The sequence below is a fragment of the Aquipseudomonas guryensis genome, assembly GCF_014164785.1.
In the GTDB taxonomy this organism is placed as follows: domain Bacteria; phylum Pseudomonadota; class Gammaproteobacteria; order Pseudomonadales; family Pseudomonadaceae; genus Aquipseudomonas; species Aquipseudomonas guryensis.
In genome coordinates this window covers 451,917-509,587 of the sequence record NZ_JACJFN010000001.1, presented here as the reverse complement: position 1 = coordinate 509,587, position 57,671 = coordinate 451,917, and the positions used below count along the sequence as shown (strand labels likewise).

47 protein-coding genes and 1 tRNA gene (1 of these 48 only partly in view) are annotated in these 57,671 nt (G+C 64.0%); 36 read left to right on the top strand and 12 right to left on the bottom strand.

Going from position 1 to position 57,671, the window contains the following annotated elements:
- Positions 1-97 precede the first annotated feature (97 nt).
- Positions 98-184, bottom strand: a tRNA-Leu gene (locus tag H3H45_RS02325).
- A 206-nt stretch (positions 185-390) separates the two neighbouring features.
- On the opposite strand from H3H45_RS02325, the gene rnr reads away from it, so the two are divergent.
- From rnr to alr, 8 genes are all read left to right on the top strand, one after another.
- A complete protein-coding gene (rnr, locus tag H3H45_RS02320) occupies positions 391-2,952 on the top strand; it encodes a ribonuclease R (protein ID WP_182832138.1) in 2,562 nt (853 codons plus the stop codon).
- Entirely contained in the window at positions 2,949-3,695 is a 747-nt protein-coding gene (gene rlmB / locus H3H45_RS02315) for a 23S rRNA (guanosine(2251)-2'-O)-methyltransferase RlmB (protein WP_182832137.1), read from the top strand. Before rnr ends, rlmB begins: the two co-directional genes overlap by 4 nt.
- Before the next feature lie 251 nt (positions 3,696-3,946).
- The gene (gene rpsF, locus H3H45_RS02310) at positions 3,947-4,369 is read left to right on the top strand and encodes a 30S ribosomal protein S6 (RefSeq protein WP_182832136.1); all 423 of its coding nucleotides are present in this window, start codon (positions 3,947-3,949) and stop codon (positions 4,367-4,369) included.
- Between the two features lie 28 nt (positions 4,370-4,397).
- Positions 4,398-4,628 (top strand): 30S ribosomal protein S18, encoded by a 231-nt coding sequence (gene rpsR / locus H3H45_RS02305; protein ID WP_003246847.1) that lies wholly within the window; start codon positions 4,398-4,400, stop codon positions 4,626-4,628.
- A gap of 36 nt (positions 4,629-4,664) precedes the next feature.
- Positions 4,665-5,537 (top strand): YybS family protein, encoded by an 873-nt coding sequence (locus H3H45_RS02300; RefSeq protein WP_182832135.1) that lies wholly within the window; start codon positions 4,665-4,667, stop codon positions 5,535-5,537.
- Between the two features lie 21 nt (positions 5,538-5,558).
- Positions 5,559-6,005 (top strand): 50S ribosomal protein L9, encoded by a 447-nt coding sequence (rplI, locus tag H3H45_RS02295; RefSeq protein ID WP_160082675.1) that lies wholly within the window; start codon positions 5,559-5,561, stop codon positions 6,003-6,005.
- A gap of 153 nt (positions 6,006-6,158) precedes the next feature.
- On the top strand, positions 6,159-7,553 hold the full coding sequence (gene dnaB / locus H3H45_RS02290) for a replicative DNA helicase (protein ID WP_182832134.1): 1,395 nt from the start codon (positions 6,159-6,161) through the stop codon (positions 7,551-7,553).
- 271 nt (positions 7,554-7,824) lie between these two features.
- Positions 7,825-8,901: an alanine racemase gene (alr, locus tag H3H45_RS02285; RefSeq protein WP_182832133.1), complete on the top strand. Its 1,077-nt coding sequence runs from the start codon at positions 7,825-7,827 to the stop codon at positions 8,899-8,901.
- A gap of 6 nt (positions 8,902-8,907) precedes the next feature.
- Here alr and H3H45_RS02280 read toward each other — a convergent pair whose 3' ends face one another.
- Positions 8,908-10,755 (bottom strand): diguanylate cyclase, encoded by a 1,848-nt coding sequence (locus H3H45_RS02280; RefSeq protein WP_182832132.1) that lies wholly within the window; start codon positions 10,753-10,755, stop codon positions 8,908-8,910.
- A gap of 263 nt (positions 10,756-11,018) precedes the next feature.
- On the opposite strand from H3H45_RS02280, the gene H3H45_RS02275 reads away from it, so the two are divergent.
- The 5 genes from H3H45_RS02275 to putA all read left to right on the top strand — a co-directional run bounded on the left by H3H45_RS02275 (position 11,019) and on the right by putA (position 24,806).
- Positions 11,019-13,334, top strand: coding sequence for a YgiQ family radical SAM protein (locus H3H45_RS02275; protein WP_182832131.1), 2,316 nt, complete (start codon positions 11,019-11,021; stop codon positions 13,332-13,334).
- A gap of 288 nt (positions 13,335-13,622) precedes the next feature.
- A complete protein-coding gene (locus H3H45_RS02270; RefSeq protein ID WP_182832130.1) occupies positions 13,623-16,922 on the top strand; it encodes a transglutaminase family protein in 3,300 nt (1,099 codons plus the stop codon).
- Between the two features lie 118 nt (positions 16,923-17,040).
- Positions 17,041-19,536: a circularly permuted type 2 ATP-grasp protein gene (locus H3H45_RS02265; RefSeq protein WP_182832129.1), complete on the top strand. Its 2,496-nt coding sequence runs from the start codon at positions 17,041-17,043 to the stop codon at positions 19,534-19,536.
- A complete protein-coding gene (locus H3H45_RS02260; protein ID WP_182832128.1) occupies positions 19,533-20,447 on the top strand; it encodes a transglutaminase family protein in 915 nt (304 codons plus the stop codon). Before H3H45_RS02265 ends, H3H45_RS02260 begins: the two co-directional genes overlap by 4 nt.
- A gap of 420 nt (positions 20,448-20,867) precedes the next feature.
- Positions 20,868-24,806, top strand: coding sequence for a trifunctional transcriptional regulator/proline dehydrogenase/L-glutamate gamma-semialdehyde dehydrogenase (gene putA / locus H3H45_RS02255; RefSeq protein ID WP_182832127.1), 3,939 nt, complete (start codon positions 20,868-20,870; stop codon positions 24,804-24,806).
- Between the two features lie 562 nt (positions 24,807-25,368).
- Here the strand turns inward: putA and ppa are convergent.
- Together ppa and H3H45_RS02245 are read right to left on the bottom strand one after the other, a co-directional pair.
- Positions 25,369-25,896, bottom strand: a complete 528-nt coding sequence (gene ppa / locus H3H45_RS02250) for an inorganic diphosphatase (protein WP_182832126.1) — start codon at positions 25,894-25,896, stop codon at positions 25,369-25,371.
- Between the two features lie 78 nt (positions 25,897-25,974).
- Entirely contained in the window at positions 25,975-26,802 is an 828-nt protein-coding gene (locus H3H45_RS02245) for a M90 family metallopeptidase (RefSeq protein ID WP_182832125.1), read from the bottom strand.
- A gap of 118 nt (positions 26,803-26,920) precedes the next feature.
- On the opposite strand from H3H45_RS02245, the gene H3H45_RS02240 reads away from it, so the two are divergent.
- Entirely contained in the window at positions 26,921-28,471 is a 1,551-nt protein-coding gene (locus tag H3H45_RS02240; RefSeq protein WP_182832124.1) for a serine/threonine-protein kinase, read from the top strand.
- 39 nt (positions 28,472-28,510) lie between these two features.
- Here the strand turns inward: H3H45_RS02240 and H3H45_RS02235 are convergent, their stop codons facing one another.
- Entirely contained in the window at positions 28,511-28,966 is a 456-nt protein-coding gene (locus tag H3H45_RS02235; protein WP_182832123.1) for a GNAT family N-acetyltransferase, read from the bottom strand.
- Between the two features lie 808 nt (positions 28,967-29,774).
- On the opposite strand from H3H45_RS02235, the gene H3H45_RS20375 reads away from it, so the two are divergent.
- The 8 genes from H3H45_RS20375 to H3H45_RS02195 all read left to right on the top strand — a co-directional run bounded on the left by H3H45_RS20375 (position 29,775) and on the right by H3H45_RS02195 (position 38,513).
- Positions 29,775-30,590: a methyl-accepting chemotaxis protein gene (locus H3H45_RS20375; protein ID WP_407926669.1), complete on the top strand. Its 816-nt coding sequence runs from the start codon at positions 29,775-29,777 to the stop codon at positions 30,588-30,590.
- Positions 30,591-30,593: 3 nt separating this feature from the next.
- The gene (locus tag H3H45_RS02225) at positions 30,594-31,184 is read left to right on the top strand and encodes a hypothetical protein (RefSeq protein WP_182832121.1); all 591 of its coding nucleotides are present in this window, start codon (positions 30,594-30,596) and stop codon (positions 31,182-31,184) included.
- Between the two features lie 36 nt (positions 31,185-31,220).
- A complete protein-coding gene (locus tag H3H45_RS02220) occupies positions 31,221-32,213 on the top strand; it encodes a chemotaxis protein CheX (protein ID WP_182832120.1) in 993 nt (330 codons plus the stop codon).
- A 71-nt stretch (positions 32,214-32,284) separates the two neighbouring features.
- On the top strand, positions 32,285-32,653 hold the full coding sequence (locus H3H45_RS02215; RefSeq protein ID WP_182832119.1) for a response regulator: 369 nt from the start codon (positions 32,285-32,287) through the stop codon (positions 32,651-32,653).
- 107 nt (positions 32,654-32,760) lie between these two features.
- The gene (locus H3H45_RS02210) at positions 32,761-35,922 is read left to right on the top strand and encodes a GAF domain-containing protein (protein ID WP_182832118.1); all 3,162 of its coding nucleotides are present in this window, start codon (positions 32,761-32,763) and stop codon (positions 35,920-35,922) included.
- A gap of 318 nt (positions 35,923-36,240) precedes the next feature.
- Positions 36,241-37,593: a UDP-N-acetylmuramate:L-alanyl-gamma-D-glutamyl-meso-diaminopimelate ligase gene (mpl, locus tag H3H45_RS02205; RefSeq protein WP_182832117.1), complete on the top strand. Its 1,353-nt coding sequence runs from the start codon at positions 36,241-36,243 to the stop codon at positions 37,591-37,593.
- A 1-nt stretch (position 37,594) separates the two neighbouring features.
- Positions 37,595-38,224 (top strand): flavin prenyltransferase UbiX, encoded by a 630-nt coding sequence (ubiX, locus tag H3H45_RS02200; protein WP_182832116.1) that lies wholly within the window; start codon positions 37,595-37,597, stop codon positions 38,222-38,224.
- A complete protein-coding gene (locus H3H45_RS02195; RefSeq protein ID WP_182832115.1) occupies positions 38,217-38,513 on the top strand; it encodes a YceK/YidQ family lipoprotein in 297 nt (98 codons plus the stop codon). The genes ubiX and H3H45_RS02195 overlap by 8 nt, the downstream gene beginning before the upstream one ends.
- Before the next feature lie 202 nt (positions 38,514-38,715).
- On the opposite strand, the gene H3H45_RS02190 is transcribed toward H3H45_RS02195, so the two are convergent.
- The 4 genes from H3H45_RS02190 to H3H45_RS02175 all read right to left on the bottom strand — a co-directional run bounded on the left by H3H45_RS02190 (position 38,716) and on the right by H3H45_RS02175 (position 43,187).
- Positions 38,716-39,897, bottom strand: a complete 1,182-nt coding sequence (locus H3H45_RS02190; RefSeq protein ID WP_182832114.1) for an acetyl-CoA C-acetyltransferase — start codon at positions 39,895-39,897, stop codon at positions 38,716-38,718.
- 296 nt (positions 39,898-40,193) lie between these two features.
- A complete protein-coding gene (locus H3H45_RS02185) occupies positions 40,194-40,835 on the bottom strand; it encodes an NAD(P)H-binding protein (protein ID WP_182832113.1) in 642 nt (213 codons plus the stop codon).
- Positions 40,836-40,904: 69 nt separating this feature from the next.
- The gene (locus tag H3H45_RS02180) at positions 40,905-42,614 is read right to left on the bottom strand and encodes a C13 family peptidase (protein WP_182832112.1); all 1,710 of its coding nucleotides are present in this window, start codon (positions 42,612-42,614) and stop codon (positions 40,905-40,907) included.
- 117 nt (positions 42,615-42,731) lie between these two features.
- Positions 42,732-43,187 (bottom strand): MaoC family dehydratase, encoded by a 456-nt coding sequence (locus H3H45_RS02175; RefSeq protein ID WP_182832111.1) that lies wholly within the window; start codon positions 43,185-43,187, stop codon positions 42,732-42,734.
- A gap of 163 nt (positions 43,188-43,350) precedes the next feature.
- Here H3H45_RS02175 and H3H45_RS02170 point away from each other — a divergent pair, with 163 nt between their 5' ends.
- From H3H45_RS02170 to H3H45_RS02160, 3 genes are read left to right on the top strand one after another with little or no spacing between them, the layout of a single operon-like run.
- Positions 43,351-43,713 (top strand): CidA/LrgA family protein, encoded by a 363-nt coding sequence (locus tag H3H45_RS02170; protein ID WP_182832110.1) that lies wholly within the window; start codon positions 43,351-43,353, stop codon positions 43,711-43,713.
- On the top strand, positions 43,710-44,426 hold the full coding sequence (locus tag H3H45_RS02165; protein WP_407926668.1) for an LrgB family protein: 717 nt from the start codon (positions 43,710-43,712) through the stop codon (positions 44,424-44,426). The genes H3H45_RS02170 and H3H45_RS02165 overlap by 4 nt, the downstream gene beginning before the upstream one ends.
- 11 nt (positions 44,427-44,437) lie before the next feature.
- Positions 44,438-45,028 carry an LON peptidase substrate-binding domain-containing protein gene (locus tag H3H45_RS02160; protein WP_182832109.1) on the top strand — a complete coding sequence of 197 codons (591 nt, stop codon included), beginning with the start codon at positions 44,438-44,440 and terminating at the stop codon, positions 45,026-45,028.
- 26 nt (positions 45,029-45,054) lie between these two features.
- Here the strand turns inward: H3H45_RS02160 and H3H45_RS02155 are convergent, their stop codons facing one another.
- Both H3H45_RS02155 and H3H45_RS02150 read right to left on the bottom strand, forming a co-directional pair.
- Positions 45,055-46,371 carry a bifunctional DedA family/phosphatase PAP2 family protein gene (locus tag H3H45_RS02155; protein ID WP_182832108.1) on the bottom strand — a complete coding sequence of 439 codons (1,317 nt, stop codon included), beginning with the start codon at positions 46,369-46,371 and terminating at the stop codon, positions 45,055-45,057.
- The gene (locus tag H3H45_RS02150) at positions 46,368-47,081 is read right to left on the bottom strand and encodes a DNA-3-methyladenine glycosylase (RefSeq protein WP_182832107.1); all 714 of its coding nucleotides are present in this window, start codon (positions 47,079-47,081) and stop codon (positions 46,368-46,370) included. The genes H3H45_RS02155 and H3H45_RS02150 overlap by 4 nt, the downstream gene beginning before the upstream one ends.
- A 146-nt stretch (positions 47,082-47,227) precedes the next feature.
- Between H3H45_RS02150 and H3H45_RS02145 the strand changes: the two genes are divergently transcribed.
- The 11 genes from H3H45_RS02145 (at position 47,228) to lipB (ending at position 57,430) form a co-directional block, all read left to right on the top strand.
- Positions 47,228-48,493 carry a glutamate-5-semialdehyde dehydrogenase gene (locus H3H45_RS02145; protein WP_182832106.1) on the top strand — a complete coding sequence of 422 codons (1,266 nt, stop codon included), beginning with the start codon at positions 47,228-47,230 and terminating at the stop codon, positions 48,491-48,493.
- The gene (gene nadD / locus H3H45_RS02140) at positions 48,493-49,143 is read left to right on the top strand and encodes a nicotinate-nucleotide adenylyltransferase (protein ID WP_182832105.1); all 651 of its coding nucleotides are present in this window, start codon (positions 48,493-48,495) and stop codon (positions 49,141-49,143) included. The genes H3H45_RS02145 and nadD overlap by 1 nt, the downstream gene beginning before the upstream one ends.
- 7 nt (positions 49,144-49,150) lie before the next feature.
- On the top strand, positions 49,151-49,510 hold the full coding sequence (rsfS, locus tag H3H45_RS02135) for a ribosome silencing factor (protein WP_182832104.1): 360 nt from the start codon (positions 49,151-49,153) through the stop codon (positions 49,508-49,510).
- A 9-nt stretch (positions 49,511-49,519) separates the two neighbouring features.
- The gene (gene rlmH / locus H3H45_RS02130; protein WP_182832103.1) at positions 49,520-49,987 is read left to right on the top strand and encodes a 23S rRNA (pseudouridine(1915)-N(3))-methyltransferase RlmH; all 468 of its coding nucleotides are present in this window, start codon (positions 49,520-49,522) and stop codon (positions 49,985-49,987) included.
- Between the two features lie 38 nt (positions 49,988-50,025).
- The gene (gene mrdA / locus H3H45_RS02125) at positions 50,026-51,948 is read left to right on the top strand and encodes a penicillin-binding protein 2 (RefSeq protein ID WP_182832102.1); all 1,923 of its coding nucleotides are present in this window, start codon (positions 50,026-50,028) and stop codon (positions 51,946-51,948) included.
- Positions 51,945-53,090, top strand: coding sequence for a rod shape-determining protein RodA (gene rodA / locus H3H45_RS02120; RefSeq protein WP_182832101.1), 1,146 nt, complete (start codon positions 51,945-51,947; stop codon positions 53,088-53,090). Before mrdA ends, rodA begins: the two co-directional genes overlap by 4 nt.
- 38 nt (positions 53,091-53,128) lie before the next feature.
- The gene (gene mltB / locus H3H45_RS02115) at positions 53,129-54,115 is read left to right on the top strand and encodes a lytic murein transglycosylase B (protein ID WP_182833111.1); all 987 of its coding nucleotides are present in this window, start codon (positions 53,129-53,131) and stop codon (positions 54,113-54,115) included.
- Complete coding sequence (locus H3H45_RS02110; RefSeq protein WP_182832100.1) at positions 54,112-55,128, top strand: septal ring lytic transglycosylase RlpA family protein; 1,017 nt, start codon at positions 54,112-54,114, stop codon at positions 55,126-55,128. The genes mltB and H3H45_RS02110 overlap by 4 nt, the downstream gene beginning before the upstream one ends.
- A 102-nt stretch (positions 55,129-55,230) precedes the next feature.
- Entirely contained in the window at positions 55,231-56,409 is a 1,179-nt protein-coding gene (locus tag H3H45_RS02105; RefSeq protein ID WP_182832099.1) for a D-alanyl-D-alanine carboxypeptidase family protein, read from the top strand.
- A 122-nt stretch (positions 56,410-56,531) separates the two neighbouring features.
- Positions 56,532-56,810, top strand: a complete 279-nt coding sequence (locus H3H45_RS02100; protein ID WP_182832098.1) for a DUF493 domain-containing protein — start codon at positions 56,532-56,534, stop codon at positions 56,808-56,810.
- Positions 56,810-57,430, top strand: coding sequence for a lipoyl(octanoyl) transferase LipB (gene lipB, locus H3H45_RS02095; RefSeq protein WP_182832097.1), 621 nt, complete (start codon positions 56,810-56,812; stop codon positions 57,428-57,430). The genes H3H45_RS02100 and lipB overlap by 1 nt, the downstream gene beginning before the upstream one ends.
- A gap of 48 nt (positions 57,431-57,478) precedes the next feature.
- On the opposite strand, the gene lipA is transcribed toward lipB, so the two are convergent.
- Positions 57,479-57,671: the final stretch of a lipoyl synthase gene (lipA, locus tag H3H45_RS02090; RefSeq protein ID WP_182832096.1), read on the bottom strand. Its footprint extends 860 nt past the window's final position; the window shows 193 of its 1,053 coding nt (coding positions 861-1,053); the start codon falls outside the window, past its right edge; its stop codon occupies positions 57,479-57,481.

The following is a 57,671-nucleotide window of genomic DNA, read 5'->3' as shown; positions in this document are numbered from 1 at the left end:
ATTGCTCATCGACTTCTTGCAGCGGCTACCGATTGGTCGGTACGGCTTTGCTGCTCCGTAAAAACGAAACCGAGCCAGCGGCTCGGTTGCTGAATAATGGTGCCCAGGAGAAGACTCGAACTTCCACGGTGTTGCCACCGCTAGGACCTGAACCTAGTGCGTCTACCAATTCCGCCACCTGGGCACAAGAAACAATGATTGCTCAACGTTTCCGTGGTACAACGTCTCAGCAACGTTGTGGGCGCGAATAATACGGGCGGTGTTTTTTCTTGTAAACCCCTGACAGCAAAAAAATTATTGTCGATTGAAAAGCTGACCCCCGATGCGTTTTCGCGCTTCAATAGGCACATGGCAAACACATCTATATATGCGTAAAGGTAATTTCATTTAATGGCCGATTGGCAATCCCTCGACCCCGAGGCCGCCCGCGAGGCGGAAAAATACGAAAACCCCATCCCTAGTCGTGAGCTGATCCTGCAGCACCTGTCCGAGCGCGGTTCGCCCGCTGCCCGTGAGGAGTTGATGGCCGAGCTGGGACTGACCACGGAAGACCAGGAAGAAGCGTTGCGTCGCCGCCTGCGTGCGATGGAGCGCGATGGTCAGCTGATCTATACCCGCCGCGGCACCTATGCCCCGGTCGACAAGCTCGACCTGATCCGTGGTCGCATCAGTGGTCACCGTGATGGCTTCGGCTTCCTGGTGCCGGATGACGGCAGCGATGACCTGTTCCTCAGTCCGGCGCAGATGCGCCTGGTCTTCGACGGTGATCGCGCGCTGGCGCGAGTTTCCGGTCTCGATCGGCGTGGTCGTCGTGAAGGCGCCATCGTCGAAGTGATCGAGCGCGCCCACGAGACCATCGTTGGCCGTTACTTCGAGGAGGCCGGTATCGGTTACGTGGAGGCCGACAATCCGAAGATCCAGCAGGAAGTGCTGGTCACCCCGGGTCGTCATGGCGATGCCAAGGTCGGTCAGTTCGTCGCGATCAAGATTACTCACTGGCCGACCGCGCGCTTCCAGCCGCAGGGCGATATTGTCGAAGTGGTCGGCAACTACATGGCGCCGGGCATGGAGATCGATGTGGCGCTGCGCAGCTACGACATCCCGCATGTCTGGCCGGACGCCGTGGTCAAGGAAGCGCACAAGCTCAAGCCGCAAGTGGAAGAGGCCGACAAGGAGAAGCGCGTCGACCTGCGCCATCTGCCGTTCGTTACCATCGACGGTGAAGATGCTCGCGACTTCGACGATGCGGTCTACTGCGAAAAGAACAGCAGTGCCTGGAAGCTGTTTTCCGGCGGCTGGAAACTCTATGTGGCCATCGCCGACGTGTCGCACTACGTCAAAGTCGGTTCGGCGCTGGACGATGAAGCGCAGAAGCGCGGCAACTCGGTGTACTTCCCCGAGCGCGTGATTCCGATGCTGCCGGAAGAACTGTCCAATGGCCTGTGCTCGCTGAATCCGCATGTCGATCGCCTGGCCATGGTCTGCGAGATGACCATGTCCAAGGCCGGCAAGCTGGTCGATTACCAGTTCTACGAGGCGGTGATCCACTCCCATGCGCGCCTGACCTATAACAAGGTCAGTGCCATGCTGGAACAACCGAAAAGCAGCGAAGGCAAGGCCCTGCGCACGGAATACAAGGACGTCCTGCCGCACCTCAAGCAGCTCTATTCCCTGTATCAGGTGTTGCTGGCGGCCCGTCACGAGCGCGGCGCCATCGACTTCGAGACCCAGGAAACCCGCATCATCTTTGGGGCCGGGCGCAAGATCGCGGAAATCCGCCCGACCCAGCGCAACGACGCGCACAAGCTGATCGAGGAATGCATGCTGGCGGCTAACGTCGCCACCGCGCAGTTCATGCAGAAGCATGAAATTCCCTCGCTCTACCGTGTGCACGACGGACCGCCGCCGGAGCGTCTGGAGAAGCTCAAGGCTTTCCTCACCGAGCTGGGTCTGGGGCTGCACAAGGGCAAGGACGGTCCGTCGCCGAAGGACTACCAGAAGCTGCTGCAAAGCATCCAGGGGCGTCCGGACTTCCATCTGATTCAGACCGTGATGCTGCGCTCGCTGAGCCAGGCGGTGTACAGCGCCGACAATCATGGCCACTTCGGTCTGAATTACGAGGCGTACACCCACTTCACCTCGCCGATCCGTCGTTATCCGGACCTGCTGGTGCATCGCGCCATTCGCAGTGTCGTGCGTTCCAAGCTGGATACCCCGCACGTGCGCCGTGCCGGCGCTACCAGCATGCCGCGTGCGCGTATCTACCCGTACGACGAGCCGGCCCTGGAGCAATTCGGCGAGCAGTGCTCGATGACCGAGCGGCGTGCCGACGAGGCCACCCGCGACGTGGTTAACTGGCTCAAGTGCGAGTTCATGAAGGATCGCGTCGGCGAGACCTTCGAGGGTGTGATCACGGCGGTGACCGGCTTCGGCCTGTTTGTCGAGCTGAAGGACATCTACGTCGAAGGCCTGGTGCATGTCACCGCGCTGCCGGGCGACTACTACCACTTCGATCCTGTGCATCACCGCCTGGCCGGTGAACGCAGCGGGCGCAGCTTCCGCCTCGGCGACAGCGTGGAAGTGAAGGTCATGCGCGTCGACCTCGACGAGCGCAAGATCGACTTCGAGCTGTCCGAAGGTGCAGCCAGTGCGCCGGTCGGGCGCAAGCGTAGCGGTGAGCGTGGCGAAACGGGTGCCGACAAGGCGTCTGGCTCTCGTCGCGGCAGGAGCGAGTCGGCTGGCGGCGTGGTTGGCAATACCGATGTGCAGAAGAGTCGCGACCTGAAAAAAGCGCTGCTCTCCGGGGCCAAGGCTGGCGGCAAGTCTGCAGCTGGTCGTGGTGGCGATGGTGCGGCGAAAAAGCCGACTTCCAGCCATCGCAAGGGCGCGCCCAAGACAGGTAGCGCGCCAGCGGCTGCCGGCAAGCCACGTAAGCGCAAGGCCAAGTCATGAGTCAGCTGGAAAAGGTCTACGGCGTACACGCCGTAGAGGCGCTGCTGCGTCACCACCCGAAGCGGGTCAAACAGCTGTGGCTGGCGGAAAGCCGGCATGATCCGCGGGTGCAGACCCTGGTCGAGCTGGCTGGGCAGAATCGGGTGCCGGTCGGGCAGAAAGATCGCCGCGAGCTCGACGAGTGGGCCGAGGGCGTGCATCAGGGCGTGGTGGCGGAAGTCAGCCCCAGCCAGGTGTGGGGCGAGGCCATGCTCGAAGAGCTGCTCGACCGTCGCGAAGGGCCGCCGCTGCTGCTGGTGCTGGATGGCGTGACTGATCCGCACAACCTCGGTGCCTGCCTGCGCACTGCCGATGCCGCCGGTGCGTTGGCGGTGATTGTGCCCAAGGACAAGTCGGCGACCCTTAACGCCACTGTGCGCAAGGTCGCCTGCGGGGCGGCCGAAGTAATCCCGCTGGTCGCCGTGACCAACCTGGCGCGCACCCTGGAGAAGCTCCAGCAGCGCGGCCTGTGGCTGGTCGGCACGGCCGGCGAGGCCGAGCAGGAGTTGTATCAGCAGGACCTGACCGGGCCGACCGTGCTGATCATGGGCGCGGAAGGCAAGGGCATGCGCCGCCTGACCCGTGATCACTGCGATTACCTGGTCAAGCTGCCGATGTCGGGTAGCGTCAGCAGTCTCAACGTCTCAGTCGCCACTGGCGTCTGCCTGTTCGAGGCGGTGCGTCAGCGCCAGGCCAAGCGCTAGAGCCTGTCCCTGGGTCAGAAAACCGGCGTCGTGAGGCGCCGTTTTTCGTTAGGCATATGGCGACTCGCTCAGGCTTGGCTGTTCAAATAATCGCCAGTTTGCCTTGCGCCTGGCAGGGGGCTTCTCTAGAATGTCGCCCCTTGCCGTGACGGCAGGCGTTTGCGCGCCCTCCGCCCGGCAAGACCAACTAGTGATATTCACTCCTTGCCTGACCGCATCCAGTGGCAGGCTACAACCCGTAAGGAGCATTTATGCGTCATTACGAAATCATCTTTCTGGTTCACCCGGACCAGAGCGAGCAAGTCGGCGGCATGGTTGAGCGTTACACCAAGCTGATCGAGGAAGACGGCGGCAAAGTACATCGTCTGGAAGATTGGGGCCGTCGTCAGCTGGCTTACGCCATCAACAACGTCCACAAGGCTCACTACGTCATGCTGAACGTAGAGTGCAGCGGCAAGGCCCTGGCTGAGCTGGAAGACAACTTCCGTTACAACGATGCCGTGATCCGTAACCTGGTCATCCGTCGCGACGAAGCCGTTACCGGCCAGTCCGAGATGCTCAAGGCTGAAGAAAACCGCAGCGAGCGCCGTGAGCGTCGTGACCGTCCTGAGAACGCTGACTCCGCCGATGGCGATGACAGCGATAGCAGCGACAGCGACAACGCTGACGAGTAATCCACGGATCTATTGAGGAGCCAATCACATGGCACGTTTCTTCCGTCGTCGTAAATTCTGCCGTTTCACCGCTGAAGACGTGAAAGAGATCGATTTCAAAGATCTCAACACCCTGAAAGCCTACATCTCGGAAACCGGCAAAATCGTTCCTAGCCGTATCACCGGTACCAAGGCTCGTTATCAGCGTCAGCTGGCCACCGCTATCAAGCGCGCCCGCTTCCTGGCCCTGCTGCCCTACACCGACAGCCACGGCCGTTGATATCGGGTTGCATCTGATAGCTGAGAGATAGATCGCATGCGTGCTTTGGCTGAGTTCATCATGCGCGGCCGCATGCAGGCCACCCTGGTGGTGGTCGGTTCGGCAATATTGCCGTTGTTGTTCTGGTTGACTGCCTCTGCGAGCGCCCTGGTGCTGCTGCGCAGGGGCTTTAACGATGCAGTTGGCATCCTGATCTGGGCGTGTTTGCCCGCCTTTGTCTGGTGGTATCTGGGTGATCCGGGTATCGCACTGACGCTGGCTGGAACGCTGGTGATGGCGCAGGTCTTGCGCTCCACCTCGTCCTGGACCTGGGTGCTGGCGGTCAGCGTGGTGCTGGGCGTGATGTTCGCTTTGTTGCTGAGCGTCACCTCTCCCGAGCTTGTCGAGTCGCTTGCGGAAGCTTTCCGTGGTGCGTCCAAGCAGTTCTGGAGTGAGGCGAAATTGCCTGCTGAACAGCTCGCTGACATGCAGGCATCGCTGGTTCCGACCCTGACCGGGTTGCTCGCCTCTTCTTTTCAGGCGACGAGCATTCTCTGTCTGGTGTTGGCGCGGTACTGGCAGGCCTCGTTGTACAACCCGGGTGGCTTCGGTAAAGAGTTTCGCGCCGTGCGCCTCCCGCCAGCACTTGCCATTGTGCTGCTGGCTGGCGTGTTGATTCCGCTGCAAGGTACCGATGTACCGATGCTGGCGACCATTTGCGCGGTGCCGTTGCTGGTTGCAGGGCTAGCCCTGGGGCACGGTCTGATCGAAATGAAGGGGCTCTCGAGCTTCTGGAAAATCGGTCTGTATGTGGCGGTGCTGCTGGGCGGTAATTTGATCTGTCTGTTGGCTGTTCTGGATGGCCTGTTTGATTTTCGTGGTCGCCTGGCGCGCAAGAACGGCGCCGGCCCCGCGAACGGTGAAGGTTAAAAGTTAAGAGGTAAGACCCAAATGGAAGTTATCCTGCTGGAAAAAATCGCCAACCTGGGCAACCTGGGCGACAAGGTCAACGTTAAAGCCGGTTACGGCCGTAACTACCTGCTGCCGCAAGGCAAGGCTACTGCTGCTACCGCCGAGAACGTTGCTGCGTTCGAGGCGCGTCGCGCCGAGCTGGAAAAAGCTGCTGCTGACAAGAAAGCTTCTGCCGAAGCTCGCGCTGCCCAACTGGCCGAACTGGAAGTGACCATCACTGCCAGCGCTGGCGACGAAGGCAAGCTGTTCGGCTCGATCGGTACCCACGACATCGCTGATGCCCTGACCGCCTCCGGCGTGGAAGTGGCCAAGTCTGAAGTGCGTCTGCCGAACGGCACCATTCGCCACATCGGCGAATTCGACGTAGCTGTGCACCTGCACACCGACGTTGAAGCAACCGTCAAGGTTGTGGTCGTAGCTGCCTAAGTCAGCCGACTTGCGGGCTTGCGCTCCGGCGCCGGCCTGCTGACAATCGGGCGCGACATTGCATTAGCAGTGTCGTGCCCGTTGTTTTTTCAGCAGAGCCTTTTGCAAAACATGCGTTTGTAAAAGCCTCCACGCTTTGGAAGTACAGGTGCCATGAACGACATCAGCGTCCCTCAACAGTACGATCTGGAAACCGCCGCACTCAAGGTGCCGCCGCATTCCATCGAGGCCGAGCAGGCCGTGCTGGGCGGCCTGATGCTGGACAACAACGCCTGGGAGCGGGTGCTCGACCAGGTCTCCGATGGCGACTTCTACCGGCATGACCATCGCCTGATCTTCCGCGCCATCTACAAGCTGGCCGAGCGCAACTCGCCGTTCGACGTGGTGACCCTGTCCGAGCAGCTGGACAAGGAGGGCCAGCTGTCGCAGGTCGGTGGCCTGGCCTATCTCGGTGAGCTGGCGAAGAACACACCGTCAGTGGCCAACATCAAGGCCTATGCACAGATCATTCGCGAGCGCGCTACCCTGCGCCAGCTGATCGGCATCAGCTCGGAAATCGCCGACAGTGCCTATGCCCCGCAAGGCCGTACCGGTGAGGAAATCCTCGACGAGGCCGAACGCCTGATCTTCCAGATTGCCGAGGCGCGGCCGAAGACCGGTGGCCCGGTGGGCATCAACGAGATCCTGGTCAAGGCCATCGACCGTATCGACTCGCTGTTCAATGCCGGCGACGCGATCACCGGCCTGTCCACCGGCTTCAACGACCTGGATAACCTGACCAGCGGCCTGCAGCCGGCCGACATGATCATCGTCGCCGGTCGTCCGTCCATGGGTAAGACCACCTTCGCCATGAACCTGGTGGAAAACGCCCTGATGCGCAGCGACAAGGCGATCCTGGTCTACTCGCTTGAGATGCCTTCGGAATCCATCGTCATTCGTATGCTCGCCTCGCTCGGCCGTATCGACCAGACCAAGGTGCGCGCCGGTCGCCTGGACGACGACGATTGGCCGCGCCTGACCTCGGCGGTCAACCTGCTCAACGACCGCAAGCTGTTCATCGACGACACCGCCGGCATCAGTCCCTCGGAAATGCGCGCGCGCACCCGCCGCCTGGCCCGCGAGCACGGCGAGATCGGCCTGATCATGGTCGACTACCTGCAGCTGATGCAGATTCCCGGCTCCAGCGGCGACAACCGGGTCAACGAGATCTCCGAAATTTCGCGCTCGCTCAAGGGCCTGGCCAAGGAGTTCAACTGCCCGGTGATCGCCCTGTCGCAGCTCAACCGTGGCCTCGAGCAGCGCCCCAACAAGCGCCCGATCAACTCCGACTTGCGTGAATCCGGGGCGATCGAGCAGGACGCCGACATCATCATGTTCGTCTACCGCGACGAGGTCTATCACCCGGAGACCGAGTACAAGGGCGTAGCCGAGATCATCATCGGCAAGCAGCGTAACGGCCCCCTGGGCACGGCGCGGCTGGCCTTCCTCGGCAAGTACTCGCGCTTCGAGAACCTGGCGCCGGGTAGCTATCAGTTCGACGACGAATAGATCATTACCCCGTAAACCTACTGCGCTCAGCACATACTGCGTCGGGCGGTGCTTGCCACAACGCTTGCGTTGAACGCCTTCAGGCGGCCCGCAGGGTGAGCGCAGCGAATATCCTCATGAACGGACGTTCACTCCGGTGGCTGCGCTCCGGGCTTCTTGTCTGTGCCGTGCTCGCTACGGTTTCCGCGGCAACGATGGCATGGTCTGAGTCAATGAAAACGGGCGCTCAGTGGTTAAACTAGGCGCCCGTTTTGTTTTAGGACTCGCCCCCATGCGCCCCCTCGTCGCCACCATCGATCTGGCCGCCATCCGTCACAACTATGCCCTGGCCAAGCGCTGCGCGCCGGGGCGTGAGGCGTTTGCCGTGGTCAAGGCGAATGCCTATGGGCATGGCGTTCGTGAGGTGGTCACGGCGCTGCATGACGACGCCGACGGCTTTGCCGTCGCCAGCCTGGAAGAGGCCGCCGAGGTGCGTGCCATGCACGGCGAGGCGCGCATCCTGTTGCTGGAGGGCTGCTTCGCCGCCGAGGAGCTGCCGATTGCCGCGCAGCTGCGCCTGGATCTGGTGGTGCAGGGCGAAGAACAAGTCGCTACGCTGCTGGCCGCCCAGTTGCCGCGGCCGCTGAATGTCTGGCTCAAGCTGGATAGCGGCATGCATCGTCTGGGGCTGACGCCGGCGGCCGTGCGCGCTGCCTATGCGCGCCTGCGCGGCGCAGCGCAGGTCGCCGAGCTGAACCTGCTCAGCCACTTCGCCTGTGCCGATGAACGTGGTCATCCACTGATCGAGCAGCAGGTCGAGACCTTCCTCGAACTGCTCGATCTGGATTTCGACCAGCGCAGCCTGGCCAATTCCGCAGCCCTGCTGACTATCCCTGCGGCGCACATGGACTGGTTGCGCCCCGGCATCATGCTCTACGGCGCCACCCCGTTTGCCGACCTGAGTGCCGCCGAGCTGGGGCTCAAGCCAGTGATGACGCTGAGCGCGCAGCTGATCGCCGTGCGTGAGGTGGCAGTGGGGGAAAGCGTGGGTTATGGCGCAACCTGGGTTGCTGAACGCCCGTCGCGCATCGGTACGGTGAGCTGCGGTTATGCCGATGGCTACCCGCGCCATGCGCCGAGTGGCACGCCGCTGCTGGTGAATGGTCAGCGCGCGGCCCTGGTTGGGCGGGTTTCGATGGATATGCTGGCGGTCGACCTGACCGATCTGCCTGAAGCGCAGCTCGGTGACGCGGTGCAGTTGTGGGGCGCGCAGTTGCCGGTCGGCGAGGTGGCACAGGCCGCCGGCACCATTGGCTACGAGCTGCTAACCAAGGTAACTGCACGCGTACCTCGGCGTTATCTTGGCTAACCCACCTCAGAGCAGCCCGCTGGGCACTTTCAGCACATCCAGCTGCAGGTACTCCTGCTGGCTCAGGTTGCCTTCACTGCTCTGCATGACGAAGCCTGAGCGCCCCTGTTGCTTGGCTTTGTACAGGGCTTCGTCGGCGGATTTGTAGAGACCGGCGAACTGCTCGGCATGCGTTGGGTAGAGCGCCGCGCCGATACTGATCGTCACTGCCAGACGGTTGGCACCGTAGAGCACCGGTTTGGCCAGTTCGTCGAGCAGGCGCACGGCAATTTCCTGGGTGTGGGCTTCGGCATCTGCCCCGCAGATCAGTACGGCGAACTCATCGCCACCCAGGCGCGCGACCATGTCATTGGTACGTACATGCTCGCGCAAGCGCTGGCCGATGCTGCGCAGCATCAGGTCGCCGGCATCGTGGCCATAGCTGTCGTTGATCGGCTTGAAGTGATCGAGGTCGACCAGCATCAGTGCTACCGATTCGCCACGGCGCTTGGCATCGGCCATGGCGGTGTCGATCTTCTCGATCAGGTAGCGGCGGTTCGGTAGTTCGGTCAGTGGGTCGTGGAACGCCGCGTGCTGCAGGGCCTGCTCGCGCTCGCAAAGCTGCTGGTTGGCCTGCGCCAGTTCGGCGGTGCGGTTTTGTACTGCTGTCTGCAGTTCGTCTGCGCTGGTTTGCATCTGCGCCATGCGGGCGGTTTTCTCGCGATCCGCCTGCTCCAGGGCTTCGGCTTTCTCCTGCTTGAGCATCTGGATGCGGTAGGCCAGGGCAAAGGAAAACAGGATCGACTCTGCCGCCACTGACAGGGGGAAGACATAGGCGTTCCAGGTTGCCGGTTGTACCAGGCCGGTGGCGCGCATCAGTGCCAGGCTGATGCTGCCGAGGATCAGGCCGTAGCCGAAGAGATAGAGCAGGGCGGGAAAGTAACCCTGGCGCCAGCGAATTACTGCAGAGCCGAGTGCGGCTGGGATGCTGGTCAGCGACAGCAGGGCGATGATCCAGGCGGCTGTATGGCGTTGCCCAAGGCCCTCCAGGGCGACCGCAATGACATAGCAGACGCAGGCAAAGCTCAGCAGGTGGTGTGCCCAGCGCACATGGCTGCGGGTCTGCAACAGGGTCTGGGTGAAGCGGCAGGCGCAGAAGCCCCAGATTGAGGGCAGGGTGATGCGATCCAGCCAGAAGGGCACCGGATGGTTCGGCCACAGGTACTGGAAGCCATGGCCGCTCATGCTGAGGATCATCAGCAGCGCGCCTGCGGTGGTCAGCACGTACCAGAAGTAGGCCGAGTCGCGCAGGCTGAAGAAGATGAACAGGTTGTACAGCAGCAGGGCGGCGATGATGCCGTAGACCACGCCCAGGGCCAGGTTTTCTTCCGTAGCCAGCTGGGTCAGGTCCTCCAGTTGCCAGGCGCGCAGGGGGAATGAGTTGCCGGCCGGATCGTAGCTGCGCAGGTAGAACGTCAGCGGCTCCTGGCCCAGTTCCGGCAGTTTGAACAGCATGTGCCGGTAGTCGTGGTCGCGGCCGCGTTGAAAGTCGACGCGCTCGCCGGACTCACGAGCCTGCCAGCCGCCCGTGCCGTTCGGCAGGTAGAGGCGCAGATCGAGCTGGGTGACCGAACCGACCTCCAGCCACCACTGGCGTGGCGCATCGCTCTCGACCTGCAGGCTGACCTTGATCCACCAGGGGTGGCGGCTCTGGCCGACGCTGGCCTTGCCCAAGGCTGGAACGAAACGTTTTTGCACGGCCGGGTCGGCCATGTCGGCGATGCGCAGCTGACCGCCGGCATCCTCCAGCAGCTCGATCTGTCCGTTCAGCTGCTGGCCGCTGCTGCTGGCCTGCAGCAGGATTGGCGCGGCCATCAGATGGCCGCCAAAGCTCGCCAAGCAGGCCCACAGGAATACTTGCAAGACTGTGCGCCGCACCGTTCACGCTCCTTGAACCCGGGCGCTCAGGCCGGGTTGTGAAAGTCTTTGCCCGAGTATAGGCGCAAGCTGTTCGTGATCACAAAACTGGCCTGTCAGACGCTTGTTCCAGATTACCGTTAACCTGAGTTCGGGACTCGGTCTCTGTACGTTTTTTGTGCTATATTCCGCGCCCCTGAAAATCCCTGCTGGTCATCCCGATGCAAGCTGCCAAGCCGCTGTTCGACTATCCCAAGTACTGGGCCGAGTGTTTCGGTCCTGCACCTTTCCTGCCCATGAGCCGGGAAGAGATGGATCAGCTCGGCTGGGACAGCTGCGACATCATCATCGTGACCGGTGACGCTTATGTGGATCACCCGTCCTTCGGCATGGCCATCATCGGCCGCCTGCTCGAAGCCCAGGGGTTTCGCGTCGGCATCATCGCCCAGCCGAACTGGCAGTCGAAAGACGACTTCATGAAACTTGGCGAGCCGAACCTGTTTTTCGGCGTGGCGGCCGGCAACATGGATTCGATGATCAACCGCTACACCGCCGACAAGAAGATCCGCTCGGACGACGCCTACACCCCCGGCGGCATGGCCGGCAAACGCCCGGACCGCGCCAGCCTGGTTTACAGCCAGCGCTGCAAGGAAGCCTACAAGCACGTGCCGATCGTGCTCGGCGGCATCGAGGCTTCTCTGCGCCGTATCGCCCACTACGACTACTGGCAGGACAAGGTGCGCAACTCGATCCTGATCGATGCCTGCGCCGACATCCTGCTGTACGGCAACGCCGAGCGCGCCATCGTTGAAGTGGCCCAGCGCCTCTCGTTCGGCCAGAAAATCGAAGAGATCACCGATGTACGCGGCACCGCGTTCATCCGTCGCGATACGCCGCAAGGCTGGTACGAAGTGGACTCCACGCGTATCGACCGGCCGGGCAAGATCGACAAGATCATCAATCCGTACGTCAATACCCAGGACACCGCCGCTTGCGCCATCGAGCAGGAGAAGGGCCCTGTCGAAGACCCGAACGAGGCCAAAGTCGTCGAGCTGCTGCCCAGCCCGAAGATGACCCGCGCCAAGACCGTGATTCGCCTGCCGTCCATGGAAAAGGTGCGCAACGATCCGGTCCTCTACGCCCACGCCAACCGCGTGCTGCACCTGGAAACCAACCCGGGCAATGCCCGCGCGCTGGTGCAGAAGCATGGCGATGTAGATGTCTGGTTCAATCCGCCGCCCATCCCGATGACCACCGAAGAGATGGACTACGTGTTCGGCATGCCCTACCAGCGCATCCCGCACCCGGCATACGGCAAGGAGAAGATCCCGGCCTACGAGATGATTCGTTTCTCGGTCAACATCATGCGTGGCTGCTTTGGCGGCTGCACCTTCTGCTCGATCACCGAGCACGAAGGCCGCATCATCCAGAACCGTTCGGAAGAGTCGATCATCCGCGAGATCGAAGAGATCCGCGACAAGGTACCGGGCTTTACCGGGGTGATTTCCGACCTCGGCGGGCCGACCGCCAACATGTACCGCATCGCCTGCAAGAGCCCGGAAATCGAATCCGCGTGCCGCAAGCCGTCGTGCGTGTTCCCTGGCATCTGCCCGAACCTGAATACCGATCACTCCAGCCTGATCCAGCTGTACCGCAGTGCCCGCGCGCTGCCAGGGGTGAAGAAGATTCTCATCGCCTCGGGCCTGCGCTACGACCTCGCCGTCGAGTCGCCGGAGTATGTGAAGGAGCTGGTCACCCACCACGTCGGTGGCTACCTGAAGATCGCCCCGGAGCACACCGAGGAAGGCCCGCTGAATCAGATGATGAAGCCGGGCATTGGCAGCTATGACAAGTTCAAGCGCATGTTCGAGAAGTACTCGAAAGAGGCGGGTAAAGAGCAGTACCTGATCCCGTACTTTATCGCCGCGCACCCGGGCACCACCGACGAAGACATGATGAACCTGGCCCTGTGGCTGAAGAACAACGGCTTCCGCGCCGACCAGGTGCAGGCCTTCTACCCGTCGCCGATGGCCACCGCCACGGCCATGTACCACTCGGGCAAGAACCCGCTGCGCAAGGTCAGCTACAAGAGCGATGGCGTGACCATCGTCAAGAGCGAGGAGCAGCGCCGGCTGCACAAGGCCTTCCTGCGTTATCACGATCCGAAGGGTTGGCCGATGCTGCGCGAGGCGCTGATCCGCATGGGCCGTGCCGACCTGATCGGCAATGGCAAGAATCAGCTGATTCCGGCCTTCCAGCCCAAGGTCGACGAGTACCACAGCGCGCGCCGCAAGAACTCGACGCCGGCCGGCAGCCACAAGGTGGCCAAGGACACCGGCGGTAAGAGCAAGCCCATGCTGACCCAGCACACCGGCCTGCCGCCGCGTGATACGGGGGCTGCGGGTGGCAACCCGTGGGACAAGCGCGAAGAGGCCAAAGCCGCCGCGCAGGCGCGCAACAAGGCCGCGGCCAAGGAGCGTGCGGACGTGAAGAAGGGCGGCAAGAAACCGGTTAAGCGCCCGGCCGTGCCACGCTGAGGCCCTGCTCCCCTCTCCCACTTGTGGGAGAGGGGCCGGGGGAGAGGGTAGCGCTTACCCTCTCCCCAGCCCTCTCCCGTAAACGGGAGAGGGAGCCGTCCGTGTCATTCGATGTCTCGTGCTCACCTTCAGTCGCAGGCGCCTTTTCCGTGCATCGCATCGCCCGCCGTGCACTCGCCGCCCCGTTATAGTGCCGCCCCCTCCCGGCAACCCCCTGAAACCGGACTCAAGCCACTGGCATAACTCTTGCGCAGCCCAGGTATCGCCCAGGCTTGCAGGAGGCCCGCCGTGTCGATTCATGTCGCACTGCACCATGTCACTCATTACCGCTACGACCGCCTGGTCAACCTCGGCCCGCAGATCGTCCGTCTACGCCCGGCGCCGCACAGTCGCACGCGCATCCTCTCCTATGCCCTGAAAGTCGAACCGGGCGAGCATTTCATCAATTGGCAGCAAGACCCCCAGGGCAACTACCTGGCGCGTCTGGTGTTTCCGGAAAAGACCGATGAACTGAAGATCGCCGTCGACCTGGTCGCCGAGATGGCGGTGTTCAACCCCTTCGACTTCTTCCTCGAGCCCTACGCAGAGCAGATTCCGTTCAGCTACACCGCCGGCGAGCGTCGCGAGCTGGCGCCTTATCTGGTCAAGCTGCCGGCGGGCGCGCTGTTCACCGACTACCTGGCCAGCGTCGAGCGCAAGCCGACCGCCAGCGTGGATTTCCTGGTGGCGCTGAACCAGAAGTTGTCGGCCGACATCGGCTACCTGATCCGCATGGAACCGGGTGTGCAGACCCCCGAGGAAACCCTGGAGAAGGCATCCGGCTCCTGCCGCGATTCGGCCTGGCTGCTGGTGCAGTTGTTCCGTCACCTGGGGCTGGCTGCGCGCTTCGTCTCCGGTTACCTGATCCAGCTCACCGCCGATGTGAAGGCCCTCGATGGTCCCAGCGGCACCGAAGTGGACTTCACCGACCTGCACGCCTGGTGCGAGGTGTACTTGCCCGGCGCCGGCTGGATCGGCCTCGACCCGACCTCGGGGCTGTTCGCTGGCGAAGGCCACATTCCCCTGGCCTGCAGCCCGGAGCCGTCCTCGGCGGCGCCGATCACGGGAGCGGTGGACGAGTGCGAGTGCGAGTTCGAGCACGAGATGCGCATCGAGCGGGTCTGGGAAGCGCCACGGGTGACCAAGCCCTACAGCGAGGAGCAGTGGCAGGCGATCGTCGACCTCGGTCGGCAGATCGATGCCGACCTCGAGCGCCATGATGTACGCCTGACCATGGGCGGTGAGCCGACCTTCGTCGCCCTCGATTGCCCCGATGATGAAGAATGGAACACCGCCGCCATGGGGCCGAACAAGCGGCGCTTGGCCGGCGAGTTGTTCCACCGCCTGCGTGAGCATTACGCGCCGCAAGCGCTGATGCACTTCGGCCAGGGCAAGTGGTACCCCGGCGAGCAATTGCCGCGCTGGTCGCTGAACTGCTTCTGGCGCAAGGACGGCGAACCGATCTGGCAGGACCCGACGCTGTACGCCGACGAGAGCCGCTACTACGGCGCCGACGCCCGTCTGGCCGGGCGCTTCCTGAATACTCTCGCCGGCCATCTGGGGCTGTGTGCGGAGCATGTCTTCCCGGCCTACGAGGACTGGCTCTATTACCTGTGGCGTGAGCGCCGCCTACCGGCCAACGTCACCCCGGACGACCCGCGCCTGGCCGACCCGCTGGAACGCGAGCGCCTGCGCAAGGTGTTCAATCGCGGCGTGGGCGAGGTGGTCGGGCATATCCTGCCGCTGGCGCGCAGCGAGGACGGCGCACACTGGCACAGCGGGCCCTGGTTCCTGCGTGATGAATACTGCCGGCTGATTCCCGGTGACTCGCCGCTGGGTTACCGCCTGCCGCTGGACTCGCAACCCTGGGTCAGCGAGTTCGACTACCCCTACGTGCAGCCGCAGGACCCTAACCAGGAGTTCGCCCCGCTGCCGCGCCGCCAGCAGATCCAGCAGACCCTGCATCAGCCGCTGTACCCCAATAGCCGGCAGAAAATCCAGGAGCAGCGTGCGCCTGAGCCCTTCGAGTCGGCGCGTGAAGTGGTGCGTACCGCCCTCTGCGCCGAACCGCGCGATGGCCGGTTGTACCTGTTCATGCCGCCGCTGGCCGAGCTGGAGCATTACCTGGAGCTGGTCGCCGCCATCGAGGCCACGGCCGCCGAGCTGCGCTGCCCGGTGGTGATGGAAGGCTACGAGCCGCCGAGCGATCCGCGCCTGAGTTATTTCCGCGTCACCCCGGATCCTGGCGTGATCGAGGTGAATATTCATCCGGCGGCCAGCTGGGACGAGCTGGTCGAGCGCACCGAGTTCCTCTACGAGGCGGCGCGGCAGACCCGTCTGACCAGCGAGAAGTTCATGGTCGACGGCCGCCACACCGGCACCGGCGGCGGCAACCACTTCGTCCTCGGCGGCGCCACGCCAGGCGACTCACCGTTCCTGCGCCGCCCGGACCTGCTGCGCAGCCTGATCAGCTATTGGCACAACCACCCGTCGTTGTCCTACCTGTTCAGCGGCCTGTTCATCGGCCCGACCTCGCAAGCGCCACGGGTCGACGAGGCACGCAACGATGCCCTCTACGAGCTGGAGATCGCCTTCGCGCAGATGCCCGAGCCGGGCCGCGACTGTCCGCCCTGGCTGGTCGACCGGCTGCTGCGCAACCTGCTGGTGGATGTCACCGGCAACACCCACCGCGCCGAGTTCTGCATCGACAAACTGTACTCGCCGGACAGTGCCAGCGGCCGTCTCGGTCTGCTCGAGCTGCGCGCCTTCGAGATGCCGCCCCATGCGCGCATGAGCCTGGCCCAGCAGGTGCTGCTGCGTGGCCTGGTCGCGCGTTTCTGGGACGAGCCTTATCGCCCGGCGAAGTTGGCGCGCTGGGGTACCGAGCTGCACGACCGCTTCCTCTTGCCGCACTTCGTCGAGCAGGACTTCCACGATGTGCTGCACGAGCTGAATGCCTTCGGCTATCCCGTGCTCGCCGAGTGGTTCGCCCCGCATTTCGAGTTCCGTTTCCCCAAGGTCGGCGACTACCAGGTCAAGGGCATCGACCTGGAGCTGCGCCAGGCACTGGAGCCCTGGCATGTACTGGGCGAGGAGGGCGCGCCGGGCGGCACCGTGCGTTACGTGGATTCCTCGCTGGAGCGCATGCAGGTGCGCCTCGACGGCCTGGCGCCGGATCGCTATGTGCTGACCTGCAACGGTGTGCCGGTGCCGCTGCGCTCCACTGGCAAGGTTGGCGAGTTCGTCGGCGGCGTGCGCTACCGCGCCTGGCAGCCGCCGAACTGCCTGCAGCCGACCATCGGTGTGCATGCGCCGCTGGTGTTCGATCTGGTCGATACCTGGATGCAGCGCTCGCTGGGTGGTTGCCAGTACCATGTCGCCCATCCGGGCGGGCGCAACTATGCAACCTTGCCGGTCAACGCCTACGAGGCCGAGAGCCGGCGCCTGGCGCGCTTCTTCCGCCACGGCCATAGCCCGGGTGAGCTGACGAGCGCGCTGCCGATCAACAATAATGAACTGCCGATGACCCTGGATCTGCGCCGGGTCTAGCTCTTGATCTGATCGTTGCCGCGCGCTGCGTGGGAATGCCTGGCCGGACGCTCCGTGTCTGCCGAGAGGGGTGCCCACGCTGGAGCGTGGGCACCATCAGCTGACTGCCGAGATTTACATGCCTGACCTGCTTGCCGATTATCCGCAGCCCGATGCGGCCTACCACGAACTGCTCGACGCCAAGGGTGGCATCCGCCCGCACTGGCGGCGGCTGTTCGAACAGCTGCAGCGCAGCAGCCCGGCGCAGCTGCAGCAGCGCCAGGCCCTGCTGACCCGGCAGATCCAGGAAAACGGCGTGACCTACAACGTCTATGCCGACCCGGATGGCGCCGACCGTCCCTGGGAGCTGGACCTGCTGCCCAACGTGATCCCCGCCGAGGAGTGGCAGACCATCGCCGCCGGCGTGGCCCAGCGCGCGACCCTGCTGAATGCCGTGCTGGCCGATCTGTACGGCCCGCAGCAACTGCTCAGCGACGGCCTGCTGCCGGCCGAACTGGTGTTCGGTCACGACAACTTCCTCTGGCCGTGCCAGGGCATCCAGCCGCCCGGCGGCACCTTCCTGCACTTGTACGCGGTCGACCTGGCGCGGGCGCCGGATGGTCGCTGGTGGGTCACCGCCGATCGTACCCAGGCCCCCTCCGGTGCCGGCTACGCACTGGAGAACCGGCAAATCATCTCGCGCGCCTTCCCCGAGCTGTACCGCGACCTGCGCGTGCAGTACCTGGCCGGCTTCTTCCGCACCCTGCAGGACACCCTGGCGCGCCAGGCGCCGGTGGACGGTGGTGAAACGCCGCTGGTGGTGCTGCTGACCCCGGGGCGCTTCAACGAAAGCTATTTCGAGCACCTGTACCTGGCCCGCCAGCTCGGCTATCCGCTGGTCGAAGGCAGCGACCTGACCGTGCGCGACGCCTGTGTCTACCTCAAGACCCTGGCCGGCCTGCGCCGCGTGCATGCCGTGCTGCGCCGCCTGGACGATGACTTCTGCGATCCGCTGGAGCTGCGCACCGACTCCGCCCTCGGCGTGCCCGGCCTGCTCGAAGCGGTGCGCCAGGGCAATGTGCTGGTGGCCAATGCCCTCGGCAGCGGCGTGCTGGAATCCCCCGGCCTGCCCGGTTTCCTGCCGGCGATTGCCGAGAAGCTGCTCGGCGAGGAACTACTGCTGCCGTCCATCGCCAGCTGGTGGTGCGGCGAGCCACCGGTGCTGGATGAGGCCCTGGAGAAGCTCGACGAATTGCTGGTGCGCCCCAGCTTCCCCTCGCAGAGCTTCGCCCCGCTGTTTGGCCGCGACCTCGACCAGGCGCAGCGCGCGCAGCTGGCCGAGCGCCTCAAGGCGCGGCCCTATGCCTACGTGGCCCAGGCCCTGGCGCAGCTGTCGCAGGCGCCGGTGTGGCAAGGCGAGGAGGGCAAGCTGGCGCCGCGCGCCATCGGCATGCGCGTATTCGCTGTGGCCAGCGCCGACGGCTACCGGGTGCTGCCCGGCGGCCTGACCCGGGTGGCGGCCGAGGCCGACGCCGAAGTGGTGTCGATGCAGCGCGGCGGGGCGAGCAAGGACACCTGGGTGCTCGGTGAACGCCATGCCGGTGGCGAGCCCTGGCAGTGGCTGCGGCCGCTCGGCGTGGCCGACCTGGTGCGCAGCGACCCCTACCTACCCTCAAGAGTGGTGGAAAACCTGTTCTGGTTCGGCCGCTACAGCTCGCGCTGCGAGGATGGCGCGCGCCTGCTGCGCATCATGCTGGCCCGTTACGTCGACGATGACGATGACCCGCAAGCCCTGCAGACCGCCCTGGCCCTGGGCGAAAGCCTCGGCCTGCTGCCCGGTGCTGCAGAGGGCTCACTGGAGCAGCGCCTGCTGCAGGCCGTGCTCGGTGCCGATTGGCCGGCCAGCCTGCGCGCCAACCTGCAGCGCCTGCAGTGGGCGGCGGGCAGCGTGCGCGGCAAGCTGTCACGGGAGAACTGGCAGGCGCTGATCGAGCTGCAGCGCGAGGCCCAGGCCCTGGAAGCGCAGCAGGCTGACTTCGGCGAGCTGCTGGAGTTTCTCAATCGCCTGCTGATGTCGCTGGCGGCGCTGTCCGGCTTCGCCCTCGACGACATGACTCGCGACGATGGCTGGCGCTTCCTCATGCTCGGCCGCTGCATCGAGCGCCTGCAGTTCCTTGCCGAGAGCATCGCCGAGTTCCTCCGCAGCCGGGCCGTGCATGACCAGTCGGCGCTGGAGTGGTTGCTGGAGCTGGGCAACAGTAGCATCACCTACCGCACCCGCTACCTGGCCTCGGCGCAGCTGATCCCGGTGCTCGACCTGCTCCTGCTCGACGAGCAGAACCCGCATGCCGTGCTGTTCCAGCTGCGCACCCTGCTGCGTTCGCTGGAGCGCCTGCAGGACAGCTTCGGCTTCAGTGCCGACAGTCGCCTGGTCGAGCTGGAGCAGAAGCTGGCCGGCTTCAACCTGGCCAGCCTGGAGAATCCGCTGTTCGGCCAGTCCGGGGTGCGTGCGGTGCTTGGCGGTCTGGCCGACCTGCTGCTGCAGATAGTCGGCGCGGCCGGACAGGTTTCCGATCAGCTCGGCCTGCGCTTCTTCGTGCATGTGGATGCCAGTCGCGGGACACTCTCGTCATGAGCAGCGCCCACTACCAGATTCTCCATGACACCCATTACCGCTACTCGGCGCCGGTGTCCCTGGCCCAGCAGCTGGCGCATCTGTGGCCGCGCGAATGTCCCTGGCAGCGTTGCAGCGAGCGCCTGCTGCAGGTCGGTCCGCAGCCGAGCAAGCGCCAGGATGGTCTCGATGTGTACGGTAATCCGCTGACCCGCCTGGCCTTCGAGCGCCCGCACGACGAGCTGCGCGTGAGTGCCCGGCTGCGCGTCGAGGTACTCGCGCGGCCGCTGCTCGATCTAGTCGACTCGCAGCCCTGGGAGGCTGTCTGCGCGGCACTCGGCTACTCCGGGCAGGCCTTGTCGGGGGAGCTGCTGGAGGCCATGCGCTACCGCTTCCAGTCACCCTATGTGCACCTCAAGCAGGCTTTCGCTGCCTTCGCCGCCGACTGCTTCCCGCCGGGGCGGCCGCTGCTGCTGGCGGTGCGCGCACTGATGAATAAGATCTTCGACGAATTCACCTTCGACGACGAAGCCACCCAGGTGGCGACCCCGTTGCTGCAGGTGCTGGAGGAGCGCCGCGGGGTGTGTCAGGACTTCGCCCACCTGATGCTCGCCTGTCTGCGTTCACGCGGCCTGGCCGCGCGCTACGTCAGTGGCTACCTGCTGACCCAGCCGCCACCCGGCCAGCCGCGGCTGATCGGTGCCGACGCCTCGCACGCCTGGGTCTCGGTGTACTGTCCGCGCCAGGGTTGGGTGGATTTCGATCCGACCAACAACCTGCTGCCGGCGCAGGAGCACATCACCCTCGGCTGGGGTCGCGACTTCACCGATGTTTCTCCGCTGCGCGGGGTGATCCTCGGTGGTGGCAGTCACGACCCGGAAGTCAGCGTTACCGTGCTGCCGCTGGGTGAATTGCACGCCGCTTGCTCGTAGGGGCACCTGGGGCTACGCAGGGCCTTGCTGCACCCGGCGGGGGCTGAGGCGGCACGACGGCGCACTAGGTCTTGCCTGCACTGCGCCTGCTGACACCTGTCGGTGTTACTTGCCCAATACCCGTCGCGAGGCTATGCCATACAGGTGGGTGCAGCCTATCGGTCGACAGATCTGTTGGTGCTGTGCGCTGTCGGTGGCAGGTGGGTGCAACTGGCTCGCAGCTAGGTTTGCATGTTCAATGGTGAACATCGAGTCTCGGGTTGCACTCCTGCAGCTCTTTATTCCAGAGGCTTTGGGTTGTTTGCTGGGTGTTGTGACCAATTAGTCTAATGTGCGGTTGCACAAGGTTGCACCTTTGTTTGTTTGGGGGTTACTCTTTCGCCACGCGCCAGCAGCGCACTACCCCAGATAGGAAAACCAATGGCCACTACTACCCTTGGCGTAAAACTCGACGACGCCACCCGCGAGCGTCTCAAGCAAGCTGCCCACTCCCTCGACCGCACCCCGCACTGGCTGATCAAGCAGGCGATCTTCAACTACCTGGAGCAGGTCGAAGGCGGTCTGACCCCGGCCGAGCATTCCGGCCTGGCCGCTGCTGCCGGTGAAGAGTCGGTCGACGCGCTGAGCGAGCAAGGCCTGCAGGTATTCCTCGATTTCGCCGAAAGCATCCTGCCGCAGTCGGTGCTGCGCGCCGCCATCACCTCCGCCTATCGCCGCCCGGAAACCGAGGCGCTGCCGATGCTGCTGGAGCAGGCCCGACTGCCAAAAGAGCAGGCCGAAGCCACCCAGAAGATGGCCCTCGGCATTGCCGAGAAACTGCGCAACCAGAAGACCGCCAGCGGCCGCCAGGGCCTGGTGCAGGGCCTGCTGCAGGAGTTCTCGCTGTCGTCTCAGGAAGGCGTGGCGCTGATGTGCCTGGCCGAGGCGCTGCTGCGCATCCCGGACAAGGCCACCCGTGACGCGCTGATCCGCGACAAGATCGCCAACGGCAACTGGAGTCAGCACCTCGGCCAGAGCGCCTCGATGTTCGTCAACGCGGCGAGCTGGGGTCTGCTGATCACCGGCAAGCTGGTCGCCACCCATAACGAAGCTGGCCTGTCGTCCTCGCTCAACCGCCTGATCGGTAAGAGCGGCGAGCCGGTGATCCGTAAGGGCGTGGACATGGCCATGCGCCTGATGGGCGAGCAGTTCGTCACCGGCGAAACCATCGGTGAGGCCCTGGCCAACGCCAACAGCATGGAGAGCAAAGGCTTCCGCTACTCCTACGACATGCTCGGCGAAGCCGCGCTGACTGAGGCAGACGCCAAGCGCTACCTGGCTTCCTACGAGCAGGCCATCCATGCCATCGGCAAGGCCTCCCACGGCCGTGGCATCTACGAAGGTCCGGGCATCTCGATCAAGCTCTCCGCCCTGCACCCGCGCTACAGCCGCGCCCAGTACGACCGCGTGATGGACGAGCTGTACCCGATCCTGCTGGGCCTGACCAAGCTGGCCAAGCAGTACGACATCGGCCTGAACATCGACGCCGAAGAAGCCGACCGCCTGGAAATCTCCCTCGATCTGCTCGAGCGCCTGTGCTTCGCCCCGGAGCTGGCCGGCTGGAACGGCATCGGCTTTGTGATTCAGGCTTACCAGAAGCGCTGCCCGTACGTGATCGACTACGTCATCGATCTGGCCAAGCGCAGCCGTCACCGCCTGATGATCCGCCTGGTCAAGGGCGCCTACTGGGACAGCGAAATCAAGCTGGCCCAGGTCAACGGCCTGGAAGGCTACCCGGTTTACACCCGCAAGCCGTACACCGACATTTCCTACCTCGCCTGCGCGCGCAAGCTGCTGGCCGTACCGGAAGCCATCTACCCGCAGTTCGCCACCCACAACGCCCACTCGCTGTCGGCCATCTACCAGATCGCCGGGCAGAACTACTACCCGGGTCAGTACGAGTTCCAGTGCCTGCACGGCATGGGCGAACCACTGTATGAGCAAGTAGTGGGCAAGGTCGCTGACGGCAAGTTCAACCGTCCGTGCCGCATCTATGCCCCGGTCGGCAGCCATGAAACCCTGCTCGCCTACCTGGTCCGTCGCCTGCTGGAAAACGGCGCCAACACCTCGTTCGTCAACCGCATCGCCGACCACAGCATCTCGCTGAAGGAGCTGGTGCTCGACCCGGTCGAGCAGGTCGAGCAGATGGCCGCCCAGGAAGGCGCTGTCGGCCTGCCGCACCCGCGCATCCCGCTGCCGCGTGACCTGTACGGCGCCGCCCGCGCCAACTCCAGTGGCATCGACCTGGCCAACGAACACCGCCTGGGTTCGCTGTCCTCGGCGCTGCTGTCCTCCACCAATACCCTGTATGTGGCCCAGCCGATGCTCGGCTGCGATGCGCCCAACCCCGGCCCGGCCGAGCCGGTGCGCAACCCGGCCGATCACCGCGACCTGGTCGGCCATGTGCATGAAGCCAGCGAAGCCGATGTGAAGAGCGCGATCCTCTGCGCCCAGGCCAGCGGGCAGATCTGGCAGTCGACCCTGCCGGGCGAGCGCGCCGCCGTACTGGATCGCGCCGCCGACCAGATGGAAGCGGAAATCCAGCAACTTATGGGCCTGCTGGTGCGCGAGTCGGGCAAGACCTTCGCCAATGCCATTGCCGAAGTGCGCGAAGCGGTGGACTTCCTGCGCTACTACGCGGCGCAGGCGCGTGAGTATTTCAGCAACGACAACTACCGCCCGCTGGGGCCGGTGGTGTGCATCAGCCCGTGGAACTTCCCGCTGGCGATCTTCAGCGGCCAGGTGGCCGCGGCCCTCGCCGCCGGGAACACCGTGCTGGCCAAGCCGGCCGAGCAGACTCCGCTGATCGCCGCCCAGGCCGTGCGCATCCTTCTCGAAGCCGGCGTGCCGGCCGGTGCCGTGCAGTTGCTGCCGGGCCGCGGCGAGACCGTCGGCGCGCGCCTGGTGGGTGACGAGCGCGTGCGTGGGGTGATGTTCACCGGTTCCACCGAAGTCGCCGGCATCCTCCAGCGCAACATCGCCGGGCGCCTCGATGCCCAGGGCCGCACCATCCCGCTGATCGCCGAAACCGGCGGCCTCAACGCGATGATCGTCGACTCCTCGGCACTGGCCGAACAGGTGGTGGTCGACGTGGTCAACTCCGCCTTCGACAGCGCTGGCCAGCGTTGCTCGGCCCTGCGCGTGCTGTGCGTGCAGGCCGACGTGGCCGACCGCGTGGTGGAAATGCTCAAGGGCGCCATGGCCGAATACCGCATGGGTTCGCCGGAGCGCCTGCACACTGACATCGGTCCGGTGATCGATGCCGAAGCCAAGGGCAATATCGAGCAGCACATCGAGAAGATGCGCGAGAAAGGTCGCAAGGTGTTCCAGAGCGCCCGCGTCAGCGGCGACGAGATCAAGCGTGGCACCTTCGTCATGCCGACTCTGATTGAGCTGGACAGCTTCGCCGAGATGCAGCGCGAAATCTTCGGCCCGGTGCTGCACCTGGTGCGCTACCAGCGCAGCGATCTGGGCAACCTGCTGCAGCAGATCAACGACAGCGGCTACGGTCTGACCCTCGGCGTGCATACGCGCATCGACGAAACCATCGCCCAGGTGGTGGATAACGCCCATGTCGGCAACCTGTACGTGAACCGCAACATCGTTGGTGCCGTGGTCGGCGTGCAGCCGTTCGGTGGCGAAGGTCTGTCCGGCACCGGCCCGAAAGCCGGCGGCCCGCTGTACCTCTATCGCCTGCTCTCGACCCGTCCGCAGGAGGCGGTGGCCGCGCAGCTCAAGGGCGACAACGTGCAACCGCTGCCACGTCCGGCCGAGCAGGAAAAAGCCCTGCATGCGCTGAGCGAGTGGGCCAGCAAGCACGACCAGGCCCTGGCTGCGCTATGTGCGCGCTACGCCGAGCTGGCGCAGAGCTATACCTGTCACGTGCTCAGCGGCCCGACCGGCGAACGCAACACCTACAGCCTGCTGCCGCGTGAGCGCGTGCTGGGCCTGGCCGAGGAGCGCGGCGACCTGCTCGCGCAACTGGCCGCGACCCTGGCCGTGGGCAGCCGCGCCCTGTGGCTGGAAAGCCAGCGCGAGCTGTTCGCCAGCCTGCCGAAAGAGGTGCAGAAACGCATCGACCTGGTCGCCGACTGGACCAGCGTGGACGCCGAGTTCGACGCCATCCTGCATCACGGCGATTCCGACCAGCTGCGCGAGGTCAGTCAGCTGGCGGCCCAGCGCAAGGGCGCAATCATCGGTGTGCATGGCCTGAACAAGGGCGAGACGGATATCTCGCTGGAGCGCCTGCTGATCGAGCATGCCCTGAGCGTGAACACCGCGGCGGCCGGCGGGAACGCCAGCCTGATGACCATCGGCTAAGTCGTTGGGTGATGGCGGTGGATAACGCTCTGCTTATCCACCGTTGTCGTCGCCCGGCAATCAGCTTGATGGCGCCATGGAAAGCTGGCTGAAAGCTTGCCGAGGCATGCTGTAACGGATTCCGCAGCGGACACTGTTCGTTGCGTTGCTACAAGCGGCTTACCGCCGTTGCCAGGGGCTGTCGCAGGCGTCTGGCCGGATGGATGACCAGCGAGGCTGGTCGCCCGCCACACTTGGTGCACCTGCTCAGGGGGCTTACCCGCCCGGCGTCGAGTGATCTCTCTTCTGGCGGCTTGCCGCCATCCGCACCGACCTATCCGGTTGGCGCACTCACGGGGTTATCCATCCCGTGCCCTTTTTGCGAAAACGGCCTGCAACTGAGCAGGCCGTTTTCGTTTGCCTGCTGCAATGGCGATACGCCGCCGATGGCTTGCGTTGCACCGAAGTTCGCAAGCCCGGAATGCCAGCAGCAAGTTTTCGGCATGCCGCAGGCTTGATTAGAACTTTTCTCCGGGCAATAAAAAGGCCGGCTTGTGGCCGGCCTTCAGGGGGTGGTACTGGCTTATTTTTGGTAAGCCGCTACCGCCTTCAGAATTGCAGCGCGGGCTTCGTCAGCGTTGCCCCAGCCTTCGACCTTGACCCACTTGCCCTTCTCGAGATCCTTGTAGTTCTCGAAGAAGTGCTTGATCTGCTCGATCAGCAGCGGAGGCAAGTCGGTGTATTCCTGTACATCTTTATAGATGGTGGTCAGCTTGTCGTGCGGTACGGCGATCAGCTTGGCGTCACCGCCGGCTTCGTCGGTCATGTTCAGCACGCCAACCGGACGGCAGCGGATGACCGAGCCCGGGGCGACCGGATACGGAGTCACGACCAGCACGTCGAGCGGGTCGCCGTCGTCGGCCAGGGTGTGCGGGATGAAACCGTAGTTGGCCGGGTAGAACATCGGGGTGGCCATGAAACGATCGACGAACAGGCAATCGGTATCGTGATCGATTTCGTACTTGATCGGCGCATGGTTGGCCGGAATCTCGATGGCGACGTAGATGTCGTTCGGCACGTCTTTGCCGGCCGGGACTTTGCTGTAGCTCATAGTGGACACCCCAGGGTTGGGCCAAAAAAAGTGGCGGGATTATAGGCAGATTCTCCCGGCGTTACTACGTCCAGTTGCTCAGCCTTTGGTCGGGGATTGGTTTTCCCGGTAGTCCGGGTGGCTGGCCTGCAGTTGCTGCAGGCGGGCCAGTGGATCCTGGCGATAGAAGGCCTGGAGCTGGGCGTACACCGCCGGGAAGGCCTCGGCCAGCAGATCCGGGGCGCTGAAGAAGTATTCGCTGGTGACGGCGAAGAACTCTGCCGGGTTTTCCGCGGCATAGGGATCGATGGCGGTTGGCGCGTCGGGATCGGCATCGAGGATGCTGTTCATCTGCTCGTAGGCGGCCTGCATGGTGGCGGCCCAGGTATCGATGCGCATGCTGCGGTGCAGCGGCGGCAGGCCGTTGGCGTCGCCGTTTAGCATGTCCAGCTTGTGCGCCAGCTCGTGGATCACCAGGTTGTAGCCATCCCAGCCGCCACTGGCCTGCACGCCGGGCCAGGCGAGGATCACCGGGCCGCGGTGCCAGGCCTCGCCGCTGTGTTCGGCATCCCATTCATGTTCCACACCACTGGCGTCGCGGTGGCGCTGCGGGCTGACGAAGTCGTCCGGGTACAGCACGATCTCGTGGAAGCCCTGGTACCAGTCGAGGTCAGCCAGGTGCAGCAGCGGCAGTTCGGCGAGGGCGGCGAGGGTCAGGCGATCGACTCGGCTCAGCTCGACGCCGGGCAGGGCGCTGAGGTGCTTGTGGTGGAGGAACAGAACGGCGCGGCGGAACAGACGCTGTTCCTCGGCTTCGCTGAGCCCGTCGAGCAGCGCCAGACGCTGGCGTACCTGCTGCCAGTGCTGGGTGGTGTACGGCGCTCGCGCGAGGATGCGGCGCTGGCGCCAGGCACGAAATGACCACATGGATAAGGTTTCGTAGGCTTGGGGCGCCCACCTTATGCAGCCTCTGCGGCAGCTGCAAGTCGGCGCTCGGCACAAAGGCTGCAGAGCAACAGAATCAGCCTGGCGGTGGAGCGGCGCGATGTCGTTGCAGTGGATAGAACAGCCAATCGTAGGCCTGGCGCTGGGCCAGGGCATTGACCTGCCCGGCCAGGCCGCGCGCAGTCGGGCAGCCTGGATCGACTCTCGCCAGGGTGATGCATCGCTGTTGCTGGTTGCACTGCTCTGGGCTCGCCAGTGCGCAGATGTGGTGCAGGCTCTCGAGGAGCAGCTCGACGCGCTGTTCGCCGATTTCCTCTGCACGCCGCAGGGCTGGAGTGATACCCAGGCTGCCCGCCAGGTGCTGTCCGCGCTGAACCTGCGCCTCTATCGTCAGCGCCAGGCGCATGCGTCGCCTGGCGAGCTGAGTGCCGGACTATTGCTGGTGCAGGCGGGCGAGGTGCACTTCCTGCAGGCCGGCAATATCGGCCTGTTGCGCTATCAGCAAAGGGTCTTGCAGAGCCTGGTCGGGCGTGCAGAGCAGTATCTCGGGGTGCAGGCCGAACTGGCGCTGGTGCAGCATCATTTGCCGAGCGAGGCGGGTACGGCCCTGCTCCTGGGGCCGCAGCCGCTGTTCGAGGTGGCGGACCTGCAGGCTTTCCGCTCCGCTTGCGCGGACTTGCCGGGCAACGCCGTAAGCACGGCGCTGTCACCGCTGCTGCAGGCGCCGGGGGCGGCGGTGTTGCTGCTGCCGGAAGCCCTGCCCGCAGGGATGCCGCATGAGGGTTGTCAGCCCCTGCCGAGCGTGGTGCAGGCGCAGGTCGGCATGCGTCTTGATGGCTGGCTGCTACAGGCCGAATGTCCCTATGGCCCGGCTGGACGAGTGTTTCAGGCGTGCGCAGAGGATGGCCGCGAAGCGCTGCTGTGGTTGGCGGCGAGTGCCGCCGACGAGGCTTTCTGGCAGCGCGAGTGGGTGTTGCGCCGTTGCAGCCTGGCGGCACTGCCACAGGTTGTTTCGCCCCGTCAGCCACGCCGCTTTGCCTATCTGTTGTTGGAACCGCCAGGCGCGGACATGTGCAGCCTGAGCCAATGGCGGAGCGCGCGCGGCAACCTGGATGCGGCCACGCTGTTGCCCCTGCTCGGGCAACTGATCGATGCCGTGCGCGCCCTGCAGCGCCGCGGCATGCAGGGCTTGTGGTTGAGCCCGCGGCAGATTCTGCTCAACGAGCAGGGGCGTTTGCTGTTATTGCCGGAGCTGGCGGCGATCCTGCCGGGTGTGCCGCGCCAGCTGCTGCCGGCCGAGGCCTTGCCCCTGGCCCCGGAGCTACGCGCAGCGGAGGCGGTGGATGGGCGGGCTGAGCAGTTTTCCGTTGCGGCGCTGGCCTACTGGCTGCTCTGTGGGCAATGGCCGGAAGCGGCGCGTTCGGCGGTCAATGACGGCAGTCGCTATGTGCCGCTGGCGCGCCTGCTCGAGACAGTGCCGCAGGGCTGGGATGGCGTGCTGGCCCGCGCGCTGGCGCCCCAGGCCGGGCAGCGTTACGAGGCGCTGTCGGAATTACAGTTCAACCTGCAGCAATTGTTCGAGCAGGAAGCTGGCGCGCGAGGCGCAACTGGCTGGCGGGGGCGTTGGCGGCGCTTGTGGCGCAGGCGCTGAGTGAAGCGGCCCCCAGCCTTGCGCTGGGGGCTGTGCGGCTCAATCTTCGTCGAGGGGGAGGACGAAGTTCTTGAACTCGGTGTCCTCGCGGAAACCGATCGACTCGTAGGTTTTGTGTGCGGTTTCGAAGTTGACGCTGGAGGCGACGCGCATGCGCACGGCATTGGTGCTCTTGGCCATCTGCTTGGCGGTCTGCAGCAGGCGGTCGGCGACCAACATGCGGCGGGCGTCTTCGGCAACGAAGATGTCGTTGAGGATCCACACGCGCTTGAGCGACAGCGAAGAGAAGCTGGGGAACAGCTGGCAGTAACCGAGCGCCTTGTCCTCGTCATCGGCCAGGGCCAGGTAGATCACCGATTCCTTACGGCTGAGGCGGTTCTCCAGGAACTTGCGCGACGAGTCCGGCAGCGGCAGCTCGCCATAGAACTCACGGTACTTGATGAACAGCGGAGTCAGCAGGTCCAGATGCTCCAGGGTGGCTTGGACGATGCGCATAGCGGGCCTCGGCTTTTGTGGAGTGGCGTGGCTGGCAATGCAGATGCTGTGCCAGTGGTCAGACTTGATCCTGCCTAATGCAACTGGAAAGCGCAATCCAAGCAAGCGTTTGATTTAACGCTGCTCGCCGAGCAAGGCCCTCGGCGGTTTTGCTAGCGGCGCTTTCTAGGTGGAGCGGATCAGGCAGTTGGCGTCATCCGGTACGACTCGCGGCTGGCCGCCATGCCCTGGCTCAGGCCCTCCGGCGCACGTTGAAGCAACAGGTGCAGTCTTCGCCCTGGGAGCCTAGGTGGAATATGCGCCATGGCCCCAACCGGCTGTGCGCTGGCGCCGCTGAATACGCGGCAGCATTTGCCATGCTCGGGGCCATCGCTCATACGTTCAGGGCTGCCTTGGCTGATATGAGCCGACGGGCGGCCCTTTGTCGGTATGGCCTTGAGTGGCAGGGGGCGATCGAAAAATCGAGCAGAAATGCTGGCAGATTGCCATTTTGCTAATGGCTTTTGCTTTTGCCGAGGGGTAGGCTCGGGTGAAAGATTTCTGGCGCCAGTTTTGGCGTCGCGACATGTCACCGTTCAAGTTTGTCTGCCAAGAGCAGATATCTAACGGTAGAGGTGCCAGCCAGACCCCGTTGCGGCACGCACGTTGAACCGGCGTTCAGGGTGCAGGACACAGGTGGTACAGGGGCGATGTCAGGCTGGGGTGGTCGGCGGTTGTTTGCGCCGAACGTGACTGAATGCATTTGTCGAGATCATCTATGTCGTTGTCGCTCAGCGCTCCCTGCTTCTGCCTCCAGCCATTGAACAGCATGGTTGGTACCTTGGCCGTTACCGGCACCAGCGTCACGGGGGAGAGTTCCCCGTTCGGTGTGATTACCCTGGTTTTGTTATTGCTGGTCGCTGGCGTCGGCTTCTGGCTGCTGCAAACCAGGCATGCGCGGGCGCTGGAGACCTTACAGCGGGCCCTGGCTGACAGCGAAGCGCAGCGCCGCAACATGCTGTTGCCTGAGGTGCTCGAGCAGCATCAGCAGCAGAGCCGCGAAGAACTCGATGCACTGCGGCAAACCCTGGCGCAGAGCCAGCAGCAGGCCCAGCAGGAACTCTATGCCCTGCAACAGGAGTCCGAGCAGACTCGCCAGTCCCTGGAGCAGGAAATTGACCATCTGCAGCGCGCACGTCAGGCCATCTTGCAGGAAATGGCCGGCAATCTGGTGCAGATTGAAACCTCGGTGCAGGAGTTGCTGGATATAACCGCGACCATCGATCGCTGGCATGAAGGCATGAACGGCATCATGGTCCACAACAAGATCATGCAGAAGCAGATCGGCGACTTTAAGGGCATCGTCGGCCAGATCGCCATTCTGTCGCTCAATGCGGCGATCGAGGCGGCGCGTGCGGGTGAGTCCGGGCGTGGCTTTGCGGTGGTTGCCGATGAGGTGCGCAAGCTCTCGACCAGCGCCGAAACGCTGAACGAGGACTACCGCACCAACCTGAACAAGAACGCCCTGATTGCCACCCTGGCGTTTCAGGATGTGCAGGCCGGCGGCAATATGATCGTGACCGCCATTCATGGCGTGCAGAGCCGGATCAGTAGCCTCGGGCAGACCCTGGAAGGTGCCAACTAAGCCATGCGCACAGCCAATTACGAGCTCGATGCGACGCTGTACAAGTTGCTGCAGGTGGCGTTGGAGCAAACCCTGAAGGCCTGTGCGCCTGCCGTGCCCTGGGTCACCAGCAAGGTCGAGACGCTGGATGAACTGCGGCATGATCACTGCCTCGTCCTGACCATTTCTTCGTTCAAGTTCAAGATCATGTGCCTGCTGCATCATTCCATGGATGCGGCCAATCGCGCCTTCGTGGCGGAGGCAACTGACACCAAGCTCGAAGACCTCGAGGAGTCGGTGTACACCGACTACCTGATGGAAATGAGCAACAGCTTCTGCGGTACGTTCAAGCGTCACTTGCAAGGCAGCTGCCCGCCGCTGGGGATGTCTACGCCGAACTTCCTGGAGAGCGCCAGCCTCAACTTCGACAACCTCAAGCTTGCCCACTGCGTGCATGTGCGCGCTCAGGCAGCCATCGGCGCGCCCTCGCTATTCGCCGCCAGCGCGCTGGTGATCGCCCGCAACGAAGGCGATTTTACCCTGTTGCCATATCAGGACTACGTCAGCGAGATGGATGCCGCCGCCGACAGCTCAGGAGAGCTGGAACTGTTTTAAAAGCCCCGACTTCAATTACAAGAGGGTTGCGTCCGTATGATCGGTTTTGAGAAACAGCTCGTCAGCAAGGTGTTGATCTTCGAGGATGCTGCCGTCGCCCAGACTCAGTTGAAGGCTTTTTGCAGCGAACAGGGTCTGATCGCCCTCAAACAGGCCAACCATTCGGCCATGAAGATGCTGGAAGCCAATATCGACTTGGGGGCGGTGCTGATTTCAGAGGGTTTTGTCGACCGTGCCGAGGGCATTGCCAGTGGCTTCGAACTGGCCCGGCGGGTTCATCAGCTGCGCCGCGAGCTGCCGATCTTCATTCGCCGCGACGGCCGTACCGACCTGGACGACCTGCCCGCCGAGCAACGCGCCTGCGTGGCCGGTGCCTACGATATCGAGCGTCCGGAAACCCTCAAGCTGCTGCTCGACCAGTACCTGGCCGACACCGAATACCCCATCTCGCTGATTCGGCGCATCGAAGAAGTTACCCACAGTTCCCTGACGGCGCTTTTTCGTGACGTCGAAGTGAGCAACGAGCTGCCTTACCTGGTGAAGGACAAGCTCACCTATGGCGACATCCTTAGCCTGCTGCCGGTCGAGTCGCCCTGGTTCAGCGGCTACATGATGGTGCAGAGCGAGGAGCAGCCGATGATCGAGCTGATCAAGGCTGGCCGCACGGCTATCGATGGCCATGCCGTGGATTTTCGCGACGTCATGGGCATGCTCAGCGAAATCACCAACCTGGCCTGGGGTGGCTTGAGAACCCGCTTGCTGGCGCTGCACCCGGCGACCATCGATGACAGCACGCGCATCAGCGTGCCGATCACAGTCAACCAGTACAAGGAATACATCTCCTTCGGCACCGATCGTTCGCAGCTGTGCTTCAAGTACACGCTGCGTGACGTGCATGGCCAGTTGGCGCCGGTCACCCTGTTCCAGAAATTCATTTTCAATATTCGCTGGTCGCCTGAGGAGTACCTGCAGGCCGACGAAAACAAAGTGGAAGACTTGGTTGAAAGTGGTTGCCTCGAATTGTTCTGAGTCAACTGCCGTACTGCCAAAAAGATGATTAATAGCAGTTTGGCTGCATAGAAAAGGTAAGGCTGAATCCAATGGCACAAATACTCGTAGTAGATGACAGCGCCGCGATCCGCAATGAAGTGGCCGCATTCCTCAAGTCCAACAATTTCACGGTGGAAACCGCAGTCGACGGTAAGGACGGGCTGGCCAAGCTCAAGGCCGATCGGGCCATCAAGCTGGTCATTTCGGACGTCAACATGCCGAACATGGACGGCCTGACCATGGCCGAGAAAGTGCGCAGCGAGCTGGGCAATCAGACCGTCAACATCATCATGCTGACCACCGAGAACGACCCCAACATGAAAAATCGCGGCAAGGCGGCGGGTGTCAAAGGTTGGATCGTCAAACCATTCAACGGCGCCAATGCACTGGGCGCGATTCAGAAACTGGTTGCCGGTTAAGGCGCAACGCCTGCCGTTGTAAGTAGCTGATCGGTCATAGGCTGCCGATAAGGATGCCTAGCTTCATCGCTGGAATATAAAAATAAAGAGTCCACTATGGTGATTGCATGCCAACGCTCAAGCTCAGTTTCAATCAGAAGGTAGCCTTTGGGTTCGCCGTCATCCTGCTGTTGTTGACCATCTCTGGCGCAATGTCCCTGTGGACTCTTAGCGACATCAGCAGTTCCAACGAGCGCGTTCACGAAACGGCCGTTCCGGTGGTCAGCGAGGTCAACAAGGTGCAGATTCGCCTGTTGAAGCTGGCCAACCTCAGTGCGCTGGGTTTCAACGCGCTGAGCGAAGAAGACATCCGCCCCTATCGCGATGACTTCGAAAAAGGCGCCACCGAGTTCGCCGAGGGCTTCAAGACCCTCGAGACCCTGGCCCAGGCCGACCCGCAGCGTGCTGCCCTGGTCGCCGACATCAAGAGCAACTACGAAACCTACACCGTCGCCGTGCGCAAGATGTTCGACGCCAAACTGGCCGTGCTGATCGCCAAGCAACAGGTCGAGGATGAAGTCGGCGTGGTCATGGAGCGCTCCGACGACGTTGGTTTCGCCTTCCTCGAAATCGTCAACTTCCGCGCCCCGAGTCGGGCGCTGGAAAAGGATCTGAGCCTGGCCCAGGGCTTTGCCAACCAGGCCGATGCTCTGATGGCAGGTGTGGCCAAGGCGGCCCAGGAAATCCAGAACGGTGAGGATCTCGAGCGTCTGGATAGCGCTCAGGACGACTTCGAATTCATCATCAATGGGGCGATGTTCTGGTTCGACAAAGCCATTCCCCTGTTCCAGCCGATGGATGACGCCGACATCATCGGCACCGCCCAGAGCAGCGTCGAAGCCCTGCGTGCAAGGCTCAAGGCCCAGCCCAACCTGGTCGACTACAAGCGCGAACAACTGACCCAGGCGCAAACCGCCCGCGAGCAATTGAGTGCTTCCAAGGTAGCGGTAGAGAAGTCGGTGGCGGGGCTGGATGAGGTTCTGGTGTCTGCAGACGCCCAGTTCAATCGCCTGCAAGCCGAGCTGGGCGATAGCGTCAGCTTCGGCTTCAAGAGCACCATCGTGATCCTGATCATCCTGCTGGGTCTGGCGACGCAGAACTTCAACTCCATGCGCCTGGCCATTCGCAAGAAGATGATTGACCTGGCCAAGCTCAACGGCATCGGCGGCACCCTGGCGGCTGCGCGCGACCAGGACACGGCGCTGGAGCTGGTGCTGCATGCCATGTACGAGAAGATCGGCATCGAGCGCGGCTCGGTCTACCTGTTCAACAAGGACAACGAGCTGGAGGCGAAAGCCTTCCTGCCGCCCAAGCAGATGGACGGCGCACCGTCGGCGATCACCTTCACCATGGGCGAGGGCGTGATCGGCCGTGCGGCCGCCTCCAAGCAGGCACTGTTCGTACCGGACACCAGTCGCGACCCGTCCTATGTCGGCGGTGAGGGCGAGAAAGCCAAGGCCCTGCTCTGCGTACCGCTGGTCGACAAGGACATCCTGATCGGTGTGATGAACTTCTCCGGCGAAGTGAACAAGGTGGCCTTCGCCGACAGCGACTATGAGTTCGTCGCCTCGGTGGCGCGTTCCCTGGTCACCACCATCAAGAACATCCGCATGGTTGAGGTGATCGAGGAACATAATCGCACGCTGGAGCGCAAGGTCGAGGAGCGTACGGCGGCGCTGAAGCAGAAGAACGAAGACATCGCCAACATGTTCTCCAACATGCACCAGGGCCTGTTCACCATCGTCGATGGCGGCCTGATCCATCCCGAATATGCGGCGTACCTGGAGACCATCTTCGAGACCAAGGAAATCGCCAACCGCAACTTCGTCGACTTCATGTTCAGGCGCTCGACCCTGAGCGCCGACGTCATCGATGCGGCCTCCACCGCGGTGGCGTCCATCGTCGGCGAAGACGCGATGATGTACGAGTTCAACTCGCACCTGCTGGTGACCGAGTTGACCCTGGAGTTCAGCGACAAGCCGAACAAGCTGATCGAGCTGGACTGGGATCCGATCATCGATGATCAGGACGTGATCACCAAACTGATGGTCACCGTGCGCGATGTCACCGCGCTGAAGGAGCTGCAGGCCGAGGCCGAGGGGCAGAAGCAGGAGCTGATGATGATCGGCGAGATCCTATCGGTGGATGCCGACAAGTTCAGCGACTTCATCGAGGGATCGACGTCCTTCGTCGACAAGTGCCGGACCATCATCGAGGAAACCGAGCAGAAGGATCTCGGCAAGCTGGCCGAGCTGTTCCGCAACATCCATACGGTCAAGGGTAACGCCCGCACCTATGGCCTCAAGCACATCACTGATACGGTGCACCGCATCGAAAATACCTACGACCAGCTGCGCAAGAACGAGGACATGCAGTGGCAGCCTCAGGAATTGTTGAGCGAGCTGGCCTTCGCCGAGCAGGCGATCAAGGTCTATAGCAGCATCTTCAAGGACAAGCTGGGCCGTGATGGCAAGCAGGGCATCGCAGGCGCGCGGGTCGACCGGGAGCAGATCAGCCGCCTGCTGGAGAGCATTGCTGCGCTGTCCGATACCGAACTGCCGGCCAATGTGATCAGCATCGTGCGTGATACCTACCACTCCCTGGCAGCCATCGATGCCGAGCCACTGGAGTCGGTGATTGCCGATGTGCTCAAGTCGGTGCAGTCGCTGGCGGAGGAACTGGGCAAGCCGGCACCGCTGGTGGTGATCGAGGATCACGATATCTACACGCGCAAGGCCGCACACGGCATGCTCAACAATATCTTTATGCATGTGTTGCGCAACGCTGTGGACCACGGCATCGAAGCGCCGGCCGAGCGTCGCGCGAAGGGCAAGGCCGAGCGGGGCAGTATCCGCATCGATGCGGTGGAAGACGACGGTGCAGTCAGTTTCGTGGTGCGCGACGATGGGCGTGGCATTGCCTTGGGCAAGATATTCGCCAAGGCCGTCGGCATGGGGCTGTACCCGGCCGATGCGGCGCGTCCTGCGGCCAGCGAGATCGCCAACCTGATCTTCACTTCCGGCTTCTCCACCGCCGATGAAGTCACCGAAGTATCCGGACGCGGTGTCGGCATGGATGCGGTGCGCGAGTTCCTCGAATCCGAGGGCGGCAGCATCGAGATCAAGCTTGATGCCGGTGATGAAGGCGCCGACTACCGTGGCTTCACCACCCTGATACACCTGCCGGCCTCGCTCTGCGTGATTCCGCCGGAGTTCGCCCGGGCCAGTTGAGTTGTATGCGGGGCGCTCACTGTCTGCCGGTGAGTGACCCCGTAGCGCCTGTCCGTGCATCTACCTGCCATATGGTTTTATCCTGCCGATCTGTGCCCGCACCGTTGTCGGTGCGGCGCACGCTCTGCCGCTGGCCGCTGTGCTAACCTGCGGCAAATTTCCAGGCCTTTATCCGGCCATGTGAGCGCCCACCTCTTCGGCGCTGTCGTGCAGGTATTTGCTATCTGCTCGACTGCAGTCGTTGCTGCGATCGGGCAATCCGTCGTCAGTCATGCGGCGTATTCACAGTGCGGGTGAGGGTCGTTCTTGGGGTTATCCATGCATATCCATATTCTCGGTATCTGCGGCACGTTCATGGGCTCCCTGGCGGTCCTGGCGAAAGAGCTGGGCCATCGCGTCACCGGGTCAGATGCCAACGTCTATCCACCTATGAGCACCCAGCTCGAAGCCCAGGGCATCGAGCTGATGCAGGGCTATGAGCCGGCCCACCTGCAGCCGGCACCTGATCTGGTGGTGGTCGGTAACGCCTTGAGTCGCGGCAACCCGGCAGTCGAGTACGTGCTGAACAAGGGTTTGCCTTATGTTTCCGGCCCGCAGTGGCTGGCCGATCATGTGCTGCAGGGCCGCTGGGTCCTCGGCGTGGCCGGTACCCACGGCAAGACCACCACCACCAGCATGCTGGCCTGGGTGCTGGAGCATGCCGGCATGAGCCCGGGCTTTTTGATCGGAGGTGTGCCGCAGAACTTCGGTGTGTCCGCGCGCCTGGGGGGGACGCCGTTCTTCGTGGTCGAGGCCGACGAGTACGACAGCGCCTTCTTCGACAAGCGCAGCAAGTTCGTTCACTACCGCCCGCGCACCGCGATCCTGAATAATCTTGAGTTCGATCACGCGGATATCTTCCCGGACCTGGCGGCCATCGAGCGGCAGTTCCACCACCTGGTACGCACCGTGCCGGGCGAGGGGCTGATCATCCATCCGCAGGCCGAGCAGGCCCTGCAGCGGGTCATCGGCATGGGCTGCTGGACTCCGGTGCAGACCACTGGTGACGGCGGCCAGTGGCAGGCCAAGCTGCTCAGTGCCGACGGCTCGCGCTTCGAGGTGTGGTTCGACGAAGCGCTGATGGGCGTGGTCGAGTGGGCGCTGACCGGCCAGCACAACGTTGCCAACGCCCTGGCCACCCTGGCCGCGGCGCGGCATGTTGGCGTGGTCCCGGAGCTGGGCATCGCCGGCCTGTCCAGCTTCAAGAGCGTCAAGCGGCGCATGGAGAAGGTCGCCGAGGTCAAGGGCGTGACCATCTACGACGACTTCGCCCACCACCCGACGGCGATTGCCACCACCCTGGATGGTCTGCGCAAGCAGATCGGCGATGCGCCGCTGATCGCGGTGATCGAACCGCGCTCCAACTCGATGAAGCTCGGTGCCCACCGCGACGGCCTGCCGGCTTCCGTGGTGCAGGCCGACCGGGTCTACTGGTACGCGCCGGCCAACCTGGGCTGGGACCTGGCCGCCACGGTGGCCTCGTCCAGCGTGCCGACCGAGGTCTGCGACTCGCTGGAGGCGATCATCGCCGGGGTCAAGGCCCACGCGGCGCCCGGCACCCAGGTGGTGGTGATGAGCAACGGCGGCTTTGGTGGCCTGCATGGCAAGCTGGCCAAGGCACTGGAGGAATAACATGTCTGGTCCCGAGCGCATCACCTTGGCCATGACCGGCGCTTCCGGCGCCCAGTACGGCCTGCGCCTGCTCGACTGCCTGGTGCAGGAAGAGCGCGAGGTGCACTTTCTGATCTCCAAGGCCGCGCAGTTGGTGATGGCCACCGAGACCGATGTAACCCTGCCGGCCAAGCCGCAGGCCATGCAGGCGTTCTTGAGCGAATACACCGGCGCTGCGCCGGGGCAGATCCGCGTGTATGGCAAGGAGGATTGGATGGCGCCGGTGGCTTCGGGCTCCGGTGCGCCGGCGGCCATGGTGGTGGTGCCGTGCAGTACCGGCACCTTGTCGGCCATCGCCACGGGGGCCTGCAACAATCTGATCGAGCGCGCCGCCGACGTGGCCTTGAAGGAGCGCCGCCAGTTGATCCTGGTGCCGCGCGAGGCGCCGTACTCCAGTATCCACTTGGAGCACATGCTCAAGCTGTCCAACCTCGGCGCGGTGATCGTGCCGGCCTCGCCGGGTTTTTATCACCAGCCGCAGACCATCGACGATCTGATCGATTTCGTCGTCGCACGCATCCTCAATCTGCTGAATATTCCCCAGGACATGCTGCCGCGTTGGGGCGAGCATCATCTGAGCAGCGATGATTAGGTTCTCGGGACTGAGCCTGGCGCTGCTACTGATCGGGCTGCTGCCTGGCTGCGCCAGTGTGCGTACTCTGGATGCGGCCAAGCCGGGAGCACCGATCATCTATTCGGGAACGCGGCTGGACTGGTATGCGTTGCACGGTGGTTGCTGTCCACTGGACCGCTTCGGCGCCGAAGCACCCAAGTACGCGGGCCTGGATCTGCCGGCAAGTGCCTTGCTGGATACTGTGCTGCTGCCATTCGCCGTGGCCGCCGAGCTGGGCATCGGGCTCGGCGTCACCGGCGGTAACTGAAACGACGCAGGCCTTGCGCCCGCGTCGATCTGCTTAGAACCTATTTACGATCTTTTGGACTAGAGCCAGACAAGGCGCTACGCCAGTAACAGCCTCCGGCTGGTCAAAACGCCGAGGAAGCGGAGTTTACGAGCTGTAATGAGCATTCCGAGGCTGTTTTTAACGCCGTATGGCCGACGACCAGGAGATCGTAAACAGGTTCTTAAGCGCGCTCGACCGCCAGGGCCACACCCTGACCACCACCGATGCACAGGGTGGCCAGGCCTTTCTTGGCGTCGCGGCGCTGCATTTCGTGCAGCAGGGTCACCAGCACGCGGCAGCCGGAAGCACCGATCGGGTGGCCAAGGGCGATGGCGCCGCCGTTGACGTTGACCTTGTCCAGGCTCCAGCCCAGCTCCTTGGCCACCGACAGGGCCTGGGCGGCGAAGGCTTCATTGGCTTCGACCAGATCCAGATCCTCGACGCTCCAGCCAGCCTTGCTCAGCGCGCGGCGAGTGGCAGACACCGGGCCGATGCCCATGATCGCCGGGTCGACACCCGAACCTGCCGCAGCGGCGATGCGCGCCAGCACCGGCAACTTCAATTCGGCAGCCTTCTCGGCGCTCATCAACAGCACGGCGGCGGCGCCGTCGTTGAGGGTGGAGGCGTTGCCGGCGGTGACGCTGCCGTCCTTCTGGAAAGCTGGCTTGAGCTTGCCCAGGGATTCGGCCGTGGTGCCGGCGCGCGGTTGTTCGTCGCGGGCGAAAACCACGGGGTCGCCTTTGCGCTGCGGGATCAGCACCGGAGTGATTTCGCCATCGAAGCGACCGGCTTCCTGGGCGGCGCTAGCGCGCTGCTGCGAGGTGGCGGCGAAGGCATCCTGCTGCTCGCGGCTGATCTTATACTTGGCCGCCAGGTTCTCGGCAGTGATGCCCATGTGGTAGTCGTTGAAGGCGTCCCACAGACCATCCTGGATCATGGTGTCGAGCAGCTTGCCGTGGCCCATGCGCATGCCGCTGCGGGCCTGCTGCATGACGTAGGGCGCCAGACTCATGTTCTCCTGGCCGCCGGCGATGATCACCTCGGCATCGCCGCAGGCGATGGCCTGGTAACCCAGTTGCACAGCCTTGAGGCCCGAGCCGCAGACCTTGTTCAGGGTGAAGGCCGGTACCGTGTGCGGCAGGCCTGCTTTGATCACGCTCTGTCGCGCGGGATTCTGCCCGGCACCGGCGGTGAGGACCTGGCCGAGAATCACTTCGTCGATCTGCTCGGCGCTGACGCCAGTCTGCGCCAGCAGGCTGCGGATTACCGTGGCGCCCAGTTCGACGGCGGGAATGGCGCTCAGCGCGCCCTGAAAGGCGCCGATGGCGGTACGGGTGGCAGCGACAATCACGACTTCGCGCATAGGTTCTCCGGTGTCTGGCTGTGGGTGTGGTCCTGCGCAGGGGCAGGGCGGGCCTGTGTGCGGATAAGTGCGGGCAGGCCGGGGAGGGCCGAGTTTAAAGCGCCGATAAGGCAGTGAACAGCGCGGCGGTTTGTCGGCAGGGTTAGCTTGCCCGTTGCGAGTTGCACCAAGGGTGGATAAGCACAGCGTTATCCACCCGACAAAACTTGGCAGTACGCAGGGGTTGAGGCGCGGCGCAGCATTCTCCACCGATGAACCAAGGCCCTAACTGGTCTCACCAGGCTTTGAACGGGGGGTTAGCGGCCGAGACGGCGCAGCTCGTCGGATTCGACGATGCGCACGCCATCGCCTTCTTCCAGGGCCAGGCGCCACAGCGCGCGCGCCAGGGCGGCGGCCTGGATGCCGCGGTACTTGCCGGGTAGCCAGCGCATGAAGGGCGCGGCCAGTTGTTCGCCGAGGCGGAACTCACTGCGCGCGCCGAGCAGCAGCGAGGGTCGGGCGATGGTCAGCTGAGGCCAGTCCTGGGCGATCAGTGCCTGCTCCATCTCGCCTTTGACGCGGTTGTAGAACACGCCGGATTTGGCGTCGGCGCCCAGTGCGCTGATCACCAGCAGATGCCGCGCGCCCAGTTCGCGAGCGCGCTGGGCGAAGGCCAGCACCAGGTCGTGGTCGATGGCGCGGAAGGCCTCCTGCGAGCCGGCCTGCTTGATGGTGCTGCCCAGGCAGCAGAAGGCGGCATCGACTCGGCCTTGCAACTGCGGCAGCAGGTCGGCCAGTTCGCCGACTGGGTTGTCCAGATGCGCATGCTCGGCCAGCGGGCGGCGGCTGGGGGCCAGCACACGGTTGATGGTCGGCTCGCTGAGCAGGCGGTCGAGCAGGTGCTCGCCGGTGAGACCGGTGGCTCCTGCGAGCAGGATGTGCTGGGGCGTCAGGTACATGCTGGGTTACTCCACTGATACAACCAGCTTAGAAGTTTTTGCTCGTCCAAGTATGCGTGCTATGCCGCTTTATTCGGTTTTCTTCACGGTGGCGCTCTCCAGTGCCAGCTTGGCCTGACTTTCGCGCAGGGTCTTCCACTGCTTGAGCACGGCGGGTGGTGCCCACAGTTGGGGTTCGGAGGCCTGGAAGTCTTCGGCCTTCTCCCGTTCGGCAACTTTGGCTTTGGCCAGTTCGAAGGCGCGCTGCAGATCGTCGGTTTCGTTGAGGGCATCGGCGAACAGGGCGCGGCCGAAATAGGTGAAGTCGTTTTCCTCGGAGCAGCCGAAGGACACCCGGTCGGCGCGCGCCGCGGTCATCACCAGAGTTTTGTCGTTTTTCAGCAGCGGGATAAAACCGCCCGAGTAGCAGGCCGAGATCACCACCACCTTGTGCCGCTCGCGCAAGGGTTGCAGCAGCGCCGCCAGCTCGCTGGCGGGCAGGCTTTCCAGCTGCAGGCGTGGCTGGTCGATGCTCAGCTGGTGGTCACGTGAGCCGTGGCTGGTCAGGTAGATGAACACCAGGTCTTCCGGGCCGCTGCGTTCGGCCAGGGCGAGCACGGCGCGGGTCAGGCTCTCGCGGGTTGCCAGCGGGCGATCGGCGAGGTGGTCGCGGTGGTTGATCAGGCTGATGTTGCCGCGCGCATGGAAGCGCTCGCCGAGCAGCTTGCTGACGTAGTCGGCCTCGCGCAGGAACACGCTCTGCTTGCCGTCGCCGGCCAGGGTCAGGCTGTACAGTTCAGTGGCGGGAGTGGAAACGGGCAGGGCGGCGATGGCCTGGTCGAGCAACTTGCCCTGCTCCAGCAGGCCCAGCTCCAGCGCGTCCGGCAATGCGGCGCCCTGGGCATCGCGGATCAGTTTGCCATTCTGCCAGGTGCCACTGCGCTGCTGGCCATCGGCGAGGGTCAGGGTGCCCTCGCTGGCATACTCGTTGTTGGCGAAGCGGCCACGGTAGACGCTGCCATCAGCCATAGTCAGCTCACCCTCACCGTGGAAGCGCCAGTAGCGGAACTCTCCGAGGTAGTGACGGCCGTCGGCACCTTTGAATTCGCCCTTGCCCTCGAGTGAGCCGTCTTTGAAGTGGCCCAGCCAGACATCGCCGTCGGCATTCTGGAAGCGCCCCTGGCCATGGAAGCTGTCGTCGCGGAAACCACCGCTGTAGCGCTCGCCGTCCACCCCCTGGTAGCTGCCTTCGCCATTCAGCACGCCATCCTTGAAGATGCCGCTGTACTGGCTGCCGCCTTCGCTGCGGGTACCCGGGCCATTCAGCTCGCCACGGGCGAAGCGTCCCTGGTAGCGGGTGCCGTCCGGCCATTCGAGCAGGCCGAGGCCGTGGTACTTGTCCTTGCGAAAGCCGCCGCGGTAGCTCATCTCGCCCTGCTGCAGGTGGCCTTCGCCATGCAGGCGACCCTGCTTGAAACCGCCGGTGTAGGTGCTGCCGTCGCTGTAGGTCAGCGTGCCCTGGCCATCGAACAGGCCCTGGCGGAACTGGCCGACATAGCGCTCGCCGCTGGCGCCACGCCATTCGCCCTGGCCGTCGCTCTGGCCGTCCTTGAAATGGCCGGCGTACCAGCTGCCGTTGGCGTAGTCGAGGCGCCCTTCGCCTTGTAGCAGGCCATTGATGACCTCGCCGCGATAGCGGCCGCCGTCGGGCAGTACGGCATCGGGTGGCAACAGGGGTTCACCGTCACCGCAGGCGGCGATCAGCAGAGCGAGGGTCAGCGGAGCAAGGAGGCGGGGCATGGTGGACGTCCTGGTCGGTGCATGCTTGGAGTATGCCGCAGCGGGCCTGCGGCACCAATGCGAACGGGGCGCCTGGGCGCCCCGTTCGGTGATGTCATTCTGCTGTCTGGTGGTGCTTTAGACGAAGCACAGGGTCAGCGGCTCGGCGATATACGCCGGTTTTTCCTCGCCTTCGATCTCCAGGGTTGCCTGCGCCTTGATCAGCCACTGGCCGGCGCGCTTCTCGATGACGTCGACAATGCTTACCGCCAGGCGCACGCGCGAGTTGACCTTCACCGGCTGGATGAAGCGCACGCTGTCGAGACCGTAGTTGACGGCCATCTTCAGGCCCTCGGGCATGATCATCAGGCTTTCCATCAGCTTGGGGACCAGCGACAGGGAGAGGAAACCGTGGGCAATGGTGCCGCCGAACGGGGTGTGCTTGGCTTTGACCGGGTCAACGTGGATGAATTGATGGTCGCCGGTGCATTCGGCGAACTGGTTGATGCGTTCCTGGTCGATGGTCATCCATTCCGAGCGTCCAAGCTCTTTGCCTACATAGTCTTGCAGTTGCGATACGGGTACGAACGGCATAGATCCTCCTTGAAGGATGCTGGTTACTTGTTGTTTTTGCTGATGAACCTAGCTGGCCCTAGATCATCATGACTCGGCACGAGGGTCAAGCCGAAAGTCGCGGTATATAGCGCTGCCATGGGCGTGTTTATAATGGCCGCGCCATCCCGTCGGAGACTTCCCCATGCTGCTGCGCGGCCTGACCTGGCTGGTGCTGTTCCAGCTGCTCGGCACTGCTCTCAATGTGCTGTTCCTACCCATGCTGCCAGGGCCAATCATCGGCATGCTGCTGTTGTTCGTGTTCCTCCTGTTGCGGGGTGAAGTCGGCGAGCCGCTCAGCCAGGCGGCCAGTGGCCTGCTGCGCTATCTGCCGTTGCTGCTGGTTCCGCCAGCTGTCGGCGTGATGGTCTATGCCGAACAGATCGCCGCCGACTTCTGGGCGCTGGCCGGGGCGCTGGGGCTGTCGTTGCTGCTGTCGCTGCTGTTCGCTGGCTGGTTGATGCAGAAGCTGATCGAGCGCCAGGTACGCCGCGAGGATCAGGCATGACGCTGGATTGGCAGGGCGCGGTGCAGGCGGTCATTCATCACCCGCTGTTCGGTGTCGGCATCACCCTGGCGGTGTACCAGTTGTCACTGGCCGTCTATGAAAAGACCCGCTGGGTGTTTCTGCAGCCGGTGCTGGTGTCGATGACCGTGCTGATCGGCGTGCTGCTGTTCTGCGGCCTGAGTTACGCCGAGTACCGCGACAGCACCTTCCTGCTCAGTGTGCTGCTGGGGCCGACCACCGTGGCTTTGGCCGTGCCCTTGTTCCTCAATCTGCGGCGCATCCGCCAGCTGTTCTGGCCGGTGCTGATCACCCTGCTGGTTGCCGGTGTACTGGCGACCGCGCTGGGTGTGCTGCTGGCCTGGCTGTTCGGCGCCGAGCGCATGATGCTGATGACCCTGGCGCCGAAGTCGGTGACTTCGCCGATTGCCATGCTGGTGGCCGAACAGATCGGTGGCGTGGCCGCGTTGGCGGCGGTCTTCGTGCTGATCACCGGGGTACTTGGCGCCATCTGTGGGCCTGAACTGCTGCGCCGCATTGGCGTGCATCACCCGGCGGCGCAGGGCATGGCGCTTGGCCTGACCGCCCATGCGGTGGGCACGGCACGGGCACTGCAGGAAAGTGAAGAAAGCGGTGCCTTCGCCGCCTTGGCCATGAGCCTGATGGGCGTGGTCACCGCTATTGCCCTACCGTTGGTGGTGGCGCTGATCGCTTGAGGTCGATCGAGATGACTTTTCCGCTGTTTCCGTTGAATACCGTGCTGTTCCCCGGCTGTATGCTAGACCTGCAGATCTTCGAGGCGCGCTACCTGGATATGGTCAGCGCCTGCATGCGCCGTGGCGAAGGTTTCGGCGTGGTCGGTATTTTCGCGGGGCGCGAGGTTGGTGTGGCGGCCGAGCGTTTTGCTGCGGTGGGTTGCGAGGCGCTGATTCGTGACTTCCAGCAGCGCCCCAATGGTCTGCTGGGGATTCGCGTCGAGGGTGTGCGGCGCTTTCATGTCGAGCAGGTCGAGGTGCAGGCCGACCAGCTGACCCTGGCCGAGGTCACCTGGCTGGATGAGGCGGCGGATGCGCCGCTGTTGGCCGAACACGCAGACCTCGCTGCGCTGCTCAATGCCCTGGTCGAGCATCCGCTGGTCGCAGGGTTGGGCATGGGTGGCGCGGTCGCCAGCCAGCAGGCGCTGGCCAATCAATTGGCCTACCTGCTGCCGTTCACTGTCGAGCAGAAGCTGCAGGCGCTGCAGCTGGCTGATCCGGGGCAGCGCCTGGCTTATATTCAGAGTCTGCTGGATCAGCTGCAGGGTGAGATGATCGCTTGAGTCTTGGCCCCCCCCCTACGGAGTGCTCAATAACGATATTGCTGCAGCGCCTCTGGCAGGGACCAGGCACTGACGGCGCCGAGCAGGGCCAGGCTGGCGGGCAGGATCAGCCACCAGATGCGTGCGCCGAGTGGCGCCAGGACTGCGCGTCGCTGTAGAACGGCCAGCCAGGCTGCGCATACGCTGCCCGCCAGCAAGGCGCCGGCCAGCACGTCCGTAGGCCAGTGTACGCCCAGATAAACCCGCGACAGGGCGATGGCCAGGGCTGGCAGGCTGGCCAGCAGCAGCCAGGTCAGGCGCGTGCGTGCCGGTGTGCCGCGGCCGGCGAGGATGCCCAGGGCGAGAAAGAAGGCGAAGGCCGCCGAGCTGTGCCCGCTGGGCAGGCTGAAGGTGTCCAGCGGCTGCAGCAGCACGTCCGGCCGGGCGCGGGCGAACAGGTGCTTGAGGCCGGTGTTGGCCAGGGCAGTGAACAGCATGCAGCCGGCCACCAGGGCCGCTGCCGCATAGCGCCGGCTGAGCAGGAGCAGGCCGGTGAGCAGTAAACCGGCAGCCACCTGGGTGGTGAAGTCGCCGAGCCCGGTGATCAGCAGGGCGAGGCTGTCCAGGGTGCTGTTGCGTTGCTCCTGCACCAGTGCCATCAGGCCCTGGTCGAGGGTGCTGAGGTAGGGCACGCCGAGGAGCAGGGCGGCCAGCAGGGTGGCGCTCAGGCCGGCGGCTACGGCCGTGGCCCAGCGCTGTTCGCGCAGGCTGCTGAGAATCACCACCATCAGCATCAGGGCGATAGCGCCGGCAACGGTTCCGGCGGCGCCCCAGAAGCCTTCTGGCAGCGGCAGGCGCAGGGCGGCGCCGGTGGCCCAGCCGGGCAGCATGTAGGCCACTGCCCAGCCGGCGGCGGCCAGCATGCTGACCAACATGAAGCGCACGAATGGCATGTCGAGCATGCCGGCCACCAGGGGCAGCATGGGGCGCAGCGGGCCGATGTAGCGGCCGACCAGCAGGCTGACCACGCCATAGCGCTGAAAGTAGTTTTCCGCACTGGCCAGCCATTCGGGGTGGTCACGCAACACTGGCAGGCGGCGGATGCCCTGGTGGAAGTGACGCCCCAGGCCGTAGGAGATCGCGTCGCCGAGCAGGCCGCCGGCGTAGGCCAGCGCTATCGTTTCCCAGAGCGTCAGGGCGCCGCTGCCGGCCAGTACGGCCAGGGTGAACAGCACCACGGTGCCGGGGATGAGGATGCCGGCTACGGCCAGGCACTCCAGGCAGGCGATGAAGAAGATCGTCAGGCCCAGCCACTCCGGGTTGGTTTCCAGCCAGAGAGTCATGGTCTCGAACCATTGGCTCATGGGTGCAGCTCCTTGGGGGTTAGCAAGAGATAGTCACGGCCTTCGACCTGTCCGCGGCGCAATGGGTTGCGTGTGCACTGGCGGACGAAAGTGGCGTCGACGAAGCGGTAGGGCAGGTGCTCGTCCCGTCCGCTGGGGATGCCCAGGCGGGTAGTCTGAACGATCTGCGCCGGTATTTCGCCGACATCCTCGACAAACAGGCGCTGCGGGTCGAAACGGCGGGCGTCCCAGTCCGGCACTTTCAGACCAAGGCTGCGGCACAGCAGGGTCTGGCCGGCGCACAGCGTGTGTGCCGGGCGCGGGCTGCCATCGGCGGCGGGATTGTTGGCCTGCATGCGCGCCAGGGCGTCGGCTGCGCAGTGCCGGTCCAGCCAGGGCGCTGCGGATTTGATCAGCACCGCATTGCCGGGGCCCTGGGCGCTGAAGTTCAGCGAGTCGCCGCCGCGGGCGTAATACATGTAGATGTGCCCGCCGTCGAGGAATAGCGCGCGGCGCTTCTCGGTGTAGCCGAGTGAAGCATGGCTACCCTTTTCGGCAGCGTAGTAAGCCTCGGTCTCGATGATCCGGGCGGCCAGCCAGTGGCCCTGGTGGCGGTGGCGAATGACTTTGCCGAGCAGGGCTCGGGCCAGGGTCTGCGCGTCACGATCGAAGAACGTGGCGGGCAGCGGGCGGGCCTCTGGCCAGGGCAGTGACGCAGGGGTGGCGGGCATCGGGGTGCCTGTGGCTAAGTTGATGGGTGCGATCATAACAACAAGCTGCGCCGGCTAAAGTGACCATCCGCCCGACGCTGCTGGGCTTGAGGGCGCGCTATCGCTATAATCAGCCCCTTTTTCCAACTGCCAGACATTCCGAGACCATGACCGAGTCCGTGCTCGACTACATGACCCGCCTGGGCCGCGCCGCGCGTGCTGCCTCGCGGGTGCTCGCCCGTGCCAGCACAGCGCAGAAGAATCGCGCCCTGCAGGCTGCCGCCAATGCCCTCGACGCCGCGCGCGTCGAGCTGACCACCGCCAACGAGCTGGACCTGGCCGCCGCCCGCGCCAGTGGCCTGGAGCCGGCCATGGTTGACCGCCTGGCGCTGACCCCGGCGGTGATCGACAGCATGATCGAAGGCCTGCGTCAGGTCGCCACCCTGCCGGACCCGATCGGCGAGATTCAGGGCATGCGCTATATGCCGTCCGGTATCCAGGTCGGCAAGATGCGCGTGCCGCTGGGCGTGATCGGCATCATCTACGAGTCGCGGCCCAACGTGACCATCGACGCCGCCAGCCTGTGCCTGAAGTCCGGCAACGCCACTATCCTGCGTGGCGGCTCGGAGGCGATTCATTCCAACCAGGCGATTGCCCGCTGCATCCAGCTCGGCCTGGCCGAGGCCGGGCTGCCGGGCAGCGCCGTGCAGGTGGTGGAAACCACCGATCGCGCGGCCGTCGGTGCGCTGATCAGCATGCCGGAGTTCGTCGATGTGATCGTGCCGCGCGGCGGCAAAGGGCTGATCGAGCGCATTAGTCGCGACGCCAAGGTACCGGTGATCAAACACCTGGACGGCGTGTGCCATGTCTACATCGACGTCGCCGCCGACCTCGACAAGGCCATCCGCGTCGCCGACAACGCCAAGACCCAGCGCTATTCGCCGTGCAACGCCATGGAAACCCTGCTGGTGCATGCCGCCGTGGCCGCCCAGGTGCTGCCGCCGCTGGCTGCCATTTACCGCGACAAGGGCGTCGAGCTGCGTGGCGACGCCGCGACCCGCGCACTGCTGGGCAGTGATGTGCTGGAAGCGAGCGAGGAAGACTGGTTCGCCGAATACAACGCACCGATCCTGGCGATTCGCATTGTCGATTCGCTGGAAGCGGCCATCGAGCACATCAATAAATACGGCTCGCAGCACACCGACGCGATCATCACCGAGAACTTCAGCGATGCACGGCGCTTCCTTACCGAAGTGGATTCCGCTTCGGTGATGGTCAATGCCTCGACCCGTTTCGCCGACGGCTTCGAATACGGCCTGGGCGCGGAGATCGGCATCTCCACCGACAAGCTGCATGCCCGTGGCCCGGTCGGCCTGGAAGGCCTGACCAGCGAGAAGTACGTGGTGTTCGGCGACGGGCACATCCGTACCTGATGGCGCGTCGTATCGGGATCCTGGGGGGCACCTTCAATCCCGTGCATATCGCCCATCTGCGCGGCGCCCTCGAGGTGGCCGAGCAGCTGGCGCTGGACGAGCTGCGGCTGATCCCCAGTGCGCGGCCGCCACACCGCGCGGCACCGCAGGCGACTGCCGAGCAGCGTCTGGCTATGGTGCGCTTGGCGGTAGCGAGCGAGCCACGGCTGGCGGTCGATGACCGCGAGCTGCGGCGTGATAAGCCGTCGTTCACCATCGACACCCTGGAGTCGTTGCGCGGTGAGCTGGCGGCGGAGGATCAGCTGTTTCTCCTGCTGGGCTGGGATGCCTTCTGCGGGTTGCCGACCTGGCAGCGCTGGCAGGAACTGCTGCAGCACTGCCATATCCTCGTGCTGCAGCGGCCGGATGCCGACAGCGAGGCGCCGGAAGCGCTGCGTGACCTGCTGGCGGCGCGCAGTGTGAATGACCCGCAGGGCCTGGTCGGGCCGAGCGGACAGATTGCTTTTGTGTGGCAGACGCCGCTGGCGGTGTCTGCCACACAGATTCGTCATTTGCTGGCAGAAGGGCGTTCGGTACGTTTCCTGGTACCCGACGCCGTGCTGGCCTATATCCAAAACCACGGGCTGTACCGTGGGCAAACCGATTCATGAGGTAACGATGCAAAACGAACAACTGGTCAAGGTCGCCATTGCGGCCCTGGAAGACATGAAAGCCACCGATATCACCACCATCGATGTGCGCGGCAAGACCAGCGTCACCGACTTCATGGTGATCGCCAGCGGTACCTCCAGCCGTCACGTCAAGTCGATGGCCAACGAGGTGCTGGACAAGGTTCGCGAGCAGGGCGTGCGCCCGCTTGGCAGCGAAGGCCTGGACGGCGGTGAGTGGGCTCTGCTCGACCTCGGCGATGTCGTGGTGCACGTGATGCAGGTTGCCACCCGCCAGTTCTACGACCTCGAGCGTCTGTGGCAGGGCGCCGAGCAGAGTCGTGCGCAGCACCAGGATCCGGCGGAATAAGTCGCTGACGTGCGTATCAAGCTGATCGCCGTCGGCTCGCGCATGCCGCGCTGGGTGGAGGATGGCTGGCAGGAGTATGCCAAGCGTCTGCCGCCCGAGCTGGGGCTCGACCTGGTTGAGATTCCGCTGACCACTCGTGGCAAGAATGCCGACGTGGCGCGGATGATCCGCCAGGAAGGCGAGGCCATGCTGAGCAAGGTGCAGGCGGGGGAACGCATCGTCACCCTGGAGGTCCATGGCAAGCCGTGGAGCACCGAGCAGCTAGCCGCCGAACTGGAGCGCTGGCGCCTGGATGCGCGCACCGTCAATCTGATGGTCGGCGGCCCCGAGGGGTTGGCGCCGGAAGTCTGTGCGCGCAGCGAGCAACGCTGGTCGCTGTCGCCGCTGACCTTGCCGCATCCGCTGGTACGTATCCTCATCGGTGAGCAGATTTACCGTGCTTGGACCGTACTGTCCGGGCACCCGTACCACAAATAACGCCACCTATAAAAAGCCGTCCATTTAAGTAGTCGCAGATGCCGCAACCGATCCGTCTCAAGGACCACGAAAAAGACGCCCGTCTGGTACGCCGGCGTGTGGTGGTCGGCGCTGTGACGGTGCTGCTGCTGACCTGCGTGCTGATCGCGCGCATGTACTACCTGCAAGTGATCCAGTACGAGCATCACACCACCCTGGCGGAGAACAACCGCATCCATGTGCAGCCGATCCCGCCGACCCGCGGGCTGATCTTCGACCGCAACGGGGTGATCATCGCCGACAACCGGCCCAGCTTCAGTCTGACCGTGACTCGCGAGCGTGCCGGCGATTGGCAGCAGGTGCTGGATGTGGTGGTCGAGGCGCTGGAGCTGACGGCGGAAGATCGTGCCCTGTTTGAAAAGCGCATGCGCCAGGGGCGTCGACCCTTCGAACCGGTGCCGATTCTGTTCGAGCTGTCCGAGGAACAGATTGCGCGCATTGCGGTGAATCAGTTCCGCCTGCCCGGCGTCGACGTGGTGGCCCAGCTGGTGCGCCACTATCCGCAGAAGGGCCACTTTGCCCACTCGGTCGGCTATGTCGGGCGGATCAACGAGAAAGAGCTGAAGGAGCTGGATCCGGTCAATTACAGCGGCACCCACCATATCGGCAAGACCGGCGTCGAGCGGTTCTACGAAGACCTGTTGCACGGTGAGGTGGGCTATGAAGAAGTCGAGACCAATGCCCGTGGCCGGGTGTTGCGCGTGCTCAAGCGCACCGATCCGAAGCCGGGTGCCGACCTGATTCTGAGCCTCGATGTGCGCTTGCAGGAAGCGGCCGAGCAGGCCCTGGGCGGGCGCCGTGGCGCGGTGGTGGCGATCGAGCCGAGCAGCGGCGAGGTGCTGGCGATGGTCAGTCAGCCGAGCTTCGACCCCAACCCATTCGTCACCGGTATCGGCTTCAAGGCCTACGCCGAGCTGCGTGATTCGATCGACCGGCCGCTGTACAACCGCGTGCTGCGCGGCTTGTATCCGCCAGGTTCGACGATCAAGCCGATGGTCGCAGTTGCGGGCCTGGACGCCGGTGTGGTGACCCCGCAATCGCGGGTATTCGATCCCGGGTTCTACCAGTTGCCTGGGCATAGTCACAAATACCGCAACTGGAACCGCACCGGTGACGGTTCGGTGAACCTGGAATACGCGATCATGCGTTCCAACGACACCTACTTTTACGACCTCGCGCACAAGATGGGCGTGGACCGCATGCACCGTTACATGACCATGTTCGGTCTGGGACAGAAGGTTTCCCTGGACATGTTCGAGGAAACCGCCGGGCTGATGCCGTCGCGCGAGTGGAAACGTGCGCGCTACCGGCAGCCCTGGTATCCCGGCGAAACGCTGATCCTCGGTATCGGTCAGGGCTACATGCAGACCACGCCGTTGCAACTGGCCCAGGCGACCGCGCTGATGGCGACCCGGGGCAAGTGGATTCGTCCGCACCTGCTGCGTACCGCCGAGGGTAAGACTCCGCAACAACTGATGGCCGAAGAGGTTATCGAGGCGATGGAAACGCCGGCGGATATTGTCCTGCGTGATCCCAAGTTCTGGGACTACGGCCGCATCGGCATGGAGCAGGTGATGCACGGTCCCCGCGGCACAGCGCGCAAGGTGGGCGATGCGGCGCTGTATCGGATTGCCGGCAAGAGCGGCACGGCGCAGGTGGTGGCGATCAAGCAGGGCGAGAAGTACGACCGCTCCAAGGTGGCCGAGCGACATCGTGACCATGCCCTGTTCGTCGCCTTCGCCCCGGCCGCCGATCCGAAGATCGCCGTGGCCGTGATGGTGGAAAACGGCGAGTCGGGCTCTGGTGTGGCCGCGCCGGTGGTCAAGCAGGTGATGGATGCCTGGCTGCTTGGCGAAGACGGTCAACTCAAGCCCGAATACCGCCCGCCCGTGCCGGTGGAACCCGTGAGCAGCACGCCATGAACAGTAATTTCGACCGCAGCATTTCCGATGAGGACGTGTTCAAGCGCCGGGCAACCCTGCTGCAGCGCTTGCACATCGACGGCTGGCTGCTGCTGATCCTCCTGGCGCTGGCGGCCGGCAGCCTGTTCGTGCTGTATTCGGCCAGCGGCAAGAACTGGGATCTGCTGATCAAGCAGGGCTCCTCCTTCGCCCTGGGCATGGTCGGCATGCTGGTGATTGCCCAGTTCGAGCCGCGCTTCATGGCCCGCTGGGTGCCGCTGGCCTACGTGTTTGGTGTCGGCCTGCTGGTGGCGGTGGAGGTGATGGGCCACACAGCCATGGGGGCCACGCGCTGGATCAATATCCCCGGGGTAATTCGCTTCCAGCCCTCTGAGTTCATGAAGATCATCATGCCGGCGACCATCGCCTGGTACCTGTCCCGGCACAACCTGCCGCCCAAGCTCAAACATATCGTGGTCAGCCTGGTGCTGATCCTGATGCCCTTCGTGCTGATCCTCAAACAGCCGGACCTGGGCACTGCGCTGCTGATCCTCGCCTCCGGTGCCTTCGTGCTGTTCATGGCCGGACTGCAATGGCGCTGGATGATCGGTGCGGTGGCGGCGGTGGTGCCGATTGCGGTGGCCATGTGGTTCTTCGTCTTGCGTGAATACCAGAAGCAGCGTGTGCTGACCTTCCTCGACCCGGAAAGCGATCCGCTGGGTACCGGCTGGAACATCATCCAGTCCAAGGCCGCCATCGGTTCCGGCGGTGTGCTGGGCAAGGGCTGGCTGCTGGGCACCCAGTCGCATCTGGATTTTTTGCCGGAAAGCCACACGGACTTTATCATTGCCGTCCTGAGCGAAGAGTTCGGCCTGGTCGGAGTGTGTATCCTGCTGCTGGTCTACCTGCTGCTGATCGGTCGTGGCCTGTTCATCACGGCCCAGGCGCAGACCCTGTTCGGCAAGTTGCTGGCCGGTAGCCTGACGATGACCTTCTTCGTCTACGTATTCGTTAACATCGGCATGGTCAGTGGGCTGTTGCCGGTGGTGGGGGTGCCTCTGCCCTTCATTAGTTATGGCGGAACTCATTTGGTGACGCTGTTGTCAGGGTTTGGGATTTTGATGGCGATCCAGACCCATCGAAAATGGATCGCACAGGTTTGATAAGAGTGAAGAATTTGAAACAGGCATGGCGTGGCTGGATGGTTCGTGGCACTCATTGGCTCGGTCTGGCGGCGTTCGCCATGAGTGGCCCAGCGCTGGCCGGTGACTACGACGGCTCGCCGCAGGTGGCCGAATTCATCGCCGAGATGACCCGTGACCATGGCTTCGCCGGTGAACAGCTGGTCAGCCTGTTCAGCCAGGCCGAGCGCAAGCAGGCGATCCTCGATGCCATCTCGCGCCCGGCGGAGAAGGTCAAGCCGTGGAAAGACTACCGGCCGATCTTCATTACCGAGGCGCGCATCAGCAAGGGCGTGGATTTCTGGCAGCAGAATGCCGAGGCCTTGGCCCGTGCCGAGAAGGAATACGGCGTGCCGGCCCAGGTGATCGTGGCGATCATCGGCGTGGAAACCTTCTACGGCGGCAATACCGGCAGCTGGCGCGGGCTGGATGCATTGTCCACACTGTGCTTCGATTACCCGCCGCGCGCGCAGTTCTTCTGCCAGCAGCTCAAGGAGCTGCTGCTGCTGACCCGCGAGGAGCAGGTCGATCCGTTGAGCCTGAAGGGCTCCTACGCCGGTGCCATGGGGCTGCCGCAGTTCATGCCGAGCAGCTTCCGCGCCTACGCGGTGGACTTCGATGGGGATGGTCATATCAATATCTGGACTAATCCGGTGGATGCCATTGGCAGTGTGGCCAGCTACTTCAAACGTCACGGCTGGGTGACTGGCGAGCCAGTGGTCAGTCGTGCCCAGGTCAAGGGCGAACTGGCCGACAGTGGCCTGACCCAAGGACTCGACCCGGTGAAAAATGTCGGCGAGTTGCGTGCCCTGGGCTGGTCGAGCGCCGATGTGCTGCGTGACGATATCCCGGTAACCGCTTTCCGTTTTGATGGCGCCGAGGGTGAGGAGTACTGGATGGGGCTACCCAACTTCTATGTGATCACCCGTTACAACCGCAGCACCATGTACTCCATGGCGGTGCATCAGCTCTCCGAGCTGCTGTTGGCCAAGCGGGGCGGGCAATGAGCTACCGGCAGTTCGCGGTGCGCAGCCTGGCCTTCGCGGCCCTGGGCCTGGCCCTGGCCAGTTGCTCGACCAGCAAACCGACGCCGACCGCGCCGGTGCCGGCGGGTGGGCCCATCTCCGGTCCGATGGATTACAGCCGTCCGCATCGCGATGGTGCGCCCTGGTGGGATGTCGACGTGTCGCGTATTCCCGATGCGGTGCCGATGCCGCACTACGGCCGTTTCAAGGCCAATCCCTACACGGTGATGGGCCAGACCTACTACCCGATCAACGATGCCCGGCGCTACAACGCCACAGGCACCGCGTCCTGGTATGGCACCAAATTTCACGGGCAGGCCACCGCCAATGGCGAGGCCTATGACCTGTACGGCATGACCGCTGCGCACAAGACCCTGCCGTTGCCGAGCTACGTGCGGGTGACCAACCTGGACAACGGGCGCACGGTGATCCTGCGGGTCAATGACCGCGGCCCGTTCTACTCCGACCGCATCATCGACCTGTCCTTCGCCGCGGCGAAGAAGCTCGGCTATGCCGAAAGCGGTACCGCGCGGGTCAAGGTCGAAGGCATCGACCCGCATGAGTGGTGGGCTCAGCAGGGACGCCCGGTACCGATGGTACTGGCGCAGCCGAAGATGGCGGCTACCGGCAGTGCGCCGGTGGCCGTGGCGCAGCCAGTCAGCCAGCCGATCGAGCAGTACACACCACCGCCCCAGCAGCACGCGGCGGCCGTGCTGCCAGTGCAGATCGACGCAAAAAAAAACGATTCAGTCGCAGCCTCTGGCCTGTATCTCCAGGTGGGCGCCTTCGCCAATCCGGACGCTGCGGAGCTCCTCAAGGCGAAGCTGAGCGAGACGGTGCCTGCCAAGGTGTTTATCAGCTCGGTGGTGCGCAACCAGCAGATGTTCCACCGCGTGCGCCTGGGGCCGATCGAAACGCAGGGTGAGGTGCAGCAACTGCAGGACAGCGTCCGCCTGGCCAACCTTGGTCAACCCACGCTGGTACGCCCCGACTAGAGTCCTTTCGTCCATTGCCCGTGCAGTTCAAGGGTGATGGGGAATGCAGGCGAGCCTCCGGCTCGTCTGTGCCATTGTTGAATAGCCATTTTAGAGAGACGGATGAATATCTCCCGCTTTGCCCGCTGCCTTTCCCTGTTCACCTTGCTGCTCGGCGCGCCACTCGCTCAGGCCGCCCAGGACAGCGCCATCCCTTCGCCACCGCAACTGGCGGCCAAGTCCTACGTTCTGCTCGACGCTGCCAGTGGCAAGGTATTGGTTGAAAATAACGGCGATCAGCGCCTGCCTCCAGCCAGCCTGACCAAGCTGATGACCGCCTACATCGCCACCCTGGAAATTCGCAAGGGCAAGATCGGTGAGCAGGACATGGTGCCCATCAGCGAGCATGCCTGGCGTACCGGTGGTGCTGCCTCTGGGGGCTCCACCATGTTCCTGCCGCTGAACAGCCAGGCTTCGGTGGATGATCTGCTGCATGGCGTCATCATCCAGTCCGGTAACGACGCCAGCATTGCCCTGGCCGAGTACATCGCCGGCAGCGAAGACGCCTTCGCCGACATGATGAACGAAACCGCCGAGCGCCTGGGCATGAAGAACTCGCACTTCATGAACGCCACTGGCCTGCCGCACCCCGAGCACTACTCCAGTGCCCATGACATGGCCATCCTGGCCCGCGCCATCATCAACGAAGACCAGGAGCACTATGCGATCTACTCGCAGAAGGAGTTCCTCTGGAACAACATCAAGCAGGGCAACCGCAACCTGCTGCTGTGGCGCGACAGCACCGTGGACGGCCTGAAAACCGGTCACACCGAAGAAGCCGGTTACTGCCTGGTCGCCTCTGCCGTGCGCGAAGGCGCGCGCATGATCACCTCGGTGTTCGGTACCGACAGCGAGAAGGTCCGTGCCGCTGAGACACAGAAGCTGCTGACCTACGGTTTCCGTTTCTTCGAAACCCAGACCTTCTACAAGAAGGGCGAAGAGCTGGCTCAGGCGCAGGTCTGGAAAGGCACCACTCGTCAGGTCAAGGCCGGCCTGGCTGAGGATCTGACCATGACCCTGCCGAAAGGCCAGGTGAAGAAGCTGCAAGCCAGCATGATCCTCGAGCCGCAGCTGCAGGCACCACTCAAGCAAGGCGACGTGATCGGCAAGGTCGAAGTCAAACTGGGTGAAGAAGTGCTGCACAGCGCCAACCTGATTGCCCTCGAGGCCGTCGAGGAGGGTGGTTTCTTCCGCCGCCTGTGGGATGGTATCCGCCTGTTCTTCTACGGACTGTTCAACTAAAGAGTCGCCAGGCGGCCTTGAAAGGTTGCCGTTCGGGCCCAAAATTAGGGTTATGACTCACAAGGACGCCCCGTAATCGGGGCGTCCTGCATTTCACGGGCGACAAGTCCGGAGTGGCCACGATGACCGATAGCGAAGTTCAAGCCCCGAAAATCGAATTCCCCTGCGAGCGCTACCCGATCAAGGTGATCGGTGAGGCGGGCGACGGCTTCACCGATCTGGTGATCGAAGTGATGCAGCGCCACGCGCCAGGCTTCGACTCCACCAGTCTGGTGGTGCGCGACAGCCGTAACGGCCGCTTCCTGTCCGTGCAGGTGCATATCACAGCCACCGGCGTGGAGCAGCTGCAGGCGATCCATCTCGACCTGAAAGCCACCGGCCGCGTGCACATGGTGCTCTAGTGGCAGCGCTCGTCGTGCGTCACCTGGGGTTGGTGGAGTACCTGCCGACCCTGGAAGCCATGCGCAGCTTCACTGCCGAACGCGATGAGTCGACCCCCGACGAAATCTGGCTGCTGCAACATCCACAGGTATTCACCCAGGGTCAGGCCGGCAAGGCCGAGCACCTGCTGGCACCGGGCGATATTCCAGTGATTCAGGTCGAGCGTGGTGGCCAGGTTACCTACCATGGGCCCGGCCAGCTGGTGGCCTACCTGATGCTGAATTTGCGGCGGCAGAAGCTGGGAGTGCGCGAGCTGGTCACCGCCATGGAGCAGGCGCTGGTCGATGTGCTGGCCAGCTATGGCGTCGAAGCGGCGCCGAAGGCCGACGCCCCGGGTGTCTACGTCAACGGTGACAAGATCGCCTCGTTGGGCCTGCGGGTGCGCAATGGTTGCTCATTCCACGGCCTGGCGCTGAATGTCGACATGGATATGTCGCCGTTCCAGCGCATCAATCCTTGCGGCTACAGTGGTTTGAAGATGATCCAGCTCAAGGAGCTGCTTGCCACCCCGCCTGCGCTCGACGAGGTGGCGCAACGCCTGGAGCGCGCTCTGCGCGAGCGCCTGGGTTACGCCGCCTGACGAGCTGAAGGCCGAGTCGATAGCTCTCGGCCTTCCAATCCTTCATTATCAGCTCAGGTTGAGCGTCGGAATCAGGCTGTCGTTCTGCTGCTGGCCGGGCACCTGCACGGGGGCGGCCAGGCCCAGGTTGTTCTTCTCGAACACCCGATCGGCACGGTAGCTGGAACGCACCAGTGGGCCGGCAGCGACTTCCATGAAGCCTTTTTCCAGACCGATGTCACGCAAGCGGTTGAACTCCTCG

Coding starts and splice junctions, on each gene's coding strand:
- rnr (WP_182832138.1), top strand. CDS start 391: ATGGCCGATTGGCAATCCCTCGACCCCGAGGCCGCCCGCGAGGCGGAA.
- rlmB (WP_182832137.1), top strand. CDS start 2,949: ATGAGTCAGCTGGAAAAGGTCTACGGCGTACACGCCGTAGAGGCGCTG.
- rpsF (WP_182832136.1), top strand. CDS start 3,947: ATGCGTCATTACGAAATCATCTTTCTGGTTCACCCGGACCAGAGCGAG.
- rpsR (WP_003246847.1), top strand. CDS start 4,398: ATGGCACGTTTCTTCCGTCGTCGTAAATTCTGCCGTTTCACCGCTGAA.
- H3H45_RS02300 (WP_182832135.1), top strand. CDS start 4,665: ATGCGTGCTTTGGCTGAGTTCATCATGCGCGGCCGCATGCAGGCCACC.
- rplI (WP_160082675.1), top strand. CDS start 5,559: ATGGAAGTTATCCTGCTGGAAAAAATCGCCAACCTGGGCAACCTGGGC.
- dnaB (WP_182832134.1), top strand. CDS start 6,159: ATGAACGACATCAGCGTCCCTCAACAGTACGATCTGGAAACCGCCGCA.
- alr (WP_182832133.1), top strand. CDS start 7,825: ATGCGCCCCCTCGTCGCCACCATCGATCTGGCCGCCATCCGTCACAAC.
- H3H45_RS02280 (WP_182832132.1), bottom strand. CDS start 10,755: ATGGCCGCGCCAATCCTGCTGCAGGCCAGCAGCAGCGGCCAGCAGCTG.
- H3H45_RS02275 (WP_182832131.1), top strand. CDS start 11,019: ATGCAAGCTGCCAAGCCGCTGTTCGACTATCCCAAGTACTGGGCCGAG.
- H3H45_RS02265 (WP_182832129.1), top strand. CDS start 17,041: ATGCCTGACCTGCTTGCCGATTATCCGCAGCCCGATGCGGCCTACCAC.
- H3H45_RS02260 (WP_182832128.1), top strand. CDS start 19,533: ATGAGCAGCGCCCACTACCAGATTCTCCATGACACCCATTACCGCTAC.
- putA (WP_182832127.1), top strand. CDS start 20,868: ATGGCCACTACTACCCTTGGCGTAAAACTCGACGACGCCACCCGCGAG.
- ppa (WP_182832126.1), bottom strand. CDS start 25,896: ATGAGCTACAGCAAAGTCCCGGCCGGCAAAGACGTGCCGAACGACATC.
- H3H45_RS02245 (WP_182832125.1), bottom strand. CDS start 26,802: ATGTGGTCATTTCGTGCCTGGCGCCAGCGCCGCATCCTCGCGCGAGCG.
- H3H45_RS02240 (WP_182832124.1), top strand. CDS start 26,921: ATGTCGTTGCAGTGGATAGAACAGCCAATCGTAGGCCTGGCGCTGGGC.
- H3H45_RS02235 (WP_182832123.1), bottom strand. CDS start 28,966: ATGCGCATCGTCCAAGCCACCCTGGAGCATCTGGACCTGCTGACTCCG.
- H3H45_RS20375 (WP_407926669.1), top strand. CDS start 29,775: ATGGTTGGTACCTTGGCCGTTACCGGCACCAGCGTCACGGGGGAGAGT.
- H3H45_RS02225 (WP_182832121.1), top strand. CDS start 30,594: ATGCGCACAGCCAATTACGAGCTCGATGCGACGCTGTACAAGTTGCTG.
- H3H45_RS02220 (WP_182832120.1), top strand. CDS start 31,221: ATGATCGGTTTTGAGAAACAGCTCGTCAGCAAGGTGTTGATCTTCGAG.
- H3H45_RS02215 (WP_182832119.1), top strand. CDS start 32,285: ATGGCACAAATACTCGTAGTAGATGACAGCGCCGCGATCCGCAATGAA.
- H3H45_RS02210 (WP_182832118.1), top strand. CDS start 32,761: ATGCCAACGCTCAAGCTCAGTTTCAATCAGAAGGTAGCCTTTGGGTTC.
- mpl (WP_182832117.1), top strand. CDS start 36,241: ATGCATATCCATATTCTCGGTATCTGCGGCACGTTCATGGGCTCCCTG.
- ubiX (WP_182832116.1), top strand. CDS start 37,595: ATGTCTGGTCCCGAGCGCATCACCTTGGCCATGACCGGCGCTTCCGGC.
- H3H45_RS02195 (WP_182832115.1), top strand. CDS start 38,217: ATGATTAGGTTCTCGGGACTGAGCCTGGCGCTGCTACTGATCGGGCTG.
- H3H45_RS02190 (WP_182832114.1), bottom strand. CDS start 39,897: ATGCGCGAAGTCGTGATTGTCGCTGCCACCCGTACCGCCATCGGCGCC.
- H3H45_RS02185 (WP_182832113.1), bottom strand. CDS start 40,835: ATGTACCTGACGCCCCAGCACATCCTGCTCGCAGGAGCCACCGGTCTC.
- H3H45_RS02180 (WP_182832112.1), bottom strand. CDS start 42,614: ATGCCCCGCCTCCTTGCTCCGCTGACCCTCGCTCTGCTGATCGCCGCC.
- H3H45_RS02175 (WP_182832111.1), bottom strand. CDS start 43,187: ATGCCGTTCGTACCCGTATCGCAACTGCAAGACTATGTAGGCAAAGAG.
- H3H45_RS02170 (WP_182832110.1), top strand. CDS start 43,351: ATGCTGCTGCGCGGCCTGACCTGGCTGGTGCTGTTCCAGCTGCTCGGC.
- H3H45_RS02165 (WP_407926668.1), top strand. CDS start 43,710: ATGACGCTGGATTGGCAGGGCGCGGTGCAGGCGGTCATTCATCACCCG.
- H3H45_RS02160 (WP_182832109.1), top strand. CDS start 44,438: ATGACTTTTCCGCTGTTTCCGTTGAATACCGTGCTGTTCCCCGGCTGT.
- H3H45_RS02155 (WP_182832108.1), bottom strand. CDS start 46,371: ATGAGCCAATGGTTCGAGACCATGACTCTCTGGCTGGAAACCAACCCG.
- H3H45_RS02150 (WP_182832107.1), bottom strand. CDS start 47,081: ATGCCCGCCACCCCTGCGTCACTGCCCTGGCCAGAGGCCCGCCCGCTG.
- H3H45_RS02145 (WP_182832106.1), top strand. CDS start 47,228: ATGACCGAGTCCGTGCTCGACTACATGACCCGCCTGGGCCGCGCCGCG.
- nadD (WP_182832105.1), top strand. CDS start 48,493: ATGGCGCGTCGTATCGGGATCCTGGGGGGCACCTTCAATCCCGTGCAT.
- rsfS (WP_182832104.1), top strand. CDS start 49,151: ATGCAAAACGAACAACTGGTCAAGGTCGCCATTGCGGCCCTGGAAGAC.
- mrdA (WP_182832102.1), top strand. CDS start 50,026: ATGCCGCAACCGATCCGTCTCAAGGACCACGAAAAAGACGCCCGTCTG.
- rodA (WP_182832101.1), top strand. CDS start 51,945: ATGAACAGTAATTTCGACCGCAGCATTTCCGATGAGGACGTGTTCAAG.
- mltB (WP_182833111.1), top strand. CDS start 53,129: ATGGTTCGTGGCACTCATTGGCTCGGTCTGGCGGCGTTCGCCATGAGT.
- H3H45_RS02110 (WP_182832100.1), top strand. CDS start 54,112: ATGAGCTACCGGCAGTTCGCGGTGCGCAGCCTGGCCTTCGCGGCCCTG.
- H3H45_RS02105 (WP_182832099.1), top strand. CDS start 55,231: ATGAATATCTCCCGCTTTGCCCGCTGCCTTTCCCTGTTCACCTTGCTG.
- H3H45_RS02100 (WP_182832098.1), top strand. CDS start 56,532: ATGACCGATAGCGAAGTTCAAGCCCCGAAAATCGAATTCCCCTGCGAG.